The organism is Geodermatophilus sp. SYSU D01106, from assembly GCF_054049995.1.
The window spans coordinates 219,049-273,301 of the sequence record NZ_JBJGYM010000002.1; the positions used below are offsets into that span (position 1 = coordinate 219,049).

A 54,253-nucleotide genomic window follows, 5' to 3' on the forward strand; every position below is an offset into this window, starting at 1 on the left:
GCCCAGCCCTCGGCGACGATGTCACCGACGGTTATCCGCGGGTTCAGCGACGCGTACGGGTCCTGGAAGATGATCTGGACCTCGCGCCGGTACTCCTTGAGCGCGCGGCCGCCCATGCGGGCGACGTCCTTGCCCTTGTAGAGGATCGACCCGCCGGTCGGGCGCTCCAGGGCGACGATCAGCTTCGACACCGTCGACTTGCCGCACCCGGACTCCCCGACCAGGCCCACGGTCTCGCCGCGGCGCAGGGTCAGGTCGACGCCGTCGACGGCGCGGACGTGCCCGATCGTGCGCTTGAAGACGATGCCCTGCGTCAGCGGGAAGTGCTTCTGCAGCCCGCGGATCTCGAGCAGGGGCTCCCCGAGGGACCCGCGCAGCCCGCTCGGCGCCGGCTTGGCCAGCGTCGGCGCGCCGGGCGCGGCCTCGGTGGACGGGGACGACTTGGACAGGGACGACTTCGACAGGGACGACGCCGCGGTGGCGCCGTGCTCACTCGGCTGGGACACCGAGCACCTCCTCGCTGTAGTGGCACGCGGCCTCGCGACCCGGGACGACCAGCCGCAGCGGCGGGACGTCGGTCGCGCACTCGCGGCCGGGCGCGGCGTCCGCGCCGAGACGGCGGCGGGCGCAGCGCGGGTGGAACGGGCAGCCGCTGGGGATGTGCGCCAGGTTCGGCGGCTGGCCGGCGATCGGCCGCAGCCGCCCGCCCTTGGCCTCCACCTGCGGCACGGAGCCCATGAGCCCCTCGGTGTAGGGGTGGGACGGCTTGCTGAAGACGTCGTCGACGGTGCCCCGCTCGACGATCTCGCCGGCGTACATGACCGCCACGTTGTCGGCGACCTCGTTGACGACACCGAGGTCGTGGGTGATGAGGATCAGCCCCATCCCCGTCTCCGCCTGCAGGTCCTTGAGCAGGTCCATGACCTGGGCCTGGACGGTGACGTCGAGGGCGGTCGTGGGCTCGTCGGCGATGAGGATCCGCGGGTCCAGGGCGATCGCCATGGCGATCATGACCCGCTGGCGCATGCCGCCGGAGAACTGGTGCGGGTAGTCGTCGACCCGGCGGGCCGCGGCGGGGATGCGCACGCGGTCCATCAGCTCGATGGCCCGCTTGCGCGCCTCCTTCTTCGACAGCCCGCGGTGCGCGCGGAACATCTCGCCGATCTGGAAGCCGACGCTGTACACGGGGTTCAGCGAGGACAGCGCGTCCTGGAAGATCATCGAGATGCCCGGGCCGCGGATCTTGCGCTGGTCCTCGGCGGACATCTCCAGCATGTCCTTGCCCTGGAACCAGATGCCGCCGCCGTTGATCACCGCGGGCGGGGTCTCGAGGATCCCCATGATCGCCTGCGCCGAGACCGACTTGCCGGAGCCGGACTCGCCCAGGATCGCCAGGGTCTCCCCCGCCGCCAGGCTGTAGCTCACGCCGTTGACGGCGTTGACCACGCCGCCGCGGGTGCGGAACTCCACGTGCAGGTCGTCGACCTCGAGCAGCGGGGTGCCGGACGGGGCGAGCTCGCTGGTGGGCTTGGACAGGTCGAGGTTGGTCATGCGCGCTGCCTCGGGTCGAGGGCGTCGCGCAGGGCGTCACCCATCATCACGAACGCCATCACCGTCAGGGTCAGGATCAGGCTGGGGAAGAGCACCAGGTGCGGGGCGCTGCGGATCTGACTCTGCCCGGCCGCGATCTGCAGTCCCCATGAGATCGCGGGGCGCTGCAGGCCGACGCCGAGGTAGGTCAGCGTCGCCTCTGCGGCGATGAAGACGCCGATGGTGATCGTCGCGTAGACCAGCACCGGGGCGACGGCGTTGGGCAGGATGTGGCGCACCAGGATGCGGCGGCTCGACGCGCCCATCGACCGGGCGGCGGCGACGTAGTCGGAGCTCTTGACCGCGATCACCTGCGAGCGGACCAGCCGCATCGCCGTCATCCAGCCGAACAGCGCGATCGCGATGGCCACCGCGCCCGGGCCGCGGGAGTTGATGATCGGGATGCTCGTCGACGGCCCGACCCGGAGCAGCACCAGCGCGCCGAGGATGAGCGGCAGCGCGTAGAAGATGTCGGCGATCCGGGCCAGGATCCCATCGGTGAACCCGCCGAAGTAGCCGGCGATCGCCCCGACGATGACGCCGAGCACCAGCACGCCGAGCACGGCGGTGACGCCGATGATCAGCGAGTTGCGCGCGCCGTAGACGACGTTGGCCAGGTAGTCGCAGCCCTGCTGGTCGAAGCCGAACCAGTGCTGCGCCGAGGGCCGGCCCTGGGAGTTGGCCAGGTCGCACGAGCGCGGGTCGGCGCCGCGGGCGAAGACCTGCGGCACCACCGCCATCAGGAGGAAGAAGACGCCGAGCACGGCGCCGATCCAGAACAGCGGGTTGCGGCGGAGCTCGCCCCAGGCGTCGCTCCAGAGGCTGTTCTGCCGCTCCTTGGTGACGTCGACCGAGGGGCTGGCCAGGCCGGTGGTGGTGCCGGCCTCGACCTCGTCCTTGCGCAGGTCCAACTGCTGCTGGTCAGTCATAGCGGATCCTCGGGTCGAGGACGGCGTAGAGCACGTCCACGACCAGGTTGAAGAAGATGAAGAAGAACACCATCAGGGTGACGATGCCGACGACGACCGCGCCCTCCTGGGCGCGGATGGCGTTGAACACCTCCCGGCCGATGCCGGGGAGGTTGAACACGGACTCGGTCACGATCGCCCCGCCCAGCAGCGAGCCGATGTCGGCGCCGATGAACGTCACGACCGGGATCAGGCTGTTGCGCAGGGTGTGCCGGACGATGACGGTCCGGTTGGGCAGGCCCTTGGCGCGAGCCGTGCGCACGTAGTCGGCGCGCAGGTTCTCCGCGAGGCTGGTGCGGGTCAGGCGGGCGACGTAGGCCAGCGAGCCGGAGGCGAGCACCAGGCCCGGGAGGAGATAGCTGTAGAGCCCGTCGTTGGTCCCGGCGATCGGGAACCAGCCGAGCTTGAGGCCGAAGAGCAGCTGCGCGAAGAAGGCCAGCACCAGGATCGGGATCGAGACGATCAGCGTCGTCGAGACCAGGACCAGGTTGTCGAAGAAGCTGTTGCGCCGGATGCCGGCCAGCACGCCGGCGACGAGGCCGATGACGGCCTCGAACACCACGGCGGTGAGCGCGAGCTTCACCGTGACCGGGAGCGTCCGCTCGATGGTGTCCAGGACCGGGCGGCCACGGAAGTCGGTGCCCAGGTCGCCCTGGAACAGGCCCTTCATGTACTCCCAGTACTGGATGTACAGCGGGTCGTTGAGGTTGAAGCGGTCACGCAGCTCGGCGATGACGGCGGGCGAGAGCGGCCGGTCACCGCCCAGCGCGCGGATGGGGTCGCCCGGCAGGGCGTACACCATCGCGAAGATCAGGAAAGACGCGCCCAGCAGGACCGGGATGGTGAGCAGCAGGCGGCGCGCTACGTAGCGGCCCATGGTCCCCCTCGGGGTGTGTGCGCCGCAGCGGCGGGCGGCGCCGGTGTCCATCGTGCCGCAGGCCCGGGCACACGCGCCGCCGGGGGCGACCGTCCTGGTCGGACGGGCGCCCCCGGCGGGTGGTGCGGGTCCTGCGGGGTCGGGTCAGCTGTTGACCGTGACCTCGGAGGTGACGATCCGCTGGAACAGGTCCAGGCGGACGTCGGAGACGTTCTCCGAGGTCACCGACTGGATCTCGGTGAAGAACATCGGGGCCATCGGCATGGCCTCGTTGATGATGTCCTCGGCCTCCTGGTAGGAGGTCACGCTGTCCTCGGGGGTCGCGGCCTGGTCACCCTCGACGACCAGCTGGTCGACCTGCGGGTCGGTGTAGAACGAGTAGTTCGAGCCGGCCGGCGCGAGCGACGACGTCGTGAACAGCGGGGTGATGTAGCTGTCCGCGGCCGGGTAGTCGAAGCTCCAGCCGTACCGGAACGGGCCGGCGACACCGCGCGACTCGAGCAGCGGCAGGTACTCGGAGAAGTCGAGGTTGCCCTGCAGGACGTACTCGACGCCGATGTTCTCGCGCAGCTGGTTGCCCACGGCCTCCATCCAGGCGTCGTGGCCGGCGCCGGAGTTGAACCACAGGTCCACGGGCTGGCTGCGGTCGAAGCCGGCCTCGTCGAGGAGGCGGTTGGCCTCGTCGGGGTCGAGGGTGCAGTAGGTGCAGCTGCCCTCGCGGTAGCCGTCGACGACCGGCGCGATGAACGAGTCGGCCGGGGTGCGGGTGCCCTGGAAGATCGCCTCGGAGATGGCCCCCCGGTCGATCGCCATGGAGAACGCCTGCCGGACCCGCGGGTCGGAGAACCGCTGGTCGTAGGTCGGGAAGCTCAGGTAGGTGATCTGCGAGGACTCGGTCCGGATGAACCGGTCGCCGAACTCCGCCTCGGCCGACTCGATGACGTCGGGCGGGATGACGTCGACGATGTCGAGGTTGCCGGCCTGCACGTCGGTGTAGGCGGTGTTGACGTCGGCGTACACGACGTAGTCGACACCGTCGGCCTGCGCGGCGTCGTCGCCGGCGTAGTCCTCGTAGCGGGTCAGGCTGATGCCCTGGCCGGGGACGTAGTCCTCGGATGCCTGGAACGGGCCGTTGCCGATCGGGCGGGTGCCGAAGCCCTCGGGGTCGTCGAAGAAGGCCGTCGGCAGCGGGTAGAAGGAGTTGTAGCCCACGACCGCCGGGAAGTTGGAGAACGGCGAGGAGAGGGTGACCGTGAAGGTCAGGTCGTCGACGACGGCCAGGCCGCTCATCTCGGTCGCGGCCGGCTCACCGGTCGCGTTGCCCTCGGCGTCGACCGGGGCCTGCAGGTCGGCGTAGCCGGCGATCCGCGACAGGTAGGAGGCGGCGCCCTGGGCGTTGGGGCTGTAGGCGGTGTAGTTCCACGCGTCGACGAAGGAGTCGGCGTTCACCGGGCTGCCGTCGTGGAAGGTCCAGCCGTCCTTGAGCGTGACGGTCCAGGTGGTGTTGTCCTCGGACTCGATGGACTCCGCCACGCCGCTGTACTCGACCGAGCCGTCCTCGGCGTACTTGACCAGGCCGGTCCACAGCGAGTTGACGACCTGGTCGCCCTCGGACTCCGTGGTGTTGCCCGGCACGAGCGGGTTCTCCGGCTCGCCGATGTAGACGCTGAAGGTGCCGCCACCCTCGCCGCCACCGCTGCCACTGCCCGAGCCGCTGTCGTCGCTGCCGCCACAGGCGGACAGCAGCAGCGCACCGGACAGACCGGCCGCGACGAGCGCCGAACGGCGCTTGCTCAACTTCACGTGCGATGCCTCCCTCGTCCCGCGCATGCGGGGGGAACGGACTGGTCCATGCGCGCCCGGGCACGGAGGGCCGGGCGTGGCGTCCATCTGGTGAACACCCGGGAACTGTCCCGGGACGCCGCGAGCGACCCTAGGCACCCCCGGCGAGGAGCGTCCACGGCCGTCACCAAGTTGTGACTGATGCTCACGACCTGACGGCGCGCGATGCAAACGGCACGGTACGCCGCCCCCGTCACGACACGTGTTGCGGCCCCTCGGCGCTCATCCCGGAGGACTTCCGCCGAACGGGCGTCGGGGGTGTCAGCCCTGTACCAGCGGGTAACCGGAGGTCACCCGAGGAGAGGAGCTCACCGTGAGCGGGATCGACAAGCTGAAGAACAAGGCCCAGGAGCTGTCGGGCGAGGGCAAGGAGCGCGTCGGCGAGGCCACCGGGGACCGCGACCTGCAGGCCGAGGGTGCCAACGACAAGGCCGCCGGCAACCTCAAGCAGGCCGGCGAGAAGGTCAAGGACGTCTTCAAGTGAGCCGCTGACCCGGCCCTCACCCCGGGCGCCGTCCCCCTCGGGACGGCGCCCGTCGTGCGTCTACAGCCGGGCGAGCAGCGCCCGGACCGCGGGCAGCAGCGGGCGGTCGGCCGCGATCCAGTCCAGCGCCTCGAGGTCGGCGGCCCGCACCCACCGCAGCTCGCGGTGCTCGTGCGCGACCGGCTCGCCCCCGGCCAGGCGCGCCCACCACACCCGCAGGGTCGAGGTGCCCGGCGCGCCGCCCGCGACCGCGCCGTCGAGCGGCACCTCCCCCACGAACGCCTGCGGGACGACGGCGACCCCGAGCTCCTCCGCGCACTCCCGGACGAGCGCGGCCTCGTGCCCCTCCCCCGGCTCGACCTTGCCGCCGGGGAACTCCCACAGGCCCGCCAGCGCCCCCGAGCCGCGCTGGGCGACGAGCACCTCGCTCCCGCCGGCCCCGTCGCCGCGGACGATCGCCGCGCCCACCACCTGGACGACGTCGAGCGCCCGCACCGCGGCCAGCGCCGCGTAGCCGTCGAGGTGCCGGCGCATCGCGCGCAGCACCCGCCGGCGCAGCACCGCCCGGTCCACCAGCCCCCCGAGCGGCCCCGGCAGGCCCGTCTCCCAGGAGACCTCCTCCTCGACGACGGTGCCCGCGCCGGTGGCCGTGAAGGTGCGCGCGTGGGTGACCCGGCGCCGGCCGGAGTCCGGTCCTCCTGCGTACCGGTCGGACACCGGGCGGACCGACTCGACCTCCTCCAGCGGGAAGGGCCAGGGGCGCCCGAGGGCCCGGGCGACGTCGAAGGCGACGGTCAGCGGCGCGGCCACGACCGTGGTGAAGCGCAGCCGGTACACCCCGTCACCCTCGCAGACGGGGCAGGATGGGCCGTCCAGGCACCGTCGGAGAGGAACGCCGTGCGCATCACCGCCCGGGTCGACTACGCGGTCCGCGCGGCCCTCGAGCTGGCCGCCGTGGCCCCGGACGCGCTCACGTGCGACCGGATCGCGAGGTCACAGGGCATCCCCTCGCGGTTCCTGCAGGGCATCCTCGGCGACCTGCAGCACGCCCGGCTGGTCACCAGCCAGCGGGGCCGCGAGGGCGGCTACCGGCTGGCCCTGCCGCCCACGGAGATCTCGATCGCCCGCGTCATGCGGGTCGAGCAGGGCTTCCTCGCCGAGGTGCACGGCCAGCGCCCCGAGGACGTCAGCTACCCCGGCGTCGCCGAGGAGCTCGCCAGCGTCTGGGTGGCCGCCCGCGCGGCGTACCGGCGGGTGCTCGAGGAGGTCACCCTCGCCGACGTCGTCGCCGGGAAGCTGCCCGGGCACGTGGCGGAGCTCGCCGCCGTCGAGAGCGCCTGGCGGTCCTTCGGCGACGACCCCGCCTGAGCGGCGCGGCGCCGCTCGGCGAGACTCGCCCCGTGAGCAGCGCGCAGCACGGTGGCGTCACCGTCTTCCTCACCGGCCTCTCGGGGGCGGGCAAGTCCACGATCGCCGACGCCCTCGTCGCCGGGCTGGAGGCCGACGGCCGGCCGGTCACCGTCCTGGACGGCGACGTCGTCCGCACGCACCTGTCCAGCGAGCTGTCCTTCTCGCGGGAGCACCGCGACCTCAACATCCGCCGGATCGGCTTCGTCGCCGGCGAGGTGGTGCGGCACGGCGGCACCGTCGTCGTCGCGGCGATCGCGCCCTACGAGCAGGCGCGCGAGGAGGCCCGGGCCCTCGTCGAGCGGCACGGCCGGTTCGTCCTGGTGCACCTGGCCACGCCGCTGGAGGTGTGCGAGGCCCGCGACGTCAAGGGCCTGTACGCCCGCGCGCGGGCCGGGGAGATCGCCGGGTTCACCGGCATCGACGACCCCTACGAGCCGCCGGCGCGCGCCGAGCTCGTCATCGACACGTCGGTCACGCCGCTCGAGGAGTCGGTGGCCCGGATCCGCGCCGCCATGGACGCACCGGCCTGAGCCCGGCCGCCCCCGGTCGCCGGTGTGCGACCATGGAGTGCGTGACGGATCGCGGCAGCCTGCTCGTCGCGCGCCTGCACATCGACCTCGCCCTGGTCAGCAGCGCCGCCTGTCGCGCTGCGCGCTGACCACCAGTCCTCCCCCGCGGCCGTCGCCGCGACCCGACCTGGCAGCGCCCTCCGTGCGGGTGCGAACCGGCGCGGACGGCGCAGAGAGAAGTGCACCGTGTCCGCTCCTCCGCGTCCGAGCAACCGGCCCCCGCGTCGCGACACCCCGCAGCGCGGCCAGGGCCAGTGGGCGCTCGGCTACCGGGAGCCGCTGAACCCCAACGAGCGGATGAAGAAGGACTCCGACGGGCTCGAGGTCCGTCAGCGGATCCTCGACATCTACTCGAAGACCGGCTTCGACGGCATCGACCCCGGCGACCTGCGCGGCCGCATGCGCTGGATGGGCCTCTACACCCAGCGCGCCCAGGGCATCCCCGGCGGCAAGACCGCCGTGCTGGAGCCCGAGGAGCTCGAGGACTCCTACTTCATGATGCGGGCCCGCATCGACGGCGGGCAGCTCACCAGCGACGCGCTGCGCGTCCTGGGCGGCATCAGCACGGAGTTCGGCCGCGACGTCGCCGACGTCACCGACCGGCAGAACGTGCAGTACCACTGGATCCGCATCGAGGACGTGCCCGAGATCTGGCGGCGCCTGGAGTCGGTCGGGCTGTCCACCATGGAGGCCTGCGGCGACGTCCCGCGCGTCATGCTCGGCTGCCCGCTGGCCGGCATCCTCGAGGACGAGGTCCTCGACGCCACCGACGTCATCGCGGCGACCGTCGAGAAGTACGTGGGCTCCCCCGAGTTCAGCAACCTTCCGCGCAAGTGGAAGACGTCGATGTCCGGCTGCGTCGACCACTGCACCGAGCCCGAGATCGACGACGTCGCCTTCGTCGGCGTGCGCAACGAGGCCGGCGAGGCCGGCTACGACCTGTGGGTCGGCGGCGGCCTGTCGACCAACCCGATGTTCGCCCAGCGGGTCGGCGTCTTCGTGCGCCCCGACCAGGTCACCGACGTGTGGGCCGCCTGCACCGCGGTCTTCCGCGACTACGGCTACCGGCGGCAGCGCAACCGCGCCCGCATCAAGTTCCTCATGGCCGACTGGGGGCCGGAGCGCTTCCGGCAGGTGCTGCAGGACGAGTACCTGCACGAGGCGCTGCCCGACGGCCCCGCGCCGGCCCCGGCGAAGCACGACCAGCGCGACCACGTCGGCGTCAGCCGGCAGAAGGACGGCCTCAACGCCGTCGGCTTCGCGTTGCGCACCGGCCGCATCAGCGGCTCGCTGCTGACCACCATCGCGGGCCTGGCCGACGAGTACGGCCAGGGGCGCATCCGGACGACGACCCAGCAGAAGATGGTCATCCTCGACGTGCCCGACGAGCGGGTCGAGGACCTCGTCGCCGCGCTCGCCGAGCACGACCTGCAGGTGCGGCCGAGCGCCTTCCGCCGCGGCACCATGGCCTGCACCGGCCTGGAGTTCTGCAAGCTCGCGATCGTGGAGACCAAGCAGCACGCGCAGGACCTCTACGCGGAGCTCGAGAAGCGGCTGCCGGACTTCGACACCCCGATCGGGATCAACGTCAACGGCTGCCCGAACAGCTGCGCCCGCTTCCAGACCGCCGACATCGGGTTCAAGGGCTCGATGGTCCGCGACGCGAACGGCGAGATGGTCGAGGGCTTCCAGGTGCACCTGGGTGGCCACCTCGGCGTCGAGGCGACCTTCGGCCGCAAGTTCCGCGGCCACAAGGTGACCAAGGCCGAGACCGCCGACTACTGCGAGCGCGTGCTGCGGGGCTTCCAGGAGCGCCGCACCCCGGGCGAGTCCTTCGCGCACTACGTCTCCCGGGCCGAGGAGGCCTGGCTGCTGTGAGCGAGGGGGCCGAGGACACGGCGGGCCGGTCGGGAAGGCAGCGGCAGCTCCCCGTGTCCCAGGGAAGCGTGCGTCCGCTTCCTGTGTTCCATTGCCCGTACTGCGGCGACGAGGAGCTCACGCCGCACGAGGAGGGCTGGCGCTGCGGCGCCTGCCTGCGGGCCTTCTCGGTCCGCCTGATCGCGACGGGGGTGACGGAGTGACAGCCGTGGAGGAGACCCGGCCGGTCGCGGCGACGCCGCAGCTCGCGGCCGAGGCCGACGCCCGCTTCGAGGGCATCGCCGACCCGGTCGAGCAGGCGCTCGCCGTGCTGCGCTGGGCCGGGGAGACCTTCGGCGAGAGCTTCGCCGTCACCTCCTCGATGGCCGACGGGCTGCTGGCCCACCTCGCGTCCCGCGCGGTGCCCGGCGTGAACGTCGTCTTCCTCGACACCGGCTACCACTTCGCCGAGACGATCGGCACGCGCGACTGGATCAGCAGCGTCCTGCCGATCACCCTGGTCAACGTCACGCCGCCGCTGACGGTCGCCGAGCAGGACGCCGAGCACGGCCCGGCGCTGCACGACCGCGACCCCGACCTGTGCTGCGCGCTGCGCAAGGTGCAGCCGCTCGCGCAGGCGCTGGCCGGGTACACGGCCTGGGGCTCGGGCGTGCGCCGCGACGAGGCCGCCACCCGCGCCGGCACCCGCGTCGTCGACTGGGACGCGAAGCGCGGCATGGTGAAGGTCAACCCGCTGGCGGCCTGGACGCAGGACGACGTCGACGCCTACATCGCCGAGCACCGGGTGCCGGTGAACCCGCTGCAGGAGATCGGCTACGCCTCGATCGGCTGCGCGCCCTGCACCCGGCCGGTCGCCCCCGGCGAGGACCCGCGTGCCGGGCGCTGGGCCGGGCGCGGCAAGACCGAGTGCGGCCTGCACCTGTAGGAGCATCCCGACGTGCCCCGGCCGCCCCGCCTGTCCCCCGACGACGTCGCGGCCGGGCTGCGTTCCCTCCCGCTGTGGAGCGGGGACACCGGCGGCCTGCACCGGACGGTGCAGCTCGCGTCCTTCCCCGCGGCGGTGGCCGCGATCGTCGCCATCGCCGACGTCGCGGAGGAGATGGACCACCACCCCGACGTCGACCTGCGCTTCCGGACGCTGCACCTGACGCTGGTCAGCCACTCCGAGCAGGGCGTGAGCGCGCTGGACCTGGAGCTCGCGCGCCGCATCGACGCGCTGCTGCCCGCCTGAGCCGGAGGGCCGGCCCGGGGGGATCCTCCCCGGGCCGGCCCCCGTGGCGTGCGGCGGTCAGGCGCCGACGCGGCCCCCGTCGTGGCGGAAGGCGACCGCCACGCTCGGCCGGGGGAACGGGCGCTCGGGCAGCCGGTCGGGCCAGACGCTGGACGGCGTGTCGCGGGTGGACCCGGTGGTCTCCCCCGGGTGCTGCACCGACACGAACACCGAGCGGCCGTCACCGGGGATCAGCGGGCCGCTGCACTCCGCGCCCAGCGGCACGGTGAGGAACGCCTTGAGGTGCCCGCGCTCGGGACCCTCGACCGGGACGGCGAACAGGCCGTCGTTGGTGCCGGCGACCGTCCCGGCCTCCTGGTTGCGGGTGGACAGCACGTTGCCGTCGGTGGAGATCCAGAGGTTGCCCGCCGGGTCGAACTCGAGGTTGTCCGGGCAGGAGATCGCGCTGACCTGCGACTTGTCGTACCCGGCGAAGTAGGTGCCCGGGTCCTGCGGGTCGCCGGCCAGGAGGAAGACCCGCCAGCTGAACGTGGTCCCGGCGATGGAGCCGGTCTCCTCCCACTCGATGACGTGGCCGTTGCGGTTGCCCGCCCGCTCCTCGTAGGTGCCCGACTCCGCGTCGAAGGCGAACGACCGGGTCAGCGGGTTCGCCTCGTCGGCGCCGGGACGCCCGCCCGCGCCGGTGCGGTTGGAGTTGTTGGTCAGCGCGGCGTAGACGCGGCCGTTGACCGGGTTGACCTGGATGTCCTCGGGCCGGTCCATCCGCGTGGGGACCTTCGCGGGGTCGACGACGACGGGGGCCGCCGGGTCGGGGAAGTCGCCGCGGGCGTCGAGCTGCTTGCCGAGCCGGTCGGCGGCCAGCCGGGTGAAGGTGAGCACCCAGGCGACGTCCTTGCCCGGGACCATCGACCGCCCGTCCTGCACCAGCGGGACCCACGTGCCGGTGCCGTCGAACTCCCCGTCGGAGGGCAGGCGGCCGCTGCCGTCGATCTCGGCGGCCGGCGAGTCGCCGGTGAAGCGGGCGACGTAGAGATCGCCCTCCTCCAGCAGCGTCATGTTGTGTGCCCGCGCGCGGGCGCCGTGGCCGGGGTCGAAGCGGCGCTTGGAGACGAACTTGTAGACGTAGTCGAAGCGCTCGTCGTCGCCGGAGTAGGCGACGACGCGGCCGTCCTCGGCGATCTGGATGTTGGCGCCCTCGTGCTTGAAGCGGCCGAGCGCCGTGTGCTTGCGCGGCGTCGAGTGCGGGTCGTGGGGGTCGACCTCCACCACCCAGCCGAAGCGGTTGACCTCGTTGGGCTCGCGGGACAGGTCGAATCGCGGGTCGACCGTCTCCCAGCGCCGGGTGGGCGCGTCCTCGGCGCTGACGCCGTAGCGGGCCAGCCGCGGCTCGGCCGGGTTCTCCGGGATGGGCGCCGAGGTGCCGAAGTACTGGTTGAAGTTCTCCTCCCCGTGCAGGGTCGTGCCCCACGGGGTGATGCCGCCGGCGCAGTTGTTCAGCGTGCCGAGGACGGTGCGGCCGGCCGGGTCGGCGCTGGTGCGCAGGTAGGTCGAGCCGGCGGCGGGCCCGGTGAGCGCGAAGGGCGTGTCGGTGGTGATCCGGCGGTTGCGGTCGAGCCGGCGGGTGGGCTGCCAGATCCCGGTGTTCCCCGACCGCTCGATCTGCACGACCGAGATGCCGTGCGCCATCATCGCGACGCGCTTCTGCTCGTCGGTGATGTCGCCGGCGCCCTCCTCGTCGGCGACCCCGCCGAACATGAGCTGCTCGTCGGTGTACTCGTGGTTGACCACCAGCAGCGCCTTGTCGCGGCCCAGCGGGAGGAAGCCCAGGAAGTCGCAGTTGTAGCCGAACTGCTTGGCCTGCGCCTCCGGCGTCTGGGCGTCGACGTCGAAGGCCGGCGCGCCCTCCTCGACGGGGTCGCCCCAGCGCATGACGACGGCGTAGCCGTAGCCGGCGGGCACGACCAGCTCGTCGAGGAAGTTCTGCTGCACGGGCTGGAAGGTGAGGGCGCCGTCGCCGCCCGGGCCGCCCCGGTGCCGCCCGGGGGCCGCGGCCGCCTGCTGCGGGAACAGCGGCGCCGCCGCGACGACGAGCGCGCCGGTGCCGGCCACCTTGAGCAGGTTCCGGCGGCTGAGCGAGGCCTGGACGACCGACTCGAACGTCGGGTTGTCGGTCCGGTTCGGCACGGGCGCGTCGCAGGCGTTGCCGCACTTGTAGTGGCAGGTGACGTGGCTGCGGGAGCCGTGCCGCACCTGCGTCAGCAGGGGCAGCAGTCGGCGGCGACCGGCGAGTTCCGTCATCGGATTCCTTCGAACGGGTGACGAGGCCCCCGAACGCTAAGGAGGACCGGTCCGTCCGCAGGTGGCCGGCAGGTGAAACCGGCGTGACCTGTGCGGGGGTGCTCAGCCCTCGACGGGGAGCACGAGCAGCCGCAGCAGGCGGTCGGCCTCGGCGTCGGGGTCCGCGGTCAGGCCGGTGTGCACCGGGCCGGGCTGGACGACGGTGCTGCGCGGCGCGGTGAGCCACCGGAACCGCGAGCCCAGCGCCTCCCGGCCGGCGGCCCCGGCGGCGGGGTCGGCGGAGCAGACGTCGGCCGCGGCCTGCAGCGCCCGGCCGATCGCGCGCGGGTCGGCGGTCGGGTCCAGCGCCCGCAGCCGGTCGACGTCGAGGTGCACGCGGCTGCCGAGGTAGTCGCGCTGCCGGCAGTAGACGAGGACGCCCGCGTTGAGCGCCTCGCCGCGCTCCACCCGGGGCACCACGCGCAGCACCGCGTACTCGAAGGTCTCCCGGCTCACCGCTGGCTCACCCCGGGCGGGGGTGGCGGGCCGAGCCAGGCGGGCCGGTTCTCCCCGCGCGGCGCCCGGCGGCGGCCGCCGCCCGCGGCGGCTGCGGCGACCAGGCCGGGCAGCCAGGCGTCGCGGGCGCCGAGCCGGGCCAGGAGCTGGGCGACGTAGCGCTCGCGGACCTCGCCCGGTGTCTCCTCCGGCGAGGGGCCCTCCAGCCAGCCGTCGGGGACGCGGGCGAGCACCGACTCCAGCAGCGGCCGCGTCACCCGGCCGGCGAGGGCGGCGTCGGCGGCCCGCACGTCGGGCCCGCACTCGACGAGCGCGTGCTGGGAGGCGTCGTAGGGCCGGGCGACGGCGGCCTGCGCACCGGGCCAGGAGTGGTGGAAGGTGAGCGCGGCGCCGTGGTCGATGAGCTGCAGCCGGCCGTGCCAGGAGAGCATGTTCGGGTTCCGCCAGGAGCGGTCGACGTTGCCGACGAGCGCGTCGAACCACAGCACCCGCCCGGCCAGCTCGGCGTCGACGCCGTCCACGCCGGCCTCGAAGTCCAGCGCGCCGGGCAGGTAGTCCAGGCCCAGGTTGAGCCCGGCCGAGCGCTGCAGCAGCTCCTGCACCTCGGGGTCGGGCTCCCCCACCGCGAGCTCCGGGGCGACGTCGACGGTGACCAGCGCGGGCACCGGCAGCGCCAGCGCGCGGGCGAGCTCGCCGCACACCACCTCAGCCACCAGCACCCGCACGCCCTGGCCGGCGGCGCGCCACTTCACGACGTAGGTGCCGAGGTCGTCGGCCTCCATGAGCCCCGGCAGCGAGCCACCCTCGCGCAGCGGGGTGACGTAGCGGGTGGCGGTGACGGCGGGCAGCACAGTGCCGGTCAACCTACGCCGGTCCACACTGGGGACATGGGCCTGTTCCGGGCCGCGTCGCCCGAGGGCCTGCGCGACGCGCCGTTCACCTACGCCGAGGTCGGCGGCACCCGCGAGGAGCGCATGCCGGCCGGCTACCAGCACGGCGAGTGGCGGGAGGTCGTCGGCTCGGGCCGGGAGACCCTCGAGCGGGTCGCCGCCGCCATCCTCGACTGGACGCCGCAGCGCAGCGTCGGCCTGCGGGTGCGCGCCACCGGCTCGCCGGGCGAGGTGGGCACCGTCGTCGTGCTGACGGCGGGGCTGCCGTGGCTGGGCTACGACATCCCGTGCCGCGTGGTGTGGGCGTCGACGACCGGCGACGAGCGGGGCTTCGCCTACGGCACGCTGCCCGGCCACCCCGAGGCCGGCGAGGAGTGCTTCACCGTGACGCTGACGCCGGCCGGCGAGGTCGTCGTCGCCCTGCGGGTGTTCTCCCGGCTGGCCACCCCGGCCGCGCGCGCCGTGCCGCCGGTGGCCCGGTTCGTGCAGGGGCTGGCGACGCGGCGCTACCTGGCGTCGCTGCGGCGGGCGGCCACCGCCGACGCGACGCGCTCCACCAGGTCGCCGGGCACCGGCCGCCCGTAGCGCAGGTGGACGGCGTCCTTGCCGGAGCGCAGCGGCGCCACCTCGGCCTCGAGCCCGGCGTCCAGGACCGGGACGGGGTACAGCGCCGCGTGCCTCTTCCACGCGGCGTAGTGCAGGCCGTAGCGGGAGCCGAGCATCGCGGCGGGCATCCCGTAGCGGATGGTCTCGGTGGCGCCCGGCATCCCGCGCAGCACGGCGGCGCGCACCTGCTGCAGCACGTCCCGGGCCTCGGGCGGCAGGGCGGCCAGGTACTCCTCGACGGTGGCGGGCGCGGTCACGCAGCGGATCGTGCCGCAGCCGATGAGTCCGCGGCACTCCTCCGGTCACCCCTGCATGGGACCGGCCGGGGACGTGGAGCGGGTGGTGGCCGCCGCGGTGGCCGCGGGCGAGGTGCCGGGCGCCGCCTGGTGGGTGTCGCGCGGCGGTGAGGTGGCGCGGGGCGCCGCGGGCGCGCACACGCCCGGCGGGGACGACCGCCTGACGCCGGACGCCGTCTTCCGGATCGCCTCGACCACCAAGCCGGTGGTGGCCGTGGCCGCGCTGACGCTGGTCGACGACGGCTCGCTCGACCTCGACGAGCCGGTCGACCGGCTGCTGCCGGAGCTGGCCGGCCGCCGCGTGCTGGCCGACCCCGCGGACGCCGCCGCGGGCACCGTCCCCGCCCGCCGGCCGGTCACCGTCCGCGACGTCCTCACGTTCCGCCTCGGTCTCGGTCTCGACTTCACCGCGCCCTGGCCGACGCCGACGGTCGCCGCGCTGGAGGCCGCGGGGCTGCCCACCGGCCCGCCGGCGCCGCAGACCCTCCCACCGCCCGACGAGTGGCTGCGCCGGGTGGCCTCCGTGCCGCTCGCGCACCAGCCGGGCGAGCGCTGGCTCTACCACCTGGGCGCGCAGGTGCTCGGCGTCCTGGCCGCCCGCGCCGCCGGCCGGCCGCTGCCCGCCCTGCTGGCCGAGCGCGTCCTCGAGCCGCTCGGCATGACCTCCACCGGCTTCTCCGTCCCGGCTGGCGCCCGCGACCGGTTCGGCCCGCACTGGACGCCGCCGGACGACGCCGGCACGCGGCAGGTGTACGACCCCGCCGACGGCCAGTGGAGCCGCCCGCCCGCCTTCCCCGACGGCGGCGCCGGGCTGGTCTCCACCGTCGACGACCTCGCCGCCCTCGCGGGCGTGCTGCTCGCCGGCGGCGCACCGGTGCTCCGCCCCGGCACGGTGCGGGCGATGCTCACCGAGCAGGCGGGCCCGGTCGACGACGAGGGCGGCGGCTGGGGGCTGGGCCTCGGCGTGCGGCGCGAGGACGAGCCCGGTGGCCGGCACGCCGGCTCCTTCGGCTGGGACGGCGGCCTCGGCAGCTCGTGGTGGAGCGACCCGGTCACCGGCACGACGGCGGTGCTGCTGACCAACCAGATGTGGGCCTCGCCCGCGCCGCCGCCGGTGTTCGAGGCGTTCCGCGCGGCCGCCTTCGGCCCGCGCTGAACGGCTCAGACGTCGCGGCGCTCCAGCAGCACCGCGCCGGCCGCCCAGGCGCCCGCCGCCCACGCCCCGGCCACCGCCAGCCCCACCGGCCAGGTGGTCGGCACCGCCAGGAAGGAGTCCTCGCCCACCCGCAGCGACGGCAGCGCCTGCGACAGCAGCTCCGCCGTCCGCCCGCCGGCGATGGCGAGCGCGGGCGGGCCCACGAACACCAGCGCGATGCCCAGCCCGAACGCCCCCGCCGTCGAGCGCAGCACCGCGCCGAGCCCGGCGGCGAGCACCGTGACCAGCACGGCGCCGGCCACCTGCAGCCCCGCCGCGCGCAGCACCTCCGGGTCGCCCGGCGACACGCCCCCGGGCACGGCGACGAGCGTGCGCGCGGCCAGCACGCAGCCGGCCACCAGCAGCACGGTGACCCCCGCCGCCCAGGCCGCGACGACGGCGGTCTTGGCGGCCAGCAGCCGGGTGCGGCGGGGCACCGCGACCAGCGACGACAGCGCCATCCCGCCGAACTCCGACGTCACCGCCAGCACGCCGAGGACGACGAGCACCACCTGCCCGAACGCGAAGCCGGTGAGCACCACGCCGACGGCGGAGTCCGCGGTCGGCGCGCTGCGGGTGGTCGCCGCGGCCAGCCACGCGAACGAGCCGACGACCAGCACGTACACCGCGGTGCACCACCAGGTGGAGCGCAGCGCGCGCAGCTTGGTCCACTCGCTGCGCAGCACCGCCGTCAGCGGGACCCTCACGCCACACCCGCCCGGTACTCGACGTCCGCCCCGGTCAGCGCCAGGTAGGCGGCCTCCAGCGAGGCGACCACCGTGGTCAGCTCGTGCACCGGCACGGCCGCGGCGAAGGCGACGTCGCCGACGGCCGCCGCGCCCAGCCCCTCCACCCGCAGCGCGCCGTCGACCTCCAGCGACACCGCTGCGCCGGCCCGGCGCAGCGGCCCGGCCCCCCCCCCGCCCCCCCCCGACCCCCCCCCCCCCCCCCCCCCCCCCCCCCCCCCCCCCCCCCCCCACCCCGCCCCCCCCCCCCCCCCCCCCCCCCCCCCCCCCCCCCCCCCCCCCCCCCCCCCCCCCCCCCCCCCCCCCCCCCCCCCCCACGACTCCGCTCCGGAGCCTGCATGTGCCCTCCAGCGGAGTCGTGCTCTGCACGCAGGTGTGTGCAGAGCACGACCGCGCCCGGGACTGGTGTCGCGCTCCGGCCGGCGGGCCTCAGCGCAGCCGGCGGGAGGCGTCGGGCAGCCGCTCGGTCACCCCGCGGGCGTCCAGCCACTCCATCAGCGGCACCGCCACGCGCCGGGTCGTGCCCCACGCCGACCGCGCCTGGCTCAGCGTGAACGGCGGCGGCACCGCCGCCAGCCGCTGCCGCGCCGCCGCCTCCACGCCCGGCGCCAGGTAGACGCCGTCGGCGATCCGCACCAGCTGCCCGTCGCGCACCGCCGCCGCCAGCTCCCGGGGGCCCAGCCGCGCGGCGCGCAACTCCTCGGCGTCCGGCGCCGCGAACGGGTCGGACGCCAGCCGGGCGCGGATCCCGTCGACCGCGCGCTGCACCGCCGGCGGCAGCCCCGCCGCGGCGACCACCACCCGGCCCTCGCGGAGCGCCAGCGGCGGGCGGACCACGAGCGCCACCAGGTCGTCGGCCGGCAGCTCCAGCTCCCGGCGCACGACGGCGACCGGCGGCCCCGGCTCCAGCGGGTGCGCCTGGCGGTGCGCGGCGACCAGCCCCGGCACCCGGCGGGCCAGGGTGTCCACGAGACCCGGCGCCAGCAGCCAGGGCCCGGCCCGCACCGCGTCCTCGGGCACCGGCCAGCCCATCGCGGTGAAGTCGTCGGCCCGCACCACCCGGCGCCGGGCCAGGTCGGCCGCCGCGCCCGCGGGCCCGGCCGACTGCGCGTCGAGATCGGCGGCCCGCTGCCGGGCGGCACCGCGGCGGCGCAGCTCCGGCGGGGCGACGTCGCGGACGTCGGCGCCGAGCACCCGCCGGGCACCCGGGTCGCGCAGCAGCACCCGGTCGCCCACCCGCAGCGGCAGCGGCGCGGCCAGCCGCAGGCGCACCGCCGTCCCCTCCAGCGGCCGCAGCCGCGCGGCCACCGCCGCCGAGCCCACGTGCAGCACCGCCTCGGCGGGCAGCCGGTCGGCGGGCTCGCGGGCCAGCGTGACGTCGACCTCGGCGGTGTCCCGGAACGCGCCCGGCGTGAGCAGCGCGTCGCCGCGGGAGAGGTCCTCGACGGCGATGCCGCGCAGGTTCAGCGCCACCCGCGCGGTCGCCCGCGCCCCCTCCACCGGCCGGCCCAGCGACTGCACCCCGCGCACCGTCACCTCCCGGCCGCCCAGCGCCAGGCGGTCCCCCGCCGCCACGGAGCCCGCGGCCAGCGTCCCGGTGACCACCGTGCCCGCCCCGCGGATCGGGAAGGCCCGGTCGATCCACAGCCGCACCGGCGCCGCGGGGTCGGGCGCCGGCAGGCCCGCCAGCAGCGTCCCCAGTCCGGCCGCGACCTCCGGCACGCCCCGGCCCGACGGCGCGCTGACCGCCACCCCGGGCACCGCGCCCATCGACGTGGCCGCCAGCCGCTCCGTGGCGTCGGCGAGCACCGGCCCCGGGTCGGCGAGGTCGGCCTTGGTGACGGCGAGCAGCGCGTGGCGCACGCCGAGCGCGTCCAGGACGGCGACGTGCTCGGCGGTCTGCGCCGACCAGCCGTCGTCGGCCGCCACCACCACGAGCGCCGCGGGCACCGACCCGACGCCGGCGAGCATGTTGCCGACGAACCGCTCGTGCCCCGGGACGTCGACGACGGCCAGCACGCGACCCGAGGGCAGCGTCGTCCAGGCGAAGCCGAGGTCGATGGTCAGCCCGCGGCGGCGCTCCTCCTCCCACCGGTCGGGCTCCATCCCGGTGAGGGCGCGGACCAGCGTCGACTTGCCGTGGTCGACGTGTCCCGCGGTGGCGATCACGTCCACCGGCGGGCCACCTCCAGCACCGCGGCGGCCAGGTCGTCGTCGGCCGACGGCGGGACGCTGCGCACGTCGAGCAGGGTGCGGCCGTCGGCCACGTACCCGACGACGGGACGCGCGCCGCGCCGCAGCGGCTCGGCGAAGGGCTCCGGCAGCGAGACGGCGGCGCTGGGCAGCGGGTGCTCCGGTGCTCCCCCGCCGCCGACCCGCGCGGCGGAGTCGACGGCGCGGGCGTCGATCCCGGCGGCGGCGAGCCGGGCGGCCAGCGCGTCGGCGCGCGCGCGCAGTCCGTCGACGTCGGTGGCCAGCATCCGCGGCACCGGCGGCAGCGGTCCGCGCAGCGTCGCCTCCAGGGCGGCCAGCGTCGTCTTGTCCACCCGCAGCGCCCGGTAGAGCGGGTGCCGGCGCAGCCGCTGCACGAGGTCGGCGCGGCCGAGCACCAGTCCCGCCTGCGGGCCGCCGAGCAGCTTGTCGCCGCTGGAGAGGACGAGGTCGGCGCCGTCGGCGAGCGTGGTCTGCAGGTCCGGCTCGTCGGGGAGCGCCGGGTGCGGGCGGAGGAGGCCGGAGCCGACGTCGGCCACCAGCGGGACGCCGGTGCCGGCCAGCCCGGCGGCGAGGTCGGCGACCGGCACCGCACGGGTGAAGCCGCGGACGACGAAGTTCGACGGGTGCACCTTGAGCACCGCGCCGGTGCCCGTTCCGACCGCCCGCGTGTAGTCCTCGAGCGCGACCCGATTCGTGGTGCCGACCTCGCGCAGGCGTGCGCCGGTGGCCTCCAGCAGCTCGGGGATGCGGAAGCCGTCGCCGATCTCGACCAGCTCGCCGCGGGCGATGACCAGCTCGCCGCCGAGCGCCGTCGCCACGAGCGCCAGCGCGGCCGCGCAGTTGTTCACCACGATCGCCGCCCCGGCCGCGGGCACGGCGTCGAGCAGCGCCGCGAGCGCCGCCTCCCCGCGCGGCCCGCGGCGGCCGGTGACCAGGTCGAGCTCGACGTCGGTCGTGCCGCTGGCGGCGACCACCGCCTCGACCGCGGCCGGCGACAGCGGCGCCCGCCCGAGGTTGGTGTGCACCAGGACGCCGGTGGCGTTGAGCACCGGGCGCAGCGACGACGCGGTCGGGGGCAGGCCGGCGAGCACCGCGGCGACGGCGTCGTCCGGCGCGAGGTCGCCCGCGCGGACGCGGGACTGGACGGCGCGGACGGCGTCCTTCACCAGGTCGCGGCCCAACCGGGCGGCGGCCTCGGCCAGCGCCGGGTCGGCCAGCAGCGTGTCGGTGCGGGGCACTGCCCGCCGCGGGTCGGCGCTCATCGCTGTCGCAGCGTATGCGCGCCGGCCCGCGGGGAGGCTGGCGGAGGCGGACGGGAATCGAACCCGCCTGACCGAGCTGCTCGGCCACGTCGGCTTTAGAGGCCGCGGGGGCCACCAGGCACCCTGACGCCTCCGCCGGGCAGCCTACGGCGCGCTCACTCCTCCGCGCAGATCGCGGCCATCTCCTCCAGGTAGTCGGCCCAGGGGTCCAGGCCGGCGTCGGCGCGCAGCTGCTCGACGGCGGCCTCGTCGGCCAGCGGTACCGCCGGCTCAGGCCCCTCCGGCGTGCAGGACACCTGGGTGCCGTAGGTCTGCGGCTGCCCGGTGTTCGCCGCGACCCGGTCGGTCAGGTAGGCGAGGTCGCCGGGCGAGGCCCGCCCCTCGTCGACCGCCGCGCGCAGCAGCTCCAGCGCCCGCTGCTGGAACGCCGGGTCGAGGTCGGAGTGCTGGGCGATCGCCCACGCCGCCTCCGCGCCGTCCTCCCCCACCAGGTCGCGGCCGGGCCAGCCGTGCTCGTCGAGGATCTGCGCCAGCCGCTCGGTGCGCGCGGCGTCGCCCTCCGGGTCGGGGCCGCCGGTGCGCCCGCTCTGGTCGCGCTCGAGCATGGCCAGCAGCTCCGCGCGCAGCGCCGGGTCCGAGCCGGTCGGCACCGGCGTCGCCGCGGTGGGCGCGGCGGACCCGGTGGCGGGTGCCGCCGCGGCGGGCGGCGACGCCGTCGACGCCGCCGGTGGGGGCTCGGCGCCGGTCGCGCAGCCGGCGAGCAGCACCAGCAGCGCGGCGGGCAGCAGGCGGGTCACGGGCGGCCTCCCGGGGTCTGCCGCGAGCGTCCTCGCGCGCGCCCGACGTGTCCAGCCGCGGCGGACTAGCGTCGGCCGGGTGACCAGCGCGCCCGCCACCGTCCGGCTCACGCAGTACGCGCACGGGGGCGGCTGCGCCTGCAAGATCCCGCCCGGCGAGCTCGAGGCCGTCGTCGCGGGGCTCACCCGCACCGGCCCGGCCGACCCGGCCGCCGAGCTGGTGGTCGGCCTCGACGACGGCGACGACGCGGCCGTCGTGCGCATCCCCGGCGGCCAGGGCCTGGTGCTGACCACCGACTTCTTCACCCCGGTCGTCGACGACGCGTACACCTTCGGCCGGATCGCCGCGGCCAACGCGCTGTCCGACGTCTACGCCATGGGCGGCACCCCCGTCGTCGCCGTCAACCTGCTCGGCTGGCCGCGCGACGTGCTGCCCGCCGAGCTCGCCGCCGAGGTGCTGCGCGGCGGGCTGGAGGTGGCGCAGGAGGCGGGCTGCCACGTCGGCGGCGGGCACTCCATCGACGACCCCGAGCCCAAGTACGGCATGGCGGTCACCGGCCTGCTCGACCTCGACCGGGTCATCCGGAACGACACCGCCGTCGCCGGCACGCCGCTGTCGCTGACCAAGCCGCTCGGCGTCGGCGTGCTCAACAGCCGCATGAAGGCCACCGGCGAGGTGAGCGAGGAGGCCGTCGCCTCGATGACGGCGCTCAACCGGGACGCCGCGCGGGCCGCCGTCGCCGCGGGCATCCGGGCGGGCACCGACGTCACCGGGTTCGGCCTGCTCGGCCACCTCTACAAGATGGCCCGGGCCAGCGGGGTGACCGCGGTGGTCGACGCTGCCGCCGTCCCCTACCTCGCCGGCGCGCGGCAGGCGCTGGCCGACGGCTTCGTGTCCGGCGGCACCCGGCGCAACCTCGACTGGGTGCGGCCGCACACCGACCTGTCGGCCGTCGGCGAGGACGAGGCGCTGCTGCTGGCCGACGCGCAGACCTCCGGCGGGCTGCTGCTGGCCGGCGAGGTGCCCGGCGCCCCGGTCATCGGCGAGTTCGTGCCGCGGCAGGACGCCGTCGTCGTCGTCCGCTGAGGTCGTCGTCCGCTGACGGCGCGTCCCGCCCGACGCGCCGTCCCCGGCCGGGCCCGCGCCCCGATCCGTTCCGCGCCTCCCCCGCCGCTGCCACCCTGCCGCCCGCGCCCGACCCGGAGGGCCCGGGAGGCGCGGAGGAGGACGACGATGAGGACGAGGACGGCCGCGGCGGTGACCCTGCTGCTGGCTGCCGGGACCCTGGGCACGCTGACCGGCAGCGCGGCAGCGGCACCACCCGGGAACACGACGACGGGGTCGGCCAACGCCTTCCCGCTCGTCGGGGACGCCGGGGTGTTCCTGAGCGCGTGGGCACCCGACCGGGAGGCCGCCTTCGCGGTCCCGGAGGTCTTCGCCGGCGCCTACGAGTGCCTCACGGAGGAGCGGCTCCCCGCGGACTTCCGCGGGCTCGGGTCGGTCAGGACGTCCGGGACCGTCACCGTGACCTGCGGTGGGGAGGGGCTGCCGGAGGCCACCGGAACGGTGACCGTGGACGTCGAGTGGCGTGGAGAGGGACGGGCCACCGAGCAGCCGGAACCTCCCTTCCCGACGCAGTGCGACCTCCGCGTGCTCATCCGCCAGGCCGTGCTCACCGGCTCGATCCGGCTCGACGTCCCGGCCCTGGGGATCGACACCACGGCCACCCTGGAGGACGTGCCGGGCGACATCCGGTCGGCCCTGTCGAACTGCGCGGCACCGCACTAAGTGCGTGACCTCCGTCCGGCGGGCGCGGTGTCGCCCGCCGGACCGGGGTGTCCTAACGTCCGGTCATGCGCGCCGTCTTCGTGTCCTCGCCCTCGTCCGACGACCCGCTCTCCGTCCTGGAGGTCGGCGAGCGCCCCGAGCCCGAGGTCCCCGACGGCTGGACGACGGTGCAGGTGAAGGCCGTCTCGCTCAACCACCACGACCTGTTCAGCCTGCGCGGCATCGGCCTGCCGCAGGAGCGGATGCCGATGATCCTGGGCACCGACGCGGCCGGGCTCGACGAGGACGGCAACGAGGTCGTCGTCCACGGCGTCGTCGCCAGCCCCGGCTGGACCGGCGACGAGACGATGGACCCCAAGCGCTCGCTGTTCTCCGAGCTGCACCAGGGCACGATGGCCGAGCGGGTCGCCGTCCCCCGGCGCAACGTGCTGCCCAAGCCCGCCGAGCTGTCCTTCGCCGAGGCGGCCTGCCTGCCCACGGCCTGGCTGACCGCCTACCGGATGCTGTTCGTCCGCTCCGGCCTGCGCCCCGGGCAGACCGTGCTCGTCCAGGGCGCCAGCGGCGGCGTGGCCACCGCGCTCGTCGTGCTCGGCCGGGCCGCCGGCTACCGGATGTGGGTCACCGGGCGCAGCGAGGAGAAGCGGGCCGCCGCGCTGGAGCTCGGTGCCGAGCAGGCCTTCGAGACCGGCGCCCGGCTGCCCGAGCGGGTCGACGGCGTGATGGAGACCGTCGGCAAGGCGACGTGGGGCCACAGCGTCAAGTCGCTCAAGCCCGGCGGCGTCATCGTCACCTCCGGCGCCACCACCGGCTTCGACCCGAGCGCCGAGCTCAACCGCGTCTTCTTCACCCAGCTGTCGGTGGTCGGCTCCACCATGGGCACCCGCGACGAGCTCGAGTCGCTGATGCGGATGTGCGCGGTCACCGGCGTGCGCCCGGTCATCGACGTCGAGCTGCCCGTGGCCGAGGCCCGCGAGGGGTTCGCCCGCATGCTCGAGGGCCGCACCGCCGGGAAGATCGTCTTCACGCTCTGACGGGGCGCTCCCGCAGCAGCACCAGCGCCGCGACCGCCGCGAGTCCCGCGGCGACCGCGGCGCCGGCGAAGACCGTGTGCAGCTGGGTGAGGACGGCGGCGTTCGCGGCGGCGTCGTACGCGGGGCAGTCGGCCGGGGTGTCGGGGCAGACGGTGAGCGGCGAGCCGATCGCCTCGACCTCGGCGGTGAACCTCCGCAGCGCGACGGCGGTCAGCAGCGACAGCCCGACCAGCATCCCCACGGTCCGGGCGACGACGGCGAGCGCGCTGGCACTGCCGTGCACCTCCGGCCCGGTGACGGCGAGCAGCACCGCGTTGACCGGCGCGATCGCCAGGCCGAAGCCGAGACCCGCGGCGAGCAGCACGACGGTCGAGGTCCACGAGTCCAGCGAGGTCTCGCCCCAGCCGGTCATCGCCCACAGCGCCAGCGCGGCCAGCGCCATGCCGGCCGCGGCGACCAGCCGCGGCGCCACCCGCCGGCACAGCCACCCGCCGGCCACCGCGCCCACCGGGACGGCGACCAGCAGCCGCAGCAGCACCAGTGCCGCGCCGAGCTGGTCGCCGGGCGTGGTGGTGGCGCGGGCGAACAGCGGCACGTCGACCAGCGCGGCCACCAGCGCCACGCCGACCAGCAGGTTGACCAGCAGCGCGCCCCAGGCGCCGGCCGGGCGCAGCGCCCCCAGGGGCAGCACCGGGTCGGGCGTGCGCCGCTCGTGCAGCCAGAACGCGACGGCGGCGGCCGCGGCCACCGGCAGCAGGACCGGCCCGTGGGCGACGACCTCGGTGGCCGGGTCGGCCGCGGCGAAGGACCACACCAGCGCCCCGAGCGCGACGACGGCCAGCAGCGAGCCGACGACGTCGACCTCGCGCACCAGCCGCGGCACCCCGCGCAGCGGCAGCACGGCGCCGTCCGGTGCGGCGAGGCTGCGCGCTCCGAGCGCGACCCCGGCGAGGACGGCGATGAGCACCAGCGGCGTCGTCGCGGGGACGCCGTCGAGCAGTGGCACCCAGGCCAGACCGAGCGTGACGTCCTCGGCCAGCGCGGCGGGCTCGGCGAGCTGCAGGCCGCCCGCGGCGCCGGCCAGCGCGAGCAGCGCGAGCCCCACGGGGTCCGGCCGCCGTCCCCCGGTGACGACGACCCCGGCGGTCAGCGCCAGGCCGAGCAGCAGGTTGAGCCAGAAGACCGCGCGCCAGTCGGCGACGGCGAGCACCGCGGCGCCGGCCAGCGGCCCGAGCACCGCACCCGCCTCCTGCACCGCGCCGACGACACCCAGCGGGACCGCACGGCGCTCCGGCGGCCACCGGTCGGCCACCAGCGCCAGCGTGGCGGGGACGAGCCCGCCGGCGCCCACGCCCTGCAGGCCGCGGCCGGCCACCGCGAGCCCGAGACCGTCCGCCGTCGCCGTCAGCAGCGACCCGAGGGCGAACAGCAGCAGGCAGCCGGCCAGCACCGGGACGCGGCCGCGCAGGTCGGCGAGCCGGCCCAGCAGCGGCAGCGTGGCGGTGTAGCCGAGCAGGAAGCCGCCGATGATCGGCGTCGCCCGCTGCAGCTCGTCGATGCCGACGCCGACCCCGGCGAGGATGTCGGGCAGCGCCAGGACGACGACGTAGGTGTCGGCCGCGGTGACCAGGACCGCCAGCGTCGCGAGGACGACCAGCGGCAGCCCCGGGACCGGGCGGGCGTCCTCCCGCGGCTCAGCCGACTGGCGGTGCGGTGATCTCGACATCGGCGCCGGGGTCGGACAGCTCGATCGTGAAGGTGGCGTCCTGGCCGGAGGCGTAGAACGGGCCGGTCAGCTCGGCGCGGCGCAGCTCGCCGCTGTCGGGGACCACGGAGAAGCGCGCCTGCACCGGCTGCGCCGGGTCCGCGCTGGTGAGCACCTGCTCGACCAGCTCGCCGGGCAGCTCGGCGGTCACCTCGCGCACCACCTCGCCGTCGACCCGCCGCTCCTCCCCCAGCTGCGCCGAGTCGGCCTCGGCGAGCAGCTGCGAGATGCCGGTGTCCGGGTCGAGTAGCGCGCCCGGGTCGCCGAAGCCGAACTGGGCGGGGTCGACCTCGCTGTAGCCGCTGGTGAACGGCAGCTGGGCGTAGACGGTCCCGTCGACGGAGACCACGGCCAGGTCCAGGGAGGAGCCCGCGGCCAGGACCTGCAGGGTGCCCTCGAAGGAGGCCGGCCGCAGGACGTCGCCCTCGCCGCCGGTCAGCGCGGTGCCGGTGGTCGGGGCACCCTCGCTGGTGAGCACGAAGTGCAGGCTGCTGGTCCCGTCGAGCGTCGTCTTGGCCCGCTGGAGCAGGTCGCCGGCGGACTCCTCCGGCTCACCGCCCCCGCAGCCGGCGAGCGCGACCACCAGCCCGGCCCCCAGCGCGACAGCGCGGCGCAACAGCATCCCGACCTCCCCGTTCGCGCCGGGTGCGCCCGGCGCGGGCACGGTAGCGCGCCGCTCGGGTCAGGCCCGGGCGGCCGTGTCCGTGGCGCGCGCGATCCGCTCGGCGAGCTTCGGCCGGTCCTTGACCGGGAACGACGCGAGCGCCGGCTCCAGCTGCGCGACCCGGTACCGCTGGGTGGTCAGCGCGCGGAAGGCCAGGCCGGTGGTGACGCCGTGGCCCGGCCGGTGGACGACGGTCACCTCGTCGCCCGCGCCGAGGTCGCCGGTCTCGAGCACCCGCAGGTAGGCGCCGGTGGCGCCGCGCGCGGTGAACCGCTTGACCAGGTCCGGGACGTCCCAGAAGCGGGCGAAGTTGGCGCACGGGATGCGCGGCGCGGTCACCTCGACCAGCGCCGTCCCGACCCGCCAGCGCTCCCCCACCTCGGCGGCGGTGAGGTCGACGCCCGCCGTCCGCAGGTTCTCCCCGAACCGGCCCGGCGGCAGGTCGCGGCCGAGCTCGGCGGCCCAGACGTCGGCGTCCTCCTGGGCGAAGGCGTAGACGGCCTGGCCCTCCCCGCCGTGGTACTTCCGGTTGACCTGGACGTCGCCGTCGAGCCCCAGCTCGCGCACGGCGACGCGGCCCTCCCGCGGGCGCTTGTCGATGCCGCTGCGGTCGGGCCGGCGCCCGGGCAGGGGCAGCAGGTCGGAGCCGGAGACGCAGACGGCGAGGAGCCGGCCGCTCACTTCTTCGCGGCGGAGGGCTCGTTGGTGGAGAGCGCGGCGACGAACGCCTCCTGGGGGACCTCGACGCGGCCGACCATCTTCATCCGCTTCTTGCCCTCCTTCTGCTTCTCCAGCAGCTTCCGCTTGCGGGTGATGTCACCGCCGTAGCACTTGGCGAGGACGTCCTTGCGGATGGCGCGCACCGTCTCGCGGGCGATGACCCGGGAGCCGACGGCGGCCTGGATGGGCACCTCGAACTGCTGCCGCGGGATGAGCTCGCGCAGCTTCCCGGCCATCATCACGCCGTAGCTGTACGCCTTGTCCTTGTGGACGATGGCGCTGAACGCGTCGACGGCCTCGCCCTGCAGCAGGATGTCCACCTTGACCAGCGAGGACTCCTGCTCGCCCGCCTCGGCGTAGTCGAGGCTGGCGTAGCCGCGGGTGCGCGACTTCAGGGCGTCGAAGAAGTCGAAGATGATCTCGCCGAGGGGCAGCGTGTAGCGCAGCTCGACGCGGGACTCGCTCAGGTAGTCCATGCCGCCGAGCTGGCCGCGCCGGCTCTGGCACAGCTCCATGATCGCGCCGGTGTAGTCGCTCGGCGCGATGATCGTGGCGTTGACGATCGGCTCGAAGACGCGGTCGATCTTGCCCTCGGGCCAGTCGCTGGGGTTGGTGACGGTGTGCTCGGTGCCGTCCTCCATCACCACCCGGTAGACGACGTTGGGCGCGGTGGAGATGAGGCTGATGCCCGCCTCGCGCTCCAGCCGCTCGCGCACGATCTCCAGGTGCAGCAGGCCGAGGAAGCCGACGCGGAAGCCGAAGCCCAGCGCGGCGGAGGTCTCCGGCTCGTAGGTGAGCGCGGCGTCGTTGAGCAGCAGCTTGTCCAGGGCCTCGCGCAGCAGCGGGTACTCGCTGCCGTCGATCGGGTAGAGCCCGGAGTAGACCATCGGCTTGGGGTCGCTGTAGCCGCCGATCGGCTCGGCGGCCGGCTTGTGCTGCAGCGTGACGGTGTCGCCGACGCGGGACTGGCGGACGTCCTTCACGCCGGTGATGAAGTAGCCGACCTCACCGACGCCGAGGCCCTCGACCGGCTTGGGCTCGGGTGAGATGACGCCGATCTCGAGCAGCTCGTGCGTGGCGCCGGTGGACATCATCTTGATGCGCTCGCGGCTGGAGATCCGGCCGTCGACGACGCGCACGTAGGTGATGACGCCGCGGTAGATGTCGTAGACCGAGTCGAAGATCATCGCGCGGGCCGGCGCCTGCGCGTCGCCGACCGGGGCGGGGATCTGGGCGACGATCGCGTCGAGCAGCTCCGGCACGCCCTCGCCGGTCTTGCCGCTGACCCGCAGGACGTCCTCGGGGTCGCAGCCGATGATGTGCGCGATCTCGGCGGCGTACTTCTCCGGCTGGGCGGCCGGCAGGTCGATCTTGTTGAGGACCGGGATAATCGTGAGGTCGTTCTCCAGGGCCAGGTAGAGGTTGGCCAGGGTCTGCGCCTCGATGCCCTGCGCCGCGTCGACCAGCAGGACCGCACCCTCGCAGGCGGCCAGCGACCGGGACACCTCGTAGGTGAAGTCCACGTGACCCGGGGTGTCGATCATGTCGAGGACGTACTCGGCGTCGCCGACCTTCCAGGGCAGGCGCACGTTCTGCGCCTTGATGGTGATGCCGCGCTCGCGCTCGATGTCCATCCGGTCGAGGTACTGCGCGCGCATCTGCCGCGCCTCGATGATCCCGGTCACCTCGAGCATCCGGTCGGCCAGCGTCGACTTGCCGTGGTCGATGTGGGCGATGATGCAGAAGTTCCGGATCCGGGCGGGATCGGTGGCAGCGGGAGTCGTCACAGTGCCGCCATCGTCCCACGACCTCGCCGCCCTGCCGAGCACCCGCCCCGGGCCGGGTGCGACGCGGGTTGGGGTGGCGGTCGGGGCGCTGGTAACCTGGCAGGCCGGTCCGCCGACGCATGCCGTCCGGACGCACTGACAGACTCCCTTCCTGCGAGACACCGAGGCTCACGCGTGGCGAACATCAAGTCCCAGATCAAGCGGAACAAGACGAACGAGAAGGCGCGGCAGCGCAACGTCGCCGTCAAGTCCGCCCTGAAGACGGCCGTCCGCCGCTTCCGCGAGGCCGCCGCCGCCGGCGACACCGAGGCCGCGACGACCGCCCTGCAGAAGGCCGGCAAGGCCCTCGACAAGGCCGCCAGCAAGGGCATCATCCACAAGAACCAGGCCGCCAACCGCAAGTCGGGCATGGCCAAGCAGCTGACCAGCCTCTGAGCTGCGTCCCAGCGCTCCTGCGACGAGCCCCGTCCCCGTGAGGGACGGGGCTCGTCGCGTTCCGGGGCCCTCCGGCTCGGAACGGCGCGTCCGGGCGGCCCGGCGGTCCCGGGCGGCCCGCGACGTCAGCGCAGGCTGCGGGCCCGGGCGTCGCGGCCGGTGGTGGCGCGGATGTCGACGATCCGGCGGATCGCCCGCTCCAGGGCGTAGTCGGCGCTCGCGGCGACGCCCTTCACGTCGGCGTTGAGCTCGGCGGCCACGCCGATGGCCTGCTGCAGCCCGTCGATGCTCCAGCCGCGCGCCTGCGTCTGGGCCTTCTTGACCTTCCACGGCGGCAGCTTCAGCGCGCGGGCCAGGTCGCCGGTGTTGGCGGTGTTCAGCGAGGTCACCCGGGCCGCGGTGCGGATGCCGTCGGCGATCGCGTCGGCGATGAGCACGTGCGCGACGCCGCGGTCGAGCGCCCAGCGCAGCATCTCCAGCGAACCCGTGCGGTCACCCACCAGCACCCGCTCGGCGACGGTGAACCCGGTGACCTCGGCCTGGCCCCGGTGGAACCGGGCGACGGCGTCGGCGTCGATGGTGCCGCCGAAGTCGGCCACGAGCTGGGTGGCCGCCGACGACAGCGCCCGCAGGTCACCGCCGACCGCGTCGACCAGCGCGCCGATCGCGTCCGGGGTGATCCGGCCGCCGGCCGACCGCACCTCGTTGCGCACGAACGCCGCGCGGTCGCCCGGGGAGGAGATCTTGGCGCACTCGTCGACGGCCCCGCCGGCGGCGGTGAGCGTCTTGATGAGGGCCTCGTTGCGCTTGCCGCCGTGGTGGACGACCACCAGCGTCAGCTCCGGGTCGGGGTCCTTGCAGTAGGCGGTCAGCGCGTCGACCAGGGCGCCGGCCGCCTCCTGCACGCCCGACACGACGACGAGGCGGTGCTCGCCGAACAGGGAGGGCGCCAGCACGTCTGCCAGCTGACCGACGGGCAGGCCCAGGGCAGTCAGCTCGTGCAGCTCCGCCTGCGGGTGGCGCTCGAGGACGGCGGCGCGCACGGCGGCCACGGCGCGGGAGCGCAGCAGTTCCTCCTCACCGACGACGGCCCGCAGGCGGGAGGTCGGTGCCGGGGGTGCCGCTGCCACGTCCCGATGGTGTCACGCGCTGCCGACGGGACCGGCGCTCCGGCAGTGCGTGCCGGGGAGCGCCCCCGCCGGGCCCGCTGCCGGCGCTCTCGGCCGCCACGGCGCCGGCACCCGGGGCACCGCGCGCCGCGACGCCCCACTCCCCCGCCGAGCCGACCACCGCGAGGTCGCCCTCCCGGTCGGTGCGGTGCACCTGCATGCCGGCGCGGGACAGCCAGGTCAGCAGCCGCGGCGCCGGGTGCCCGTAGGTGTTGTCCGCGCCGACGCTGACCAGTGCCACCCGGGCGCCCGATGCCGCGAGGAACGCCGGGTCGGCGTCGGCGCTGCCGTGGTGCGGCACCTTGAGGACGTCGGCGCGCAGGTCGACCCCGCGGGCGAGCACCCGCGCCTCGGCCGCCGCGCTCAGGTCGCCGGTGAGCAGCACCCGGACCCCGCGCACGGTGACCCGGACGACCAGCGACAGGTCGTTGGGCTCGGCGGCCGCCGTCGCGATCTCCGGCGGCGGGGCGAGGACCTCCAGCGTCGCGCCGCCCACGGTGCGCACGTCGCCGGGCGCGAGCACCTCGCGGCGCGCGCCGGCCCGGGTGGTGAGCGCGTCGAGGGCGGGCAGGCGGTCGTCGGCCGGGGACAGCGCGCCGGTGGCGACGGTGCCGACCTCCCGGCCCGTGAGCGCGCCGGCCAGCCCGCCGGCGTGGTCGGCGTCGAGGTGGGACAGCAGGACCAGCGGCAGCGCGTCGATGCCCAGCCGGTCGAGGCAGCGGTCGATCGGCCCGACCTCGGGGCCGGCGTCGACGAGCACGCCCTCCCCCGGCCCGGTGGGCACCACCAGGCCGTCGCCCTGGCCGACGTCGCAGGCGACGAGGACGGCGTCGTCCGGCGGCCAGCCGTCGGCCGCCTGCCGCAGCGGCCAGCCGAGCAGCACCAGGCCCACGACGGCGGCGAGGGCCAGGGCGCGCAGCCGCCCGAACCGCCACATCAGCAGGCCGGCGGCGAGCAGCAGGGCGGTGAGCAGCAGCGCGCCGCGGGTGCCGGCGGGCCAGCCGACCGCCCCGTCGGGGAGGCCCGCCACGACCCGGGCCACGGCGACCAGCCACCGCACGGGCCAGCCGGCGAGCCAGGTCAGCGCGTCGCCCAGCGGCGGCACGACGGCGCCGGCGAGGGCCGCCAGCAGGCCGAGGACGGTGGCCGGCGGCACCGCGGGCGCGGCCAGCAGGTTGGCCGGCAGCGAGACCGGGCTGACCAGGCCCGAGAGGCCGGCGACCAGTGGTGCGGTGGCCAGCCCCGCGGCCGCCGAGACGGCGACGGCGTCAGCGACCGGCCCCGGCCAGCCGCGGTCGCGCAGCCGGCGGGACCAGCCCGGCGCGAGCAGCACGATGGCCGCGGTGGCGCCGACCGACAGCGCGAAGCCGGCGTCGCGGGCCAGTCCGGGGTCGAGGAGCAGCAGGACGGTCACCGCGGCCGCCAGCGCGGGCACCGCCACCCGCGACCGCCCCGACGCGAGCGCCAGCAGCCCGACCCCGCCCATCGCCGCGGCCCGCACGACGCTCGCGCTCGGCCGGGCGAGGACGACGAAGCCGGCGAGGGCGACCAGCGCCACTCCCGCCTGCACGCGCCGGTCGACCGCCCGGCGGCGCAACGGCGCCAGCACGCCGGCCAGCACGATCGCCACGTTCGCGCCGGAGACCGCGGTCAGGTGGGACAGGCCCGCGCGGCGGAAGTCCTCCGCGAGGACCGGGTCCATCGCCCGCGTGTCCCCCACGACCAGGCCGGGCAGCAGCCCCGCCGCGGGATCGCCGAGCACCCGCGCCGCCGAGGCGGCCAGGCCGTCGCGCAGCCCGCCGGCCAGTGCCTGGAACCCCGGCACCGCACCGACGGCCTCCGGCGGGCCCCGCGCCGACAACCGGGCGACCACGCCCTCGGCCGGTGCGGCGGCGGTGACCGCGGCGCGGGCGCGCACCTGCTGGCCGGGCAGCAGGCCCGTCCAGCCCTCCACCGGCGCGAAGACGACCACGTCCGCGGTCAGGTGCACCCGGCGGCCCGCGTGGTCGAGGACGAGGACCGTGGCGTCGAGCGCGAGCCGCGGTGTGGTGGCCGCACCGATGAGCCGCGGGTCGCCGTCCACCTCCAGGACCAGCGCCACCGGGCCTGCGCCGGCGACGTCGAGGAGCGGCGAGGCGGCCCGCGCGGCACCCCGGACCGCAGCCGCACCGGCCGTCGTGGCGACCGCGGCGAGGACGGCCAGCGCCACCAGGACCCGCGGCCGGTCGCGGGCGCGGAGCAGGACGGCGGCGGTGAGGACCGCGCCGGCCGCAACCAGCGCCGGGACGAGCGGCGGCAGCGGTCCGGCGGCCAGCGTCACGGCCCACACGGCGACGGCCACCGGCACGAGCCGGAGGTCCACCCACGTCCAGCGGCCCTCCGGCGCGCGGCTCACACCCGCACCCGGTCGGCGAGGTCGGCGTAGATCGACGGGCCGATGCCCGGGACGTCGTCGAGCTGCTCGACGCTGGTGAACCGGCCGGCGCTCTGCCGGTGGTCGACGATCCGCTGCGCCAGGACCGGGCCGATGCCCGGCAGCGCGTCCAGGTCGGCCACGGTGGCGGTGTTGAGGTCGACGGGCCCGGCGGTCGCGGCACCTCCGGCCGGCGCGGCCGCCGGTGCGGCGCCGGGCACGCCGACGGCCACCTGCTCGCCGTCGGCGACCACCGCGGCGAGGTTCACCGACGCTGGGTCGGCCTCCGGCAGCAGTCCGCCCGCCGCGGCGACCGCGTCGGCGACGCGCGAGCCCTGCGGCAGCGTGACCAGGCCGGGGCGCACCACGAGACCCACGACCGAGACGACGACGCTGAGCTGCGCATCGGCGGGCTGGGCGTCGGCGGGCTGGACGTCGGCGGCCACCCCTCCCGGCGGGTCGGCGGGCGGTGGCGACGCCGAGGCCGGGGCGGGAGCCGGCGGGGCCATCTCGACGGCGGGCCGGTCGAGCCAGGTCCAGCCCGCGAGCAGCAGCGCGGCCAGCAGCCCGGCGGCCCACAGCGCCCGGCTGCCCCGCCGGCCGGGGTCGACGCGGACCGTCCGCGCCGGCGCGCGGTGGCGGCCGAGCCCGGGAGGGAGCCCGTCGGAGAGGTCGTCGCCGGGTGCGGCAGGGGCGTCCCGTCCGGCGTCCCGCCCGGCGTCCTCCTCCGGCTCCTCGCCCCAACGGTCCTCGTCGGGGACGTCGTGGTCCGGGGGGTCGTCCTCGGGCAGCCAGCCCGACCGCCGGCCCTCCGCCAGCAGCACCCGCAGCCGGGCACGGATGACGTCGGCATCGTCGTCGCGGCGGGAGGTCAGGCGCACACGGCGGACGCTAGGCAGCTCCACCGGTCACCACGCCGGTCGCGGCGGGGCTGTGGACGGCGACCGCGCCTGTGGACGCGCGGAGCCGTCCGAGGGGTCCCCGGGTGCAGCCTGCGCCCGTGCCCGCCTCCTGCTCAGCCCTCCCCGGGGTCCTCCGCGGTGCCCTCCGGGGTGTCCTCCGGCTCCTCCGGCGCCACCTCGGCCGGCGCCACGACGACGCCCACCGCGCCGGGGCCCACGTGCGCGCCGATCACCGCGCCGAGCTCGCTGACGTGCATCTCGCGGATCCCGGGGAGGGCCTCCCGCAGCTGCGCGGCGAGCTTCTCCGCGCGGTCGGCCGCGGCCAGGTGGTGCACGGCGACCGACGCGCCCGCCCCGCCGGCCGCCTCGACGGCGCGCTGCACGAGGCGGGTCATCGCCCGCCCGGTCGTGCGCACCCGCTCCAGCGGCACCACCGTGCCGTCGACGACGTGCAGGAGCGGCTTGATCGACAGCGCCGTCCCGAGCAGCGAGGCGGCGGGCCCGATGCGGCCGCCGCGGCGCAGGTGCTCGAGGGTGTCGACGACGAACAGCGTGCGGGTGCGGGCGGCGGTGCCGTTGGCGACCGCGGCCACCTCCTGCGCGGTGGCGCCCTCGGCGGCCGCCCGCGCGGCCGCGAGGACGGCGAAGCCGGTGCCCATGGCGGTGGAGCGGGTGTCGACGACGGTCACCACGTGCTCACCGACCTGCCCGGCGGCCAGTCGCGCGGCGTCCCAGGTGCCGGAGAGGTCGGCGGACAGGTGGACCGACACCACGCGGTCGGCGCCCTCGGCCAGCCGTCGGCGGTAGGCGGCGACGAAGTCGCCGGGCGTGGGCCGCGACGTGGAGACCCGCTGCCCGCGGGTGCCGAGAGCCCGGGCGACGTCCTCCGGTGTGATCTCCTCGCCCTCGCGCCCCGACCGGCCGGCCAGGACGACGTAGCAGGGCACCACCTCGATGCCGTACCGGGCGACGACGTCCGGGGGCAGGTAGGCCGTGGAGTCGGTGACCACGGCGACGGACACCAGGCGAGGCTAGACCGCGCGCCGGCGGTGGCGTGTCGCGGAGGGAGCCGGCGGGCGTCCGGCGGGTGTCCTCAGGACAGCGCGTCGGCGTCCGAGGCGGGCGGTGGGGCGCCCTCGGGGGTGGCGCCGTCGGCGGGCCGGGCGACCCGGCCGTCGCCCTCGGCCGCGGGGACGGCGGCCACCGTGCTGTTGTGCCGCATCAGCCGCCAGCGGTCGCCCTGCCGCGCGACCTCGCTCCAGCCGCAGTTCGACAGCGGGCCGAACACCCGCCGGTGCTCGGGGCCCAGGCCCAGCAGCGCCTCGATCAGCCGCCCGGCCGTGCCGCCGTGGGTGACGACGACGGCGACGTCGACGGGCGGGAGGTCCACGAGCGCGGCCAGCGCCCGGGCGACGACCGCCGCGTTCTCCTCGCCGCCGCGGCCGTGCACCGGCCGGCCGGCGAGCCAGTCGGCGAACTGCTCGGGGTACCGCTGCTCGACCTCGCCGCGGGTCAGGCCCTCCCAGCAGCCGAGCCCGTGCTCGCGCAGCCGCTCGTCGATCCGCAGGTCCACACCGAGGAGGTCGGTGAGGGCCAGCGCGGTGTCGGCGGCGCGCACGAGGTCGCTGGAGACGACGACGGACGACCCGGTGCGCAGTCCGCCCGCCGCGAGGTGCGGCGCGGTGCGGGCGGCCTGGGCGCGGCCCTCGGCGTCGAGCGGCGGGTCCATCTGGCCCTGGAAGCGGCCGGTGGCGTTCCACTCCGTCCGGCCGTGCCGCCAGACGAGCAGGCGCGGGACGGGCAGGGGCGGCAGCTCGGGCAGGCTCATCGGGGATGTGCGGCCGTCAGCGGCCGGACGCCCCCGGCTCACCGCTCGCGTCCCCGGTCGCGCCGTCCCCGCCGGTCCCCCCGTCGAGCAGCGGGTCGGCCTCGAGCAGGTCGTCGTCGAGGAGGTCCTCGTCGGTCGCGCCGCCCGCGTCGGCCTGCTCGGCGTCCGGGTCGGGCGCGAGCAGCACGGGCGAGGCGCCGGCCGGGTCGACGTCGTCCCCGGAGACCACACCGCCGGAGACCGCACCGTCAGCGACGGCACGGTCTCCGGCCGGGCCGGTGCCGCCGTCGGCGGGCAGCGCCCGGTCGACGAAGGGGATCGTCGGGCAGTCCTTCCACAGGCGCTCGAGCGCGTAGTAGGCCCGCTCCTCGGTGTGCTGGACGTGCACGACGACGTCGACGAAGTCCAGCAGCACCCAGCGCGCCTCGGCGACGCCCTCGCGGCGCACCGGCTTCACGCCGTGGCGGCGCAGCCGCTCCTCGACCTCGTCGACGATCGACTGCACCTGGCGCTCGTTGGGCGCGGAGGCGAGCACGAAGGCGTCGGTGATGGCGAGCCGGTCGCTGACGTCGACGATCGAGACGTCGGTGGCGAGCTTGTCGGCGGCGGCCTGGGCCGCGAGCAGTGCGGTCTCCCGCGCCTCGGCGGAGGCGGTCATCGGGGCATCTCCCGGAGGTGTTCGGTGGGTGGGTCGGCGGGGCCGGCGGCGGGCCGGCCCGTGCGCGGGGCGCCGGGGCGGCGGGCGGTCTGCCCGGTCCGGTACAGCCCGCGCTTCTCGATGTACTGCACGACCCCGTCGGGCACGAGGTACCAGACCGGCATCCCGCGGGCGACGCGGTCGCGGCAGTCGGTGGAGCTGATGGCCAGGGCCGGGATCTCGACCAGGCTCACCGCGCCCTCGGGCAGGTGGCCGTCGGCGAGCGCGTACCCGGGGCGGGTGACCCCGACGAAGTGCGCCAGCCGGAGGAAGCGGTCGCTGTCGCGCCAGCTGAGGATCTGGGCGAGCGCGTCGGCGCCGGTGATGAAGAACAGCTCGGCGTCGGGGCGCTGGGCGTGCAGGTCGGAGAGGGTGTCGATCGTGTACGTCGGCCCCTCGCGGTCGACGTCGACCCGGCTGACGGAGAACCGCGGGTTGGAGGCGGTGGCGATGACGGTCATGAGGTAGCGGTCCTCGGCGGGGCTGACCTCGCGCTCGGTCTTCTGCCAGGGCTGGCCGGTCGGCACGAAGACGACCTCGTCGAGACCGAACAGACCGGCGACCTCGCTGGCGGCGACCAGGTGGCCGTGGTGGACGGGGTCGAACGTCCCGCCCATCACGCCGATCCGCGTCCCAGCCACCGATCGAGCCTAGCCGGGCGGGGCGATGCGGGCCGGACCGGTCCGGCCCCGGTGGAACGGGCGGTGGACGGCTCCCGGTCCGGACGGCCGGGCGCGGTCGTCGCCGCACCCGGCCGCCGGGACCGGGGTCCGGTCACGACCGGCACCCCCGTGCCGTCGGTCGCTCCCCCGGGCTCCGCCGCCGAGGCGGAGGAGCCGGGGTGGCGCCGGACCGGACCCGGCACCGCGCTGACCAACGGAACGAGCGGGATCCGGTTACGGCTGCGGCGCGGATCCACCGTCCCGGGCGTGTCGGGCACGCGTGCCGCCACGGAGCGCACCGCGGCAGTCACGGGTCAGAGGGTGGTGACGAAGTCGGCGAGCTGGGTGGCGTTGCGGCACTCGACCATGTCGATGACCTCGCCGTAGCGGTCGGCCGCCGAGTCGCCGCTCCCCCACAGCCGCCGCGGCTCCGGGTTGAGCCAGTGCGCCGAGCGGGCACGGCGCACCAGGTCGGCGAGCACCGGCAGCCCCGGCTGGCGGTAGTTGGTCCGCCCGTCGCCGAGCACGAGCAGCGACGTCTTCGGCCCGACGGCGGTGGGCCAGCGGTCGGCGAACACCTCGAGGGCGTTGCCGTAGTCGCTGTGCCCGTCGAAGGCCACCACGTCGGCCTCCCGGCCGATCCGGGCGATCGCCTGGGCGACGTCGGCGCCGGGCCGGAAGAAGCGGGTCACCTCGTCGGTGGCGTCGACGAACGCGAACGCCCGCACGCCGGAGAAGTGCTCGCGCAGCGCCTGGGTGAGCATCAGCGTGAAGTGGCTGAACCCGGCGACCGAGCCGCTGACGTCGCACAGCACGACCAGCTCCGGCTTGTGCACCTTGCGCGGCCGGTGGTGGGTGACCACCGGGACGCCGCCGGTGCCGAGCGAGGCGCGCACGGTCTTGCGGAAGTCCAGCCGGCCCTCGCGGCCCATCCGCCGCCGCGCCGACAGCCGCACCGCCAGCCGGCGGGCCAGCGGGGCCACCGCCCGCCGCAGCTCGGCGAGGTCGGCCTGCTGCGCGCGCAGGAAGTCGACCTGCTCGGCCAGCGGCCGCACCGCGCTCTTCGCCACGCGGTCCCGGCCGCGCTCGGCCGCCGCCCGCCGCCGCACCTCGGCGTCCACGGCCGCCCGGAACGCGGCCAGCCGCTCGCGCACCGTCTGCCGCGCCACCTGCTCGGCCAGGCCGCCACGGCCGCCGTCCCCGAGGAGCCCGGCGAGCAGCTGGGCGACCAGGGTGTCGGGCGAGAGCGCCCGCATCACCCGGTACCCGAAGAACGACTGCCCCGACGGCGACGCCGGCGCCCGGCCGAGCTGCTCCACGGCCTTGCGGGCGAAGCGGCGCAGCGCCTCGTCGTCGCCGTCGGCGAGCAGGCGGGCGAGCTCGGCGCGCATCCGCTCGGCGAGGTCGCGCTCGTCGCCGTCGCCGTGCCCGTCGGGCAGGTCGAGCGTCGAGCCGTCGTCGGCGTCCTCGTCCGCATCCCCGCCGTCGGAGTCCCCGTCGGCGTCGGGGCCGGACGCGGGGCGGTCGGACAGCGGCCACCACAGGTCGAACAGCACGTCGTAGGCCGGCCGCTGCGATGCCCGCTGCAGCAGCACCGCCGCCAGGCCGTGCCGCAGCTGCTCGCGCTCGAGCAGGTCGACGACGGTGAGGATCTCGGCGGCGTCGACGGCCTGGCTGATGCCGACCGGGATGCCGGCCTCGCGCACCGCGCGCACGAACCCGTCGAGGTGCCCGGCCAGACCGCCCGCGGCGACCGGGCCGGGAGCCGCCGGCGCGCTCATCAGTTGAGCCGCAGCTCGGCGGCGGCCCGGTCCTGGTCGCTGGCGTGCTTGAGCACCACGCCGAGCGTCGCGCGCACCGCCGTCTCGTCGAGGGTGTCCAGGCCCAGCTCCAGCAGCGTCTGCGCCCAGTCGAGGGTCTCGGAGATCGACGGCGACTTCTTCAGCTCCATCGCCCGCAGCGCCCGGATGGTGCGCACGAGCTGCTCGGCCAGCGCCGGCGCGAGGTCGGGCACCCGGGAGAGCACGATCTCCCGCTCCCGCTCGGCCGACGGGTAGTCCAGCGACAGGTACAGGCAGCGCCGCTTGAGCGCCTCGGACAGCTCACGCGTGGCGTTGGAGGTGAGCACCACCGTGGGCCGGCGGGTGGCGGCGACCGTGCCGAGCTCGGGGATGGTCACCTGGAAGTCGCTGAGCACCTCCAGCAGCAGGCCCTCGACCTCGACGTCGGCCTTGTCGGTCTCGTCGATGAGCAGCACGGTGGGCTCGGTGCGCCGGATCGCGGTGAGCAGCGGCCGCGACAGCAGGAACTCCTCGCCGAAGATGTCGTCGTGGACGGTGTCCCAGTCCGCGCCGCCGTCCCCCTGCGCCGCCTGGATGCGCAGCAGCTGCTTCTTGTAGTTCCACTCGTACAGCGCCCGCGCCTCGTCGAGGCCCTCGTAGCACTGCAGCCGGATCAGCTCCGCGCTCGTCGCCGCCGCCAGCGCCTTGGCGAGCTCGGTCTTGCCGGTGCCGGCCGGTCCCTCGACCAGCAGCGGCTTGCCCAGCCGGTCGGCGAGGAAGACCGTCGTCGCGATCCGCTCGTCGGGCAGGTACCCCGCCGTGGACAGCCGCTTCTCGACGTCGGCGACGGAGGAGAACTGCGGCAACTGCGTCGGCGGGCGGGGCATCGGACTCCTCAGGGGTGCGGGATCAGCGCGTGTGGCCGTTCCCGGTGACGACGTAGGTGGTGCTGGTCAGCTCGGGCAGACCCAGCGGCCCGCGCGCGTGCAGCTTCTGGGTGGAGATGCCGATCTCGGCGCCGAACCCGAACTCGCCGCCGTCGGTGAACCGGGTGGAGGCGTTGACCAGGACGGCGGCCGCGTCGACCCCGGCGGTGAACGCGGCGATGGCGGTCGCGGAGTCGGCGACGATCGCCTCGCTGTGCCCGCTCCCCCACCGCGCGATGTGGTCGAGGGCCTGCGGCAGGTCGTCGACCACCCGCACGGCCATGTCCATCGACAGGTACTCGGTGGCCCAGTCCTCGTCGGTGGCCGGGACGACGGCGTCGTGCGCGGCGCGGGCGGCGTCGTCGCCGTGCAGCGTCACGCCGGCGTCGGCGAGGGCGCTGAGCAGCCGCGGCAGGAACGGCGCGTCGCGGTGCACGAGCAGCGTCTCCGCGGAGTTGCACACGCTGACCCGGTGCGTCTTGGAGTTGAGCACGACCGCCTCGGCCGTGGCGGCGTCGGCGGAGGCGTCGACGTAGACGTGGCAGTTGCCGACGCCGGTCTCGATGACCGGCACCTGCGCCTCGCGGACCACCCGCTGGATGAGCGAGGCCCCGCCGCGCGGGATGACGAGGTCGACCAGCCCGCGCGCGGAGAGCAGCTCGCCCACCGAGGCGCGGTCGGCCGGCAGCAGCTCGACGGCGCCCTCCGGCAGCCCGGCCTTCTGCCCCGCCTCGGACAGGACGGCGACCAGCGCGGTGTTCGTGCCGAACGCCGACGCCGAGCCGCGCAGCAGCGCCGCGTTGCCGCTCTTCAGGCACAGGCCCGCGGCGTCGACGGTCACGTTGGGCCGCGCCTCGTAGACGATCCCGATCACGCCGAAGGGCACCCGGACCTGGCGCAGCTCGAGCCCGTTGGGCAGCCGGGACCCGCGGACGACGTCGCCCACCGGGTCGGGCAGCGCGACCAGCTCGCGCAGCGCCGCGGCCACCCCGGCGACCCGGCCGGCGTCGAGGCGCAGCCGGTCGAGCACCGACGCCGGCGTGCCGTCGGCGGCCGCGGCCTCGACGTCGCTCGCGTTGGCGGCGAGCACCTCGTCGGTGCGCTCGACCAGCGCGTCGGCCATCGCGGACAGCGCGGCGTCCTTGACGTCGGTCGGCAGGGTGCGCAGCACCCGGGAGGCGGCGCGGGCGCGCGTGACGGCGGCCCCGATCAGCGGCAGCTCGACGGCGTCGGACACCCCCTCACGCTACCCGGCGCCCCTCCCGGCCGGGCGTGTCGCCGATGTGTGAGAATGGTTCTCATGCCCACGATCTCGACGCGCGTGCTCGCCGCGACCGCCGCCTCGGCCACCGCCCTCCTGCTGACCGCCTGCGGGTCCGGCGACGACGCGGCCGCGGCGTCCGACGGCGTCGGCGTCGTGGCGGCCTTCTACCCGCTGCAGTGGGCGGCCGAGCGGGTCGGCGGCGACCGCGTCGACGTCACCTCGCTCACCCCGCCGGGTGCCGAGCCGCACGACCTCGAGCTGACCCCGCGCGACGTCGCCTCCCTCACCGAGGCCGACCTCGTCGTCTACCTCCAGGGCTTCCAGCCGGCGCTCGACGACGCCGCGGCCGAGGCCGGCGACAACACCTGGGACGCCGGCCAGGCAGCCGACCTCTCGCTGACGACCGAGGAGCACTCGCACGAGGGCGAGAGCGAGGAGGAGCACGCCGAGCACGCCGAGGAGGGCGGCGAGGAGGAGCACGCCGAGGGCGAGGAGGTCACCGACCCCCACTTCTGGCTCGACCCGACCCGGCTGGCCGACGTCGGCGACGCGCTGGCCGAGCGGCTGGCCGAGACCGACCCCGACGGCGCCGCCACCTACGAGGAGAACGCCGCCGCGCTGCGCACCGACCTCGAGGCCCTCGACGCCGAGATGCAGGAGGGGCTGGCCGACTGCGCGGTGAGCACCCTGGTCACCTCCCACGACGCCTTCGGCTACCTCGCCGACCGGTACGGTCTGGAGGTGGTCGGCATCAGCGGCCTGAGCCCCTCGACGGAGCCCAGCCCCGGGCAGCTCGCCGAGATCTCCACCCTGGTGCGCGAGACCGGCGTGACCACCGTCTACACCGAGACCCTCGTCGACCCCGCCGTCGCCGAGACCGTCGCGCAGGAGGCCGGCGTGGAGACCGCCGTGCTCGACCCGCTCGAGGGCCTCACCGACGAGTCGGCCGGTTCGGACTACCTCGAGGTCATGCGCGCCGACCTGGCCACGCTGCAGGAGGGACAGGGCTGCGCATGAGCGACCCCGCGCTACGCCTCGCCGGCGCCACCATCGGGTACGGCGACGTCGCGATCGTCCGTGACGCCGACCTGACCGTGCGGCGCGGCGAGGCCGTCGCGGTGCTCGGCTCCAACGGGTCGGGCAAGACCACGCTCTCCCGCGGGGTGCTCGGCCTGGCCACGGTGCTCGGCGGCACCGTGGAGGTGCTCGGCGCCCCGGTCGGCCGGCTGCGCGAGCGCGGCCGGGTCGGGTACGTGCCGCAGCGCCACACGGTCAGCGGCGCGATGCCGGCGACCGTCCGCGAGGTCGTCACCGTCGGCCGGCTGCCTCGTCTGGGGCTGTTCCGCCGGCCCGGTCCGCGCGACCGCGCCGCCGTCGCCGAGGCCGTGGCCGCCGTGGGCCTGGCCGACCGGCTCGAGGACCCGGTGGCCTCGCTGTCCGGCGGGCAGCAGCGGCGGGTGCTCGTGGCCCGGGCGCTGGCCGCGGAGCCCGAGCTGCTGATCATGGACGAGCCGACCGCCGGCGTGGACGCGGCCAGCCAGGCGGCGCTGGCCGGCGTGCTCGCCCGGGTGTCCGCGGGCGGCACGACACTGGTGGTCGTGACCCACGAGACCGGCCCGCTGGCGGGGGTGCTCACCCGCGCGGTCGTCGTCGACTCGGGGCTGCTGACCTACGACGGGCCGCTGGCCGGCGCGGGCGCCCCGGCCGGGCCCGACTGCCACCACCCCGCGGAGGCCGCCGGGCGGCCGGCCCGCGGCTACTCGCTCGACCAGCCGCGCCCGGCGCCCGACGCCGTCCGGGTGCGCGACGGGAGCCGCTGACGTGGAACTGCTCGAGTACGGCTTCATGCAGCGGGCGCTGCTGGCCTCGCTGATGGTCGGCCTGGTCGCGCCCGCCGTCGGCGTCTTCCTCGTCCAGCGGCGGCTGTCGCTGCTCGGCGACGGCCTCGGCCACGTCGCGCTCACCGGCGTCGGCGTCGGCGTGCTCACCTCCAGCGCCCCGGTGGGCACCGCCCTGGTGGCCGCCGTCCTCGGCGCGGTGCTCATCGAGCTGGTCCGCGCGCGCGGGCGCACCAGCGGCGACGTCGCCCTCGCCGTCCTCTTCTACGGCGGCATCGCCGGCGGCGTCGTCCTGCTGTCCCTGGCGCCGCGCGGGCAGGCCACCAACCTCGACGCCTACCTGTTCGGCGCCATCACCACGACCACGGCCGCCGACGTCGCGGTGTTCGGCGTGATCACCGTCGTCGTGCTGGGCGTGGTCTGGCTGCTCGGGCAGCGGCTGTACGCGGTGAGCGACGACGAGGAGTACGCCCGCGCCGTCGGGCTGCCGGTGCTGCCGCTCAACACGGTGCTCGCGGCGCTCGTGGCCTCGACGGTCGTGCTGTCGATGCGGGTCGTGGGCCTGCTGCTCATCAGCGCGCTGATGATCCTGCCGAGCGCCGTGGCCCAGCTGGTGGGTCGCAGCTTCCGCACCACGCTGTACCTGGCGTGCGCGATCGGCGTCGTCGTCAGCGTCTCCGGCACCGCCGGCTCGTACTACACGGGCACCCCCTCGGGCGGCACCATCGTGCTGCTGGCGATCGCGCTGTTCCTGGCCGTCACGGCCGCCGTCGCCCTCCGCGACGCGACGGCGCGGCGGCGGCACGGGCGTAGGGTCGTCGTCCACGCCGCCCACCCGCACGAGCACGGCACCGGCTGCGGGCACCGGGCGGTGCCGCACGGCGACCACGTGGACTACGACCACGACGGCCACCTGCACGCGCCGCACCGGACGGACAGCGGCGTGCACTACGACGAGCACACGGACGAGCACGACGACGAGCACACGGGCGACCCGGTCGGGACGCCCCCGGCGGGGAGGACGGAGCGCGCGTGAGCAGCCCGGAGACGACCGAGGCGCCCGCCCGCCGGCAGACGCGCCAGCGGACGGCGGTGCTCGCGCTGCTCGAGCAGCAGGACGGCTTCCGCAGCGCGCAGGACCTGCACGCCCTGCTCCGCGACCGCGGCGACGCCGTAGGCCTGGCCACCGTCTACCGCGCGCTGCAGGCCCTGGTCGACGACGGCCTGCTCGACGTGCTGCGGGGCGACGACGGCGAGGCGTCCTACCGGCGCTGCTCGCCGGTGCACCACCACCACCTGGTCTGCCGCTCGTGCGGGACGACGGTCGAGGTCGCCGACGCGCCCGTGGAGCGCTGGGCCGCCCGCGTGGCCGCCGAGCACGGGTTCACCGACGTCTCCCACCAGGTCGAGGTCTTCGGCACCTGCGCCGCCTGCCACGCCGCTCAGCGGTAGGGGTCGGTCACCTCGCGCAGCCGGGTGAGGGCCGCGCGCAGCTGCGCCGTCGTCTCCTCCCCCAGGTGGGCGGTCCACTCGGCCTCCACCCGCGCCTCCACCTCGCGGGCCAGGTTGATGACGGCCCAGCCGCGCTCGGCGATCTGGACCAGCCGGGCGCGCGCGTCGGTGGGGTCGGGCACGCGCCGCACGTAGCCGGCGCGCTCGAGCTGGTCGACGAGGTGGCCCGCCGTCTGCTTGGTCACCAGCGCCTGCTCGGCGAGGTCGGTCAGCCGCGTCCCCTGCGGGCCGATCCGCGCGGCGATGCGCCCCTGGGCGGCGGTGATGTCGTCGAACCCCTCCTCGGCCATCGCCGCGAGCAGCCGGGCCTCCATGGCCCGGTGCGGGTAGAAGCAGAGCAGGCCCAGGTTCTGGTGGTCGGGCTCGGTCACGGGACCCCTTGACGATGGTCAGATGTTCTGACTAGATGGTCAGGACATCGTACCGATCTCGCGGAGACCGCCATGGACACCGACGACGTCTGGCGCACGATCGACTCCGAGCGGGCGAGCCTCGCCGACCTGCTCGACGACCTCTCGCCCGCCGAGTGGGAGACGCCGTCGCTGTGCGGCGCCTGGCGGGTCCGCGACGTCGCCGCGCACCTCACGCTGGCGCAGATGGGCCCGTGGCCGGCGACGGTCGCCGCGATCCGCGCCGGGGGCAGCTTCGACCGGATGATCCGGGACACCGCGCTGCGCCTCGGGCCGCTGCCCGACCGGGAGTACGGCCGCCGGATCCGGGCGATGGTCGGCTCCCGCCGGCGGGCGCCGTTCGTCTCCCCCGTCGAGCCGCTCACCGACGTCCTCGTGCACGGCCAGGACATCGCGCTGCCGCTCGAGCGCACGCGGCCGGTCCCGCCGGCCGCCGCGGCCGTGTCGGCGCGGCGCGCCTGGGCGATGAGCTTCCCGTTCGGCGTGCGGAGGCGGCTGGCCGGCCTGCAGCTGCGGGCCACCGACAGCGACCTCGTGCTCGGCGAGGGCGCACCCGTCGAGGGCACGACCGGGGACCTGCTGCTGCTCGTCACGGGGCGCACCGCGACGGTGCACCGGCTCTCCGGGGAGGGCCTGCAGGGACTGCCGGCGGCGCAGGGCCGCCGGGAGGAGCCGAGGAGGGCGACATGACCCTGGGTGTGATCACGGACGTGTCCGCGCCGGTCGAGACCTACGACGCGGTCCACGCGGCGATGCTCGCGCGGATGGACCCGGCGACGACGGGGCTGCTGCTGCACCTGGCCCGCGCGACCGCGGACGGCTTCCAGGTGATCGACGTGTGGGAGTCGCGCGAGGCCTACGAGCGCGGGATCCGGGAGGTGGTCGGGCCGGTGTCCGCGGAGGTCCTGGGCGGCCGGGAGCTCCCGCCCACGACGGTGACCGAGTTCGAGGTCCGCGGCCTGGTGCTCCCCCGGGCCGGCGTCACCGTCTGAGCCCGGCCGCCCGCCTCAGCCGCCCAGGCGCATCGGCGGGCCGAGTCCCGCGACGGCGGGCACGAGCGGGACCGGGAGGCCGGCGTCGGGGTCCTCGTCCGGCGCCGGCCCTCCCGCACCGATCCAGCCGGCCAGCGCGTCGGCCCGCTCGCCCTCGTGGACGCCGGCGAGCCAGACGGTCCGCCCGGAGCACCCGCTCTCGCCGTCGCGGTGGGCGACCGCGCCCACCGCGGCCAACGCGCACGGGCCCAGACACCCGGCGGTCACCAGCACGGCGCCGCGGGTGCCGGCGACGGCCTCCCGCAGCGCCTCGACGGTGCCGGACGTGCCGGAGAGCTCGCGCAGCGCGGAGCAGCGGCGCCCCAGGCACAGGGCCAGGACCGGCCCGCCGGGGTCGGCGACGCGCTGCCGGACCGGGGCGGCCACGTCAGCCGCGCCCGCGGTCGCCGTAGCGGCGGCGGAACCGCTCGACCCGGCCGGCGGTGTCCAGCACCCGCTGGTTGCCGGTCCAGAACGGGTGCGAGGCCGCGCTGGTGTCGACGACGACCAGCGGCAGCACCTCGCCGTCGACCTCGACGGTGGCCGACGACGTGATCGTCGACCGGGTGCGCCAGGTGGTGCCGGTCGAGGCGTCGCGGAAGACGACGGTGCGGTACTCGGGGTGGATGCCGGGACGCATCAGGAGTGCTCCTCTCGGGTGGTGGCGTGCGTGCTGTCGTCGTCGGCCGGGGTGGACGCCTCACAGGGGTCCTCGTGCCAGCCGCCGAAGGGGTCGGGGAGGTCGCGCCAGCCGTCGGGGCCGAGCGCCAGCTCGTCGTCGGTCAGCTGCGCCGCGGCGAGCGCCGCGACGATCTCCTCGCCCGGCCGACGGTGCGTGAGCACGACGACCTCGGTGTGCCGGTCGCCGAACAGCGGGTGCCAGCGCAGCGCGGCAGCCACCCGCCGTTCGGCGTCGACCTCGTCCCAGGCGGGGTCGTCGAGCGCGGCGAGCCACGGCCCGGCGTCGGCCACGCGCAGCCCCTGGCCGGCCGACTCCAACCAGACCGCCCGGTCGTGCCGGGTGGCCAGCCACAGACGGCCGCGGGAGCAGACGACCCCGTCGAGGAGGACGTCGAGGGCGTCGTGGAGGCGGCCCGGGTGCAGGGGGCGGCGCGGCGCGATCCGCACCAGCCGCACGCCGGCGTCCTCGTGGAGCGGCGGCTGACCGGGCAGCAGCGGGTCGTGCGCGGAGGCGGTCCGGCCGCGCCGGGCGCCGTCCGGGACGGCCGCGAGCAGGACCTCCGGCGAGGTGTCCGCCCCCGCCCGCGGGACGCCGGGCACGAGGCGGTCGAGGACGGCGGCCAGCCGCAGCTCCTCCCACGGGCCGGCCGCCTCCCCCGCGACCAGCACCGCGTCGGCGAAGGCGACCTGGTCGACGGCGACCTGGGCGAGGGTGCGGTCGTCCTCCGCGGTGGCGGCGAGCCCGCGGTCGGCGAGTTCTTCCCCGCCCGTCGCGTCGTCGAGCCAGGTGGCGGCGTCAACCACCGCGAGGACGGTCTCGACCCGGACCGCGTCCCCGGCCGTTCCCGACCCGTCCTCCAGCACCACCTGCTCGATCGCCCAGCACAGGTGCTCGGGCTCGAGCGCCGGGTCGAGGTGGAGGACCACCCGGTCGACGTCGGGGCGACCGGCGAGGTCCCGCAGCAGCGGCAGCAGGTCCAGCCGCAGCGTGCACGACAGGCAGCCGTGGGCCAGCTCGAGCGCCGTCGTGGTCCCGCGCCCGGGGCCCGGGCCGAGGACGGTGCGGACCACGACCCCCTGACCGAGCTGCCCGACGTCGTGGTGCACCACGACCGTTCCCGGCCGGTCGAGCAGGGTCCGCACGGCGGTGGCCCCGAGGTGGCGGGACAGGGACGGCACCAGGACGACGGGGGTGCGGCGGTCGCTCATGTGACCACCCTAGCGCTAACGACAATCGTTCTCGTTAGTGTGTGCGCGTCCGCCCCTGACGAGAGGAACCCATGGCCACCTACTGCGAGGTGACCGGCCGTCGCCCCGGCTTCGGGAAGGCCGTGAGCCACTCCCACCGCCGCACGCCGCGCCGGTTCGACCCGAACCTGCAGTCCAGGCGCTTCTTCCTCCCCAGCGAGAACCGCTGGATCCGCCTGACTGTGTCCGCCAAGGGCATCAGGACGATCGACGCCCGCGGCATCGAGTCGGTGGTCGCACGGATCCGCGCCACCGACCCGGACGCACGCCGGCGCCTCGGCTCGGGGAGGCGCGGCTGATGGCCCGCGCCACCGACGTCCGCCCCGTCGTGCGCCTGAAGAGCACCGCCGGCACCGGCTACACGTACGTGACCCGCAAGAACCGCCGCAACGACCCCGACCGCCTGGTCCTGCGGAAGTACGACCCGGTCGTGCGGCGGCACGTCGACTTCCGCGAGGAGCGCTGACATGGCCAAGACGTCGAAGAGGGTCGCCGACCGGCGGCGGCGCGAGGTGGTCGCCCGGTACGCCGCGCGGCGCGCGGAGCTCAAGGAGGCGGCCCGGACGGCTCCCACCCAGGATGAGCGCGACGCCGCCCGCATGGCCCTGCAGCGGCTCCCCCGGGACGCCAGCCCGACCCGGCTGCGCAACCGCGACGTGGTCGACGGCCGCCCGCGCGGGCACCTGCGCGACTTCGGCCTGTCCCGCGTGCGGTTCCGCGCGATGGCGCACGCCGGTGAGCTCCCGGGCATCCGGAAGTCCAGCTGGTGAGCCCGCAGCGCCGCACCCGGTCGCGCCGGCCCCGCCGGATCGACGGGCCGGTCTCCTACCGCGACGTCGAGCTGCTGCGGACGTTCCTGTCCGACCGGGGGAAGATCCGCGCCCGCCGGGTCACCGGCCTGTCCGCCCAGCAGCAGCGGCGCGTCGCGCGGGCCGTCGCGACGGCGCGGGAGATGGCCCTCCTCCCGTACCCGTCGTCGGGACGCAGCCGAGTCGCCGAGGGCGGGGACCCGTAGGCTCCCGCGATAACGATTGTCGTTAGCGATACACGGGAGGCCGGATGTCCGAGCACGGGAGCACGACGAACAGGCGCACCGGGGGCACCGGCGGCGGTACCGCCCACCTGCTCCGCAAGGCCGCCGGCACCGTCGGCACCGGCGTCGTGGGCGTGCTCGTCGTCCGGGCCGCCGAGCGCGGTGAGCCGGGCAGCCTCCCGCGCAGGGCCGCCGTCGCGCTGACCCGCTGGGGCATCGTCGGCTCGCGGCGGGCGAACGCGGCGGTCGAGCGGATGCGGCTGTCGGCCGGCGACGTGCGGGCGGAGGCCTACGCCGGGCTCGGCGAGCAGGTGCCCCCGCCGGCCGACCGCTCCGCGGACGGCCACGACCACAGCCACTGATGCCGGCCACGGTCGTCGCCGACGCGGCGGGCCGGCTGCGGCTGTCCGCGCCGGCGCTCACCGGGTCCCCCGCCCGGGCGGTGCTCGCCGAGGAGGTCCTCGACGACGTCGCCGGTGTGCTGGCGGTGCACGCCTTCCCGGTCACCGGGCACGTCGTCGTGTGGCTGTCCGACGACGCCGACCGGGCGGCGGTCCTGGCCGCGGTCGACGCGGCCGGGCAGCGGCCGGCCGACGCAGAGGTGTCGCGCGAGCCCCGGTCGGCCGACGTCGCCAACGCCGAACTGGTACGCATCGTCGTCGGCGGGGCCGCGCTGGTCCTGCTCGGCGTCCGCCGCTACGGCCTGCGCCGCCCGCCGGTGCTGTCCGGTCGCAGCCGGCTGGCCGTCACCGCCCTCACCGTCTTCACCGGCTACCCCTTCGCGAAGGGGGCGGTGGGGACCCTGACCGGGCGGCGGACCGCCGGCACGGACGCACTGGTCACCGCGGCGACCTTCGCCAGCCTGCTGCTGCGGGAGAACGTCGTCGCGCTGACGGTGCTGTGGCTGCTCAACATCGGCGAGTGGCTGCAGACGCTCACCCTGCGCCGCACCCGCCGGGCGATCTCCGACCTGCTCGCCGGCAGCGAGACCACCGCGTGGGTCCGCCAGGACGACGGCAGCGAGCTGCAGGTGGACCTGCGGCGGCTGCGCGTGGGCGACCTCGTCGTCCTGCACGAGCAGGTCACCGTGCCCGTCGACGGCGAGGTCGTCGAGGGCGAGGGCGTCGTCGACCAGGCCGCCCTCACCGGCGAGCCGCTGCCGGTCGCCGTCGCGCCGGGCGCCCGGGTGCACGCCGGCTCGGTCACCCTCCGCGGGCGGATCGTGGTGCGCGCGTCGGCCACCGGCTCCGACACCGCGATCGGGCGGATCATCGCCCGCGTCGAGGAGGCGCAGGACGACCAGGCGCCGATCCAGACCGTCGCCGAGAACTTCTCCCGCCGGTTCGTGCCCGCCTCCTTCGCGCTGGCCGGCCTCACCTGGCTGGTCACCGGCGACGTGCGCCGGGCGATGACCATGCTGCTCATCGCCTGCCCGTGCGCGGTCGGGCTGTCCACCCCCACGGCTGTCAGCGCCGCCATCGGCAACGGGGCCTCCCGCGGCGTGCTCGTCAAGGGCGGCGCCCACCTCGAGGCGGCCGGCCGGGTCGACGCCGTCGTCTTCGACAAGACCGGGACGCTGACGGTCGGGCGCCCCGTCGTCACCAACGTCGTCTCCTTCTCCCCCGCCTGGGAGCCCGAGCAGGTGCTCGGGTACGCGGCGAGCTCCGAGATCCACTCCCGGCACCCGCTGGCCCAGGCGGTGATCCGCTCCACCGAGGAGCGGCACGTGTTCATCCCGCCGCACGAGGAGTGCGAGGTGCTGCTCGGCCTCGGCATGCGCACCCAGGCCGACGGCCGCGTTCTGCTCCTCGGCAGCGAGGCGCTCATGGCCGCCGAGGGCGTCGCGGTCGGCCCCGAGGCGCTGACCTGGCTGGCCGACCTGCGGGCGGCCACCGAGACCCCGCTGCTGCTGGCCGTCGACGGCGAGCTGGTCGGGCTGGTCAGCCTGCGCGACGAGATCCGCGCGGAGTCGCCCGAGGTGCTGTCCGCGCTGCGCGCCTCCGGGGTCCGCCGGATCGTGATGCTCACCGGCGACCACGCCGTCACCGCAGCCGCCGTGGCCGGCGAGCTCGGCATCGACGAGTGGCGCGCCGAGGTGCTGCCCGAGCACAAGCAGGACGTGGTGACGGCGCTGCAGGCCGAGGGGCACACGGTGGCGATGGTCGGCGACGGCACCAACGACGCCCCGGCGCTGGCCGCCGCCGACATCGGCGTCGCCATGGGCGTCGCGGGCACCGACGTCGCCGTGGAGACCGCCGACGTCGCCCTGGTCGGCGACGACCTGCGGCGCCTGCTGGACCTGCGCGACCTCGGCGACCGCACGCTGCGCGTGGTGCGCCAGAACTACGGCGTCTCCATCGCCGTCAACGGCGTGGGCCTGCTCGTCGGGGCCGGCGGCGCGCTGTCCCCCGTCCTGGCCGCGGTGCTGCACAACGCCTCGTCGGTGGCCGTGGCGCTCAACTCCGCGCGGCTGGTGCGCACCCGCGGCGTGCCGCGCGGCACCGGCCCCTCCGCGGGCTGACCGGGCAGGATCGCCGTTCGTGACCGGCCCGACCACCACCGCGGAGGCGCCCGCCGCGCCGCCGCGGCGCCGGCTGCTGCCCACCGACGTCCTGGTCGCCGCCTGCCTGGCCATCGTGGCGGTGCGGTTCCTCGCGCCCGGGGCGTTCACCGCGCCGGCGCTGCAGGCGTGGTCCACGGTGTTCGTCGCCGTCTGCCTGCAGGCGCTGCCCTTCCTGGTGCTCGGCGTGCTGCTGTCGGCGGCGATCACCGCGTTCGTGCCGGCCGACTTCTTCGAGCGGGCCATGCCGCGGCGCGCCGGGCTGGCGGTGCCGGTGGCGGGGCTCAGCGGCGCGGTGCTGCCCGGCTGCGAGTGCGCGGCGGTTCCGGTGGCCGGCAGCCTCGTCCGGCGCGGGGTCGCCCCGGCCGCCGCGCTGGCGTTCCTGCTGTCGGCGCCGGCGATCAACCCCGTCGTCCTCGTGGCGACGGCGGTCGCCTTCCCCGACGAGCCGTGGATGGCCCCGGCCCGCTTCGCCGCCTCGCTGGCGGTCGCCCTGGTCATGGGCTGGCTGTGGGCGCGGTTCGGCCGCGGCGAGTGGCTGCGGCTGCCCGCCCGCGCCGGCGCCCCCGCGGGCACGCCCCGGTCCGCGGTGTTCCGGGAGGCGGCGCAGCACGACCTGGTGCACGCCGGCGGCTACCTCGTCGTCGGCGGCCTCACCGCGGCCACCCTCAACGTCGCCGTCCCCCGCGAGTGGCTGCACTCGGTGGCCGGCTCGGCGGTGCTGTCGGTGCTCGTGCTCGCGGTCCTCGCGGTGCTGCTGGCCGTCTGCTCGGAGGCCGACGCGTTCGTGGCGGCGAGCCTGACGTCGTTCAGCCTGACCTCGCGGCTGGTGTTCCTCGTCGTCGGCCCGGTCGTCGACGTCAAGCTGGTCGCCCTGCAGTCGGGGACCTTCGGCCGGCGGTTCGCGCTGCGCTTCGCGCCGGCGACGTTCGCGGTCGCCGTGCTCGCGGCGCTGGCCGTCGCCTGGGTCGTGTGGTGAGGAGCCGGCCGTGGACCGCCTGACCGCCTCGCTGGTGCTGCTGCTGCTCGGCGGCGTGACGCTGCGGGTGTCGCTCACCGACGCGTACCTCGCCTACGTGCAGGCCGGCTTCCGGCCGTTCCTGCTCGCCGCCGCGGCCGTCCTGCTCGTGCTCGGCGTGATCGGGGCGGTCCGGGAGCGGCCCGGCCGCGCCCTGGGGACGGACGACCACGGGCACGACCAGGCTCACGACCACGACCACGACCACGGGCACGACCACGGGCACGGCCACGCGCACGGCCCCCGGGTGGCCTGGCTGATGCTGGCCCCGGTCGCCGTGCTGCTGCTCGTGGCGCCGCCCGCGCTCGGGTCCTTCACCGCCGCCCGGCAGCCGCAGCAGGTGGTGGCCGAGCAGCCGGTCGCGGTGGGTATCGGACCCGACGACCCCGGCGAGGACTTCCGGACCCTGCCGCTGTCGGCCTACGCCATCCGCGCCGTCGCGGAGGACACGTCGGCGTTCGAGGGCCGGCGCGTGCGGCTCACCGGCTTCGTCACCCCGCGGGAGGGCGGCGGCTGGTACGTCACCCGCATCGCCATCCAGTGCTGCGCCGCCGACGCCGTCGCCCACACCGTCGTGGTCGACGGCCCGCGGGGTGACCTCGCGGCCGACCAGTGGGTCGACGTCGTCGGCACCTGGGCGCCGCCGGTCCCCCACCCCACCCGCGGCTGGCCCGAGCCGGTCATCGCCCCGGAGTCGGTGACCCCGGTCGACCCGCCGGCCGACACCTACGCGGACTGACCGCCCGGCCTCAGTTGAGCGCGCGGGTGCCGGGCGGCAGCACCCCGCCGCCGACCATGTCGTCGACGGCGTCCTGCAGCGCGGTGAGCGCCACGCGCTGGGTGAACGGGCCGGTGGAGACGCGGGCGACGCCGAGCTCCTGCATCTCGCGGGCCGGCAGCGCGGCACCGGGCGGGCTGATCAGCGTCAGCTTGTTCCGGCCGAGCCCCTCGACCACCTGCGCGATCTCGTCGCGGTCGACCAGCCGCGGCACGAAGACCACCGGCGCGCCGGCCTCGAGGAACGCCCTCCCGCGGCGGATCGCCTCGGCCACCAGCTCGCCGCGGTCGGCGCCCTCGGCGGCCTCCAGGAACACGTCGGTGCGGGCGTTGAGCACGAAGTCGATGCCGGCGTCGCGCCCGGCGCGGACCACCGCCTCCACGGCGGCGACGGCGTCGTCGATCGGCCTCATCTGGTCCTCGAGGTTGCCCCCGACGACGCCCTTCTCCATCGCCCGGCGCGCGGTCTCGCCGGCGTCGCCGTAGCCGGCCTCCATGTCCATGCTCACCGGCAGGTCCACGGCGGCGGTGATCCGGCCGACCATGTCCAGGTGCAGGTCGAGCGGGATGTTCTCGCCGTCCTCGTAGCCGAAGGTCGCGGCGATCCCGTGGCTGGCGGTGGCGAGGGCGCGCACCCCCTCGGTGGCGGCGACCACCTGCGCGG

60 protein-coding genes and 1 tRNA gene (2 of these 61 running past the window's edge) are annotated in these 54,253 nt (G+C 76.0%); 26 read left to right on the forward strand and 35 right to left on the reverse strand.

All coding sequences use genetic code 11. The features are described 5' to 3' along the window. The 5 genes from ACI78R_RS03320 to ACI78R_RS03340 all read right to left on the reverse strand — a co-directional run. Positions 1-506: the 5' portion of an ABC transporter ATP-binding protein gene (locus ACI78R_RS03320; protein ID WP_457039658.1), read on the reverse strand. It extends 646 nt beyond the left edge of the window; 506 of the gene's 1,152 nt are visible here — the first part of the coding sequence; it begins with the start codon at positions 504-506; its stop codon lies off the left edge, out of view. After that, positions 490-1,551, reverse strand: a complete 1,062-nt coding sequence (locus ACI78R_RS03325) for an ABC transporter ATP-binding protein (protein ID WP_457039659.1) — start codon at positions 1,549-1,551, stop codon at positions 490-492. The genes ACI78R_RS03320 and ACI78R_RS03325 overlap by 17 nt, the downstream gene beginning before the upstream one ends. After that, the gene (locus tag ACI78R_RS03330; protein WP_457039660.1) at positions 1,548-2,519 is read right to left on the reverse strand and encodes an ABC transporter permease; all 972 of its coding nucleotides are present in this window, start codon (positions 2,517-2,519) and stop codon (positions 1,548-1,550) included. Before ACI78R_RS03330 ends, ACI78R_RS03325 begins: the two co-directional genes overlap by 4 nt. Continuing rightward, positions 2,512-3,435: an ABC transporter permease gene (locus ACI78R_RS03335; RefSeq protein ID WP_457039661.1), complete on the reverse strand. Its 924-nt coding sequence runs from the start codon at positions 3,433-3,435 to the stop codon at positions 2,512-2,514. The genes ACI78R_RS03330 and ACI78R_RS03335 overlap by 8 nt, the downstream gene beginning before the upstream one ends. A gap of 144 nt (positions 3,436-3,579) precedes the next feature. After that, positions 3,580-5,238: a peptide ABC transporter substrate-binding protein gene (locus ACI78R_RS03340; RefSeq protein WP_457039662.1), complete on the reverse strand. Its 1,659-nt coding sequence runs from the start codon at positions 5,236-5,238 to the stop codon at positions 3,580-3,582. 352 nt (positions 5,239-5,590) lie between these two features. Between ACI78R_RS03340 and ACI78R_RS03345 the strand changes: the two genes are divergently transcribed. Then, positions 5,591-5,761, forward strand: a complete 171-nt coding sequence (locus ACI78R_RS03345) for a CsbD family protein (RefSeq protein ID WP_073418752.1) — start codon at positions 5,591-5,593, stop codon at positions 5,759-5,761. 60 nt (positions 5,762-5,821) lie between these two features. On the opposite strand, the gene ACI78R_RS03350 is transcribed toward ACI78R_RS03345, so the two are convergent. Beyond that, a complete protein-coding gene (locus ACI78R_RS03350) occupies positions 5,822-6,598 on the reverse strand; it encodes a (deoxy)nucleoside triphosphate pyrophosphohydrolase (RefSeq protein WP_457039663.1) in 777 nt (258 codons plus the stop codon). Positions 6,599-6,658: 60 nt separating this feature from the next. Between ACI78R_RS03350 and ACI78R_RS03355 the strand changes: the two genes are divergently transcribed. The 5 genes from ACI78R_RS03355 to ACI78R_RS03375 all read left to right on the forward strand — a co-directional run bounded on the left by ACI78R_RS03355 (position 6,659) and on the right by ACI78R_RS03375 (position 10,849). Continuing rightward, a complete protein-coding gene (locus ACI78R_RS03355) occupies positions 6,659-7,129 on the forward strand; it encodes an RrF2 family transcriptional regulator (protein ID WP_073418750.1) in 471 nt (156 codons plus the stop codon). A 32-nt stretch (positions 7,130-7,161) separates the two neighbouring features. Beyond that, on the forward strand, positions 7,162-7,701 hold the full coding sequence (cysC, locus tag ACI78R_RS03360; RefSeq protein ID WP_457039664.1) for an adenylyl-sulfate kinase: 540 nt from the start codon (positions 7,162-7,164) through the stop codon (positions 7,699-7,701). A 225-nt stretch (positions 7,702-7,926) separates the two neighbouring features. Beyond that, positions 7,927-9,618: a nitrite/sulfite reductase gene (locus ACI78R_RS03365; RefSeq protein ID WP_457039665.1), complete on the forward strand. Its 1,692-nt coding sequence runs from the start codon at positions 7,927-7,929 to the stop codon at positions 9,616-9,618. A gap of 199 nt (positions 9,619-9,817) precedes the next feature. Next, positions 9,818-10,543: a phosphoadenylyl-sulfate reductase gene (locus ACI78R_RS03370; RefSeq protein ID WP_457039666.1), complete on the forward strand. Its 726-nt coding sequence runs from the start codon at positions 9,818-9,820 to the stop codon at positions 10,541-10,543. Positions 10,544-10,555: 12 nt separating this feature from the next. Further along, entirely contained in the window at positions 10,556-10,849 is a 294-nt protein-coding gene (locus tag ACI78R_RS03375; protein ID WP_073418746.1) for a 4a-hydroxytetrahydrobiopterin dehydratase, read from the forward strand. 57 nt (positions 10,850-10,906) lie between these two features. Here ACI78R_RS03375 and ACI78R_RS03380 read toward each other — a convergent pair whose 3' ends face one another. The 3 genes from ACI78R_RS03380 to ACI78R_RS03390 all read right to left on the reverse strand — a co-directional run bounded on the left by ACI78R_RS03380 (position 10,907) and on the right by ACI78R_RS03390 (position 14,493). Continuing rightward, positions 10,907-13,147, reverse strand: a complete 2,241-nt coding sequence (locus ACI78R_RS03380; RefSeq protein ID WP_457039667.1) for a PhoX family protein — start codon at positions 13,145-13,147, stop codon at positions 10,907-10,909. Positions 13,148-13,249: 102 nt separating this feature from the next. After that, entirely contained in the window at positions 13,250-13,642 is a 393-nt protein-coding gene (locus ACI78R_RS03385; protein WP_073418744.1) for a DUF3037 domain-containing protein, read from the reverse strand. Beyond that, a complete protein-coding gene (locus ACI78R_RS03390) occupies positions 13,639-14,493 on the reverse strand; it encodes a HipA family kinase (protein ID WP_457039668.1) in 855 nt (284 codons plus the stop codon). Before ACI78R_RS03390 ends, ACI78R_RS03385 begins: the two co-directional genes overlap by 4 nt. Positions 14,494-14,529: 36 nt before the next feature. Between ACI78R_RS03390 and ACI78R_RS03395 the strand changes: the two genes are divergently transcribed. Further along, positions 14,530-15,117, forward strand: a complete 588-nt coding sequence (locus ACI78R_RS03395; protein ID WP_457039669.1) for a DUF1990 family protein — start codon at positions 14,530-14,532, stop codon at positions 15,115-15,117. Here the strand turns inward: ACI78R_RS03395 and ACI78R_RS03400 are convergent. Continuing rightward, entirely contained in the window at positions 15,039-15,395 is a 357-nt protein-coding gene (locus ACI78R_RS03400) for an iron chaperone (protein WP_457039670.1), read from the reverse strand. The two genes, ACI78R_RS03395 and ACI78R_RS03400, sit on opposite strands and share 79 nt — an antisense overlap. Positions 15,396-15,450: 55 nt before the next feature. Here ACI78R_RS03400 and ACI78R_RS03405 point away from each other — a divergent pair, with 55 nt between their 5' ends. Continuing rightward, positions 15,451-16,590, forward strand: coding sequence for a serine hydrolase domain-containing protein (locus tag ACI78R_RS03405; protein ID WP_457039671.1), 1,140 nt, complete (start codon positions 15,451-15,453; stop codon positions 16,588-16,590). A 5-nt stretch (positions 16,591-16,595) separates the two neighbouring features. Here ACI78R_RS03405 and ACI78R_RS03410 read toward each other — a convergent pair whose 3' ends face one another. The 6 genes from ACI78R_RS03410 to ACI78R_RS03435 all read right to left on the reverse strand — a co-directional run bounded on the left by ACI78R_RS03410 (position 16,596) and on the right by ACI78R_RS03435 (position 21,648). Next, positions 16,596-17,336 (reverse strand): ABC transporter permease, encoded by a 741-nt coding sequence (locus ACI78R_RS03410; RefSeq protein WP_457039672.1) that lies wholly within the window; start codon positions 17,334-17,336, stop codon positions 16,596-16,598. Then, the gene (locus tag ACI78R_RS03415; protein ID WP_457039673.1) at positions 17,333-17,512 is read right to left on the reverse strand and encodes a hypothetical protein; all 180 of its coding nucleotides are present in this window, start codon (positions 17,510-17,512) and stop codon (positions 17,333-17,335) included. Before ACI78R_RS03415 ends, ACI78R_RS03410 begins: the two co-directional genes overlap by 4 nt. A gap of 292 nt (positions 17,513-17,804) precedes the next feature. Then, on the reverse strand, positions 17,805-19,550 hold the full coding sequence (gene selB / locus ACI78R_RS03420; protein ID WP_457039674.1) for a selenocysteine-specific translation elongation factor: 1,746 nt from the start codon (positions 19,548-19,550) through the stop codon (positions 17,805-17,807). After that, entirely contained in the window at positions 19,541-20,851 is a 1,311-nt protein-coding gene (gene selA / locus ACI78R_RS03425; RefSeq protein WP_457039675.1) for an L-seryl-tRNA(Sec) selenium transferase, read from the reverse strand. Before selA ends, selB begins: the two co-directional genes overlap by 10 nt. A gap of 38 nt (positions 20,852-20,889) precedes the next feature. Continuing rightward, a tRNA-OTHER gene (locus tag ACI78R_RS03430) sits at positions 20,890-20,985 on the reverse strand. A gap of 21 nt (positions 20,986-21,006) precedes the next feature. Further along, complete coding sequence (locus tag ACI78R_RS03435) at positions 21,007-21,648, reverse strand: DUF6624 domain-containing protein (RefSeq protein WP_457039676.1); 642 nt, start codon at positions 21,646-21,648, stop codon at positions 21,007-21,009. Between the two features lie 79 nt (positions 21,649-21,727). Between ACI78R_RS03435 and selD the strand changes: the two genes are divergently transcribed. The 3 genes from selD to ACI78R_RS03450 all read left to right on the forward strand — a co-directional run bounded on the left by selD (position 21,728) and on the right by ACI78R_RS03450 (position 24,468). Beyond that, positions 21,728-22,735, forward strand: coding sequence for a selenide, water dikinase SelD (gene selD / locus ACI78R_RS03440; protein ID WP_457039677.1), 1,008 nt, complete (start codon positions 21,728-21,730; stop codon positions 22,733-22,735). A 147-nt stretch (positions 22,736-22,882) separates the two neighbouring features. Next, positions 22,883-23,437 (forward strand): hypothetical protein, encoded by a 555-nt coding sequence (locus tag ACI78R_RS03445; RefSeq protein WP_457039678.1) that lies wholly within the window; start codon positions 22,883-22,885, stop codon positions 23,435-23,437. A gap of 65 nt (positions 23,438-23,502) precedes the next feature. After that, positions 23,503-24,468: a zinc-binding dehydrogenase gene (locus ACI78R_RS03450; RefSeq protein WP_457039679.1), complete on the forward strand. Its 966-nt coding sequence runs from the start codon at positions 23,503-23,505 to the stop codon at positions 24,466-24,468. Here ACI78R_RS03450 and ACI78R_RS03455 read toward each other — a convergent pair. Genes ACI78R_RS03455 through lepA form a run of 4 tightly spaced genes read right to left on the reverse strand, consistent with a single transcriptional unit; the run spans position 24,458 to position 29,404 of the window. Then, a complete protein-coding gene (locus ACI78R_RS03455; RefSeq protein WP_457039680.1) occupies positions 24,458-26,194 on the reverse strand; it encodes an MFS transporter in 1,737 nt (578 codons plus the stop codon). The genes ACI78R_RS03450 and ACI78R_RS03455 overlap by 11 nt on opposite strands. Beyond that, positions 26,163-26,855, reverse strand: a complete 693-nt coding sequence (locus ACI78R_RS03460) for an LppX_LprAFG lipoprotein (protein ID WP_457039681.1) — start codon at positions 26,853-26,855, stop codon at positions 26,163-26,165. The genes ACI78R_RS03455 and ACI78R_RS03460 overlap by 32 nt, the downstream gene beginning before the upstream one ends. Before the next feature lie 60 nt (positions 26,856-26,915). Beyond that, a complete protein-coding gene (locus tag ACI78R_RS03465) occupies positions 26,916-27,578 on the reverse strand; it encodes an MOSC domain-containing protein (RefSeq protein WP_457039682.1) in 663 nt (220 codons plus the stop codon). Further along, a complete protein-coding gene (lepA, locus tag ACI78R_RS03470; protein WP_457039683.1) occupies positions 27,575-29,404 on the reverse strand; it encodes a translation elongation factor 4 in 1,830 nt (609 codons plus the stop codon). The genes ACI78R_RS03465 and lepA overlap by 4 nt, the downstream gene beginning before the upstream one ends. A 174-nt stretch (positions 29,405-29,578) precedes the next feature. On the opposite strand from lepA, the gene rpsT reads away from it, so the two are divergent. Further along, positions 29,579-29,839 carry a 30S ribosomal protein S20 gene (rpsT, locus tag ACI78R_RS03475; RefSeq protein ID WP_073419169.1) on the forward strand — a complete coding sequence of 87 codons (261 nt, stop codon included), beginning with the start codon at positions 29,579-29,581 and terminating at the stop codon, positions 29,837-29,839. Between the two features lie 125 nt (positions 29,840-29,964). Here rpsT and holA read toward each other — a convergent pair whose 3' ends face one another. The 10 genes from holA to ACI78R_RS03525 form a co-directional block, all read right to left on the reverse strand. Further along, positions 29,965-30,969, reverse strand: a complete 1,005-nt coding sequence (gene holA, locus ACI78R_RS03480) for a DNA polymerase III subunit delta (protein ID WP_073419168.1) — start codon at positions 30,967-30,969, stop codon at positions 29,965-29,967. Further along, a complete protein-coding gene (locus ACI78R_RS03485) occupies positions 30,917-33,403 on the reverse strand; it encodes a ComEC/Rec2 family competence protein (protein ID WP_457039684.1) in 2,487 nt (828 codons plus the stop codon). The genes holA and ACI78R_RS03485 overlap by 53 nt, the downstream gene beginning before the upstream one ends. Continuing rightward, positions 33,400-34,302 (reverse strand): ComEA family DNA-binding protein, encoded by a 903-nt coding sequence (locus ACI78R_RS03490; RefSeq protein ID WP_457039685.1) that lies wholly within the window; start codon positions 34,300-34,302, stop codon positions 33,400-33,402. Before ACI78R_RS03490 ends, ACI78R_RS03485 begins: the two co-directional genes overlap by 4 nt. 134 nt (positions 34,303-34,436) lie before the next feature. Continuing rightward, entirely contained in the window at positions 34,437-35,345 is a 909-nt protein-coding gene (locus ACI78R_RS03495) for a DegV family protein (protein WP_073419166.1), read from the reverse strand. A gap of 71 nt (positions 35,346-35,416) precedes the next feature. Continuing rightward, on the reverse strand, positions 35,417-36,151 hold the full coding sequence (locus ACI78R_RS03500; protein WP_457039686.1) for a histidine phosphatase family protein: 735 nt from the start codon (positions 36,149-36,151) through the stop codon (positions 35,417-35,419). Between the two features lie 16 nt (positions 36,152-36,167). Further along, complete coding sequence (gene rsfS / locus ACI78R_RS03505; RefSeq protein ID WP_457039687.1) at positions 36,168-36,809, reverse strand: ribosome silencing factor; 642 nt, start codon at positions 36,807-36,809, stop codon at positions 36,168-36,170. Then, positions 36,806-37,489 carry a nicotinate-nucleotide adenylyltransferase gene (gene nadD / locus ACI78R_RS03510; RefSeq protein WP_454555892.1) on the reverse strand — a complete coding sequence of 228 codons (684 nt, stop codon included), beginning with the start codon at positions 37,487-37,489 and terminating at the stop codon, positions 36,806-36,808. Before nadD ends, rsfS begins: the two co-directional genes overlap by 4 nt. 335 nt (positions 37,490-37,824) lie before the next feature. Beyond that, entirely contained in the window at positions 37,825-39,291 is a 1,467-nt protein-coding gene (locus ACI78R_RS03515) for a vWA domain-containing protein (RefSeq protein WP_457039688.1), read from the reverse strand. After that, positions 39,291-40,178 (reverse strand): AAA family ATPase, encoded by an 888-nt coding sequence (locus tag ACI78R_RS03520; RefSeq protein ID WP_073419163.1) that lies wholly within the window; start codon positions 40,176-40,178, stop codon positions 39,291-39,293. Before ACI78R_RS03520 ends, ACI78R_RS03515 begins: the two co-directional genes overlap by 1 nt. Positions 40,179-40,200: 22 nt before the next feature. Further along, a complete protein-coding gene (locus tag ACI78R_RS03525) occupies positions 40,201-41,454 on the reverse strand; it encodes a glutamate-5-semialdehyde dehydrogenase (protein WP_457039689.1) in 1,254 nt (417 codons plus the stop codon). A gap of 63 nt (positions 41,455-41,517) precedes the next feature. Between ACI78R_RS03525 and ACI78R_RS03530 the strand changes: the two genes are divergently transcribed. Genes ACI78R_RS03530 through ACI78R_RS03545 form a run of 4 tightly spaced genes read left to right on the forward strand, consistent with a single transcriptional unit; the run spans position 41,518 to position 44,771 of the window. Then, a complete protein-coding gene (locus ACI78R_RS03530) occupies positions 41,518-42,498 on the forward strand; it encodes a metal ABC transporter substrate-binding protein (RefSeq protein WP_457039690.1) in 981 nt (326 codons plus the stop codon). Next, positions 42,495-43,301: a metal ABC transporter ATP-binding protein gene (locus ACI78R_RS03535; protein ID WP_454554518.1), complete on the forward strand. Its 807-nt coding sequence runs from the start codon at positions 42,495-42,497 to the stop codon at positions 43,299-43,301. Before ACI78R_RS03530 ends, ACI78R_RS03535 begins: the two co-directional genes overlap by 4 nt. A gap of 1 nt (position 43,302) precedes the next feature. Beyond that, positions 43,303-44,355, forward strand: coding sequence for a metal ABC transporter permease (locus ACI78R_RS03540; protein WP_457039691.1), 1,053 nt, complete (start codon positions 43,303-43,305; stop codon positions 44,353-44,355). Continuing rightward, positions 44,352-44,771, forward strand: a complete 420-nt coding sequence (locus ACI78R_RS03545) for a Fur family transcriptional regulator (protein WP_073419159.1) — start codon at positions 44,352-44,354, stop codon at positions 44,769-44,771. Before ACI78R_RS03540 ends, ACI78R_RS03545 begins: the two co-directional genes overlap by 4 nt. On the opposite strand, the gene ACI78R_RS03550 is transcribed toward ACI78R_RS03545, so the two are convergent. Next, on the reverse strand, positions 44,762-45,202 hold the full coding sequence (locus ACI78R_RS03550; RefSeq protein ID WP_457039692.1) for a MarR family winged helix-turn-helix transcriptional regulator: 441 nt from the start codon (positions 45,200-45,202) through the stop codon (positions 44,762-44,764). The genes ACI78R_RS03545 and ACI78R_RS03550 overlap by 10 nt on opposite strands. Before the next feature lie 72 nt (positions 45,203-45,274). On the opposite strand from ACI78R_RS03550, the gene ACI78R_RS03555 reads away from it, so the two are divergent. Then, positions 45,275-45,931, forward strand: a complete 657-nt coding sequence (locus ACI78R_RS03555) for a maleylpyruvate isomerase family mycothiol-dependent enzyme (protein ID WP_457039693.1) — start codon at positions 45,275-45,277, stop codon at positions 45,929-45,931. Continuing rightward, complete coding sequence (locus ACI78R_RS03560) at positions 45,928-46,233, forward strand: hypothetical protein (RefSeq protein WP_073419157.1); 306 nt, start codon at positions 45,928-45,930, stop codon at positions 46,231-46,233. The genes ACI78R_RS03555 and ACI78R_RS03560 overlap by 4 nt, the downstream gene beginning before the upstream one ends. Positions 46,234-46,248: 15 nt before the next feature. On the opposite strand, the gene ACI78R_RS03565 is transcribed toward ACI78R_RS03560, so the two are convergent. From ACI78R_RS03565 to mrf, 3 genes are read right to left on the reverse strand one after another with little or no spacing between them, the layout of a single operon-like run. Then, entirely contained in the window at positions 46,249-46,659 is a 411-nt protein-coding gene (locus ACI78R_RS03565; RefSeq protein ID WP_457039694.1) for a hypothetical protein, read from the reverse strand. Position 46,660: 1 nt separating this feature from the next. Then, a complete protein-coding gene (locus ACI78R_RS03570) occupies positions 46,661-46,912 on the reverse strand; it encodes a type B 50S ribosomal protein L31 (protein ID WP_457039695.1) in 252 nt (83 codons plus the stop codon). Continuing rightward, positions 46,912-48,162 carry a ribosome hibernation factor-recruiting GTPase MRF gene (gene mrf, locus ACI78R_RS03575; protein ID WP_457039696.1) on the reverse strand — a complete coding sequence of 417 codons (1,251 nt, stop codon included), beginning with the start codon at positions 48,160-48,162 and terminating at the stop codon, positions 46,912-46,914. Before mrf ends, ACI78R_RS03570 begins: the two co-directional genes overlap by 1 nt. Positions 48,163-48,233: 71 nt before the next feature. On the opposite strand from mrf, the gene rpmB reads away from it, so the two are divergent. The 8 genes from rpmB to ACI78R_RS03615 are packed head-to-tail and all read left to right on the forward strand — an operon-like array spanning position 48,234 to position 53,551. Further along, a complete protein-coding gene (gene rpmB / locus ACI78R_RS03580) occupies positions 48,234-48,500 on the forward strand; it encodes a 50S ribosomal protein L28 (protein ID WP_457039697.1) in 267 nt (88 codons plus the stop codon). Then, complete coding sequence (gene rpmG, locus ACI78R_RS03585; protein WP_457039698.1) at positions 48,500-48,667, forward strand: 50S ribosomal protein L33; 168 nt, start codon at positions 48,500-48,502, stop codon at positions 48,665-48,667. The genes rpmB and rpmG overlap by 1 nt, the downstream gene beginning before the upstream one ends. Position 48,668: 1 nt before the next feature. Beyond that, positions 48,669-48,971 (forward strand): 30S ribosomal protein S14, encoded by a 303-nt coding sequence (rpsN, locus tag ACI78R_RS03590; RefSeq protein WP_457039699.1) that lies wholly within the window; start codon positions 48,669-48,671, stop codon positions 48,969-48,971. Further along, complete coding sequence (gene rpsR, locus ACI78R_RS03595) at positions 48,968-49,216, forward strand: 30S ribosomal protein S18 (protein WP_457039700.1); 249 nt, start codon at positions 48,968-48,970, stop codon at positions 49,214-49,216. The genes rpsN and rpsR overlap by 4 nt, the downstream gene beginning before the upstream one ends. Before the next feature lie 44 nt (positions 49,217-49,260). Beyond that, positions 49,261-49,596: a DUF1490 family protein gene (locus tag ACI78R_RS03600; RefSeq protein ID WP_457039701.1), complete on the forward strand. Its 336-nt coding sequence runs from the start codon at positions 49,261-49,263 to the stop codon at positions 49,594-49,596. Beyond that, positions 49,596-51,755, forward strand: a complete 2,160-nt coding sequence (locus ACI78R_RS03605) for a heavy metal translocating P-type ATPase (protein WP_457039702.1) — start codon at positions 49,596-49,598, stop codon at positions 51,753-51,755. The genes ACI78R_RS03600 and ACI78R_RS03605 overlap by 1 nt, the downstream gene beginning before the upstream one ends. Positions 51,756-51,774: 19 nt before the next feature. After that, positions 51,775-52,773, forward strand: coding sequence for a permease (locus tag ACI78R_RS03610; protein WP_457039703.1), 999 nt, complete (start codon positions 51,775-51,777; stop codon positions 52,771-52,773). 10 nt (positions 52,774-52,783) lie between these two features. Next, the gene (locus tag ACI78R_RS03615) at positions 52,784-53,551 is read left to right on the forward strand and encodes a TIGR03943 family putative permease subunit (RefSeq protein WP_457039704.1); all 768 of its coding nucleotides are present in this window, start codon (positions 52,784-52,786) and stop codon (positions 53,549-53,551) included. Between the two features lie 10 nt (positions 53,552-53,561). Here the strand turns inward: ACI78R_RS03615 and ACI78R_RS03620 are convergent, their stop codons facing one another. Beyond that, positions 53,562-54,253 carry the 3' portion of an isocitrate lyase/PEP mutase family protein gene (locus ACI78R_RS03620; RefSeq protein WP_457039705.1) on the reverse strand. It continues 91 nt past the right edge of the window, so the window shows 692 of its 783 coding nt (coding positions 92-783); its start codon lies beyond the right edge, outside the window; it ends in the stop codon at positions 53,562-53,564.

What these genes read in the sequence shown, in the direction of transcription:
- ACI78R_RS03325 (WP_457039659.1), bottom strand. Translation starts at nt 1,551, where the DNA reads ATGACCAACCTCGACCTGTCCAAGCCCACCAGCGAGCTCGCCCCGTCC.
- ACI78R_RS03330 (WP_457039660.1), bottom strand. Translation starts at nt 2,519, where the DNA reads ATGACTGACCAGCAGCAGTTGGACCTGCGCAAGGACGAGGTCGAGGCC.
- ACI78R_RS03335 (WP_457039661.1), bottom strand. Translation starts at nt 3,435, where the DNA reads ATGGGCCGCTACGTAGCGCGCCGCCTGCTGCTCACCATCCCGGTCCTG.
- ACI78R_RS03380 (WP_457039667.1), bottom strand. Translation starts at nt 13,147, where the DNA reads ATGACGGAACTCGCCGGTCGCCGCCGACTGCTGCCCCTGCTGACGCAG.
- ACI78R_RS03395 (WP_457039669.1), top strand. Translation starts at nt 14,530, where the DNA reads ATGGGCCTGTTCCGGGCCGCGTCGCCCGAGGGCCTGCGCGACGCGCCG.
- ACI78R_RS03405 (WP_457039671.1), top strand. Translation starts at nt 15,451, where the DNA reads ATGGGACCGGCCGGGGACGTGGAGCGGGTGGTGGCCGCCGCGGTGGCC.
- selA (WP_457039675.1), bottom strand. Translation starts at nt 20,851, where the DNA reads ATGAGCGCCGACCCGCGGCGGGCAGTGCCCCGCACCGACACGCTGCTG.
- ACI78R_RS03445 (WP_457039678.1), top strand. Translation starts at nt 22,883, where the DNA reads ATGAGGACGAGGACGGCCGCGGCGGTGACCCTGCTGCTGGCTGCCGGG.
- ACI78R_RS03450 (WP_457039679.1), top strand. Translation starts at nt 23,503, where the DNA reads ATGCGCGCCGTCTTCGTGTCCTCGCCCTCGTCCGACGACCCGCTCTCC.
- ACI78R_RS03455 (WP_457039680.1), bottom strand. Translation starts at nt 26,194, where the DNA reads ATGTCGAGATCACCGCACCGCCAGTCGGCTGAGCCGCGGGAGGACGCC.
- ACI78R_RS03460 (WP_457039681.1), bottom strand. Translation starts at nt 26,855, where the DNA reads ATGCTGTTGCGCCGCGCTGTCGCGCTGGGGGCCGGGCTGGTGGTCGCG.
- ACI78R_RS03500 (WP_457039686.1), bottom strand. Translation starts at nt 36,151, where the DNA reads ATGAGCCTGCCCGAGCTGCCGCCCCTGCCCGTCCCGCGCCTGCTCGTC.
- rsfS (WP_457039687.1), bottom strand. Translation starts at nt 36,809, where the DNA reads ATGACCGCCTCCGCCGAGGCGCGGGAGACCGCACTGCTCGCGGCCCAG.
- ACI78R_RS03515 (WP_457039688.1), bottom strand. Translation starts at nt 39,291, where the DNA reads ATGAGCGCGCCGGCGGCTCCCGGCCCGGTCGCCGCGGGCGGTCTGGCC.
- ACI78R_RS03520 (WP_073419163.1), bottom strand. Translation starts at nt 40,178, where the DNA reads ATGCCCCGCCCGCCGACGCAGTTGCCGCAGTTCTCCTCCGTCGCCGAC.
- ACI78R_RS03530 (WP_457039690.1), top strand. Translation starts at nt 41,518, where the DNA reads ATGCCCACGATCTCGACGCGCGTGCTCGCCGCGACCGCCGCCTCGGCC.
- ACI78R_RS03535 (WP_454554518.1), top strand. Translation starts at nt 42,495, where the DNA reads ATGAGCGACCCCGCGCTACGCCTCGCCGGCGCCACCATCGGGTACGGC.
- ACI78R_RS03555 (WP_457039693.1), top strand. Translation starts at nt 45,275, where the DNA reads ATGGACACCGACGACGTCTGGCGCACGATCGACTCCGAGCGGGCGAGC.
- ACI78R_RS03560 (WP_073419157.1), top strand. Translation starts at nt 45,928, where the DNA reads ATGACCCTGGGTGTGATCACGGACGTGTCCGCGCCGGTCGAGACCTAC.
- ACI78R_RS03570 (WP_457039695.1), bottom strand. Translation starts at nt 46,912, where the DNA reads ATGCGTCCCGGCATCCACCCCGAGTACCGCACCGTCGTCTTCCGCGAC.
- mrf (WP_457039696.1), bottom strand. Translation starts at nt 48,162, where the DNA reads ATGAGCGACCGCCGCACCCCCGTCGTCCTGGTGCCGTCCCTGTCCCGC.
- rpmB (WP_457039697.1), top strand. Translation starts at nt 48,234, where the DNA reads ATGGCCACCTACTGCGAGGTGACCGGCCGTCGCCCCGGCTTCGGGAAG.
- rpmG (WP_457039698.1), top strand. Translation starts at nt 48,500, where the DNA reads ATGGCCCGCGCCACCGACGTCCGCCCCGTCGTGCGCCTGAAGAGCACC.
- rpsN (WP_457039699.1), top strand. Translation starts at nt 48,669, where the DNA reads ATGGCCAAGACGTCGAAGAGGGTCGCCGACCGGCGGCGGCGCGAGGTG.
- ACI78R_RS03600 (WP_457039701.1), top strand. Translation starts at nt 49,261, where the DNA reads ATGTCCGAGCACGGGAGCACGACGAACAGGCGCACCGGGGGCACCGGC.
- ACI78R_RS03605 (WP_457039702.1), top strand. Translation starts at nt 49,596, where the DNA reads ATGCCGGCCACGGTCGTCGCCGACGCGGCGGGCCGGCTGCGGCTGTCC.